The sequence below is a fragment of the Achromobacter spanius genome (assembly GCF_039673305.1).
GTDB lineage: Bacteria > Pseudomonadota > Gammaproteobacteria > Burkholderiales > Burkholderiaceae_B > Achromobacter > Achromobacter spanius_F.
Genome location: NZ_JBDJLJ010000033.1, coordinates 1 through 57,671 on the forward strand (window position 1 = coordinate 1; position 57,671 = coordinate 57,671).

At 66.6% G+C, this 57,671-nt stretch carries 46 protein-coding genes (1 of these 46 running past the window's edge); 23 read left to right on the plus strand and 23 right to left on the minus strand.

Annotation, left to right across the window (positions count from 1 at the left end; genetic code table 11):
* The 3 genes from ABE485_RS21300 to ABE485_RS21310 form a co-directional block, all read left to right on the plus strand.
* On the plus strand, positions 1-285 hold a 285-nt coding region (locus ABE485_RS21300; protein ID WP_346517254.1), incomplete at its 5' end, for an IS3 family transposase.
* A gap of 312 nt (positions 286-597) precedes the next feature.
* Positions 598-3,015, plus strand: a complete 2,418-nt coding sequence (locus ABE485_RS21305) for a DEAD/DEAH box helicase (protein ID WP_346517255.1) — start codon at positions 598-600, stop codon at positions 3,013-3,015.
* Positions 3,012-4,502 carry a hypothetical protein gene (locus ABE485_RS21310; RefSeq protein ID WP_346517256.1) on the plus strand — a complete coding sequence of 497 codons (1,491 nt, stop codon included), beginning with the start codon at positions 3,012-3,014 and terminating at the stop codon, positions 4,500-4,502. The genes ABE485_RS21305 and ABE485_RS21310 overlap by 4 nt, the downstream gene beginning before the upstream one ends.
* Before the next feature lie 422 nt (positions 4,503-4,924).
* On the opposite strand, the gene ABE485_RS21315 is transcribed toward ABE485_RS21310, so the two are convergent.
* On the minus strand, positions 4,925-5,860 hold the full coding sequence (locus ABE485_RS21315; protein ID WP_346517257.1) for a LysR family transcriptional regulator: 936 nt from the start codon (positions 5,858-5,860) through the stop codon (positions 4,925-4,927).
* 151 nt (positions 5,861-6,011) lie between these two features.
* Between ABE485_RS21315 and ABE485_RS21320 the strand changes: the two genes are divergently transcribed.
* Positions 6,012-7,211 carry an MFS transporter gene (locus ABE485_RS21320; protein WP_346517258.1) on the plus strand — a complete coding sequence of 400 codons (1,200 nt, stop codon included), beginning with the start codon at positions 6,012-6,014 and terminating at the stop codon, positions 7,209-7,211.
* An 83-nt stretch (positions 7,212-7,294) separates the two neighbouring features.
* Here the strand turns inward: ABE485_RS21320 and ABE485_RS21325 are convergent, their stop codons facing one another.
* The 4 genes from ABE485_RS21325 to ABE485_RS21340 all read right to left on the minus strand — a co-directional run bounded on the left by ABE485_RS21325 (position 7,295) and on the right by ABE485_RS21340 (position 12,135).
* Positions 7,295-7,546 carry a hypothetical protein gene (locus ABE485_RS21325; RefSeq protein WP_346517259.1) on the minus strand — a complete coding sequence of 84 codons (252 nt, stop codon included), beginning with the start codon at positions 7,544-7,546 and terminating at the stop codon, positions 7,295-7,297.
* A 197-nt stretch (positions 7,547-7,743) separates the two neighbouring features.
* Entirely contained in the window at positions 7,744-10,305 is a 2,562-nt protein-coding gene (locus ABE485_RS21330) for a TonB-dependent siderophore receptor (RefSeq protein WP_346517260.1), read from the minus strand.
* A gap of 191 nt (positions 10,306-10,496) precedes the next feature.
* Entirely contained in the window at positions 10,497-11,519 is a 1,023-nt protein-coding gene (locus tag ABE485_RS21335; RefSeq protein ID WP_346517261.1) for a FecR domain-containing protein, read from the minus strand.
* A 22-nt stretch (positions 11,520-11,541) separates the two neighbouring features.
* Complete coding sequence (locus ABE485_RS21340) at positions 11,542-12,135, minus strand: sigma-70 family RNA polymerase sigma factor (protein ID WP_346517262.1); 594 nt, start codon at positions 12,133-12,135, stop codon at positions 11,542-11,544.
* A 384-nt stretch (positions 12,136-12,519) separates the two neighbouring features.
* Here ABE485_RS21340 and wecB point away from each other — a divergent pair, with 384 nt between their 5' ends.
* The 11 genes from wecB to ABE485_RS21395 are packed head-to-tail and all read left to right on the plus strand — an operon-like array spanning position 12,520 to position 27,669.
* Positions 12,520-13,674: a non-hydrolyzing UDP-N-acetylglucosamine 2-epimerase gene (gene wecB / locus ABE485_RS21345; RefSeq protein WP_346517263.1), complete on the plus strand. Its 1,155-nt coding sequence runs from the start codon at positions 12,520-12,522 to the stop codon at positions 13,672-13,674.
* A gap of 35 nt (positions 13,675-13,709) precedes the next feature.
* The gene (locus tag ABE485_RS21350; RefSeq protein ID WP_346517264.1) at positions 13,710-15,923 is read left to right on the plus strand and encodes a cellulose biosynthesis cyclic di-GMP-binding regulatory protein BcsB; all 2,214 of its coding nucleotides are present in this window, start codon (positions 13,710-13,712) and stop codon (positions 15,921-15,923) included.
* An 18-nt stretch (positions 15,924-15,941) separates the two neighbouring features.
* On the plus strand, positions 15,942-17,639 hold the full coding sequence (locus ABE485_RS21355; RefSeq protein WP_346517265.1) for a glycosyl transferase family protein: 1,698 nt from the start codon (positions 15,942-15,944) through the stop codon (positions 17,637-17,639).
* A complete protein-coding gene (locus ABE485_RS21360; protein WP_346517266.1) occupies positions 17,636-20,368 on the plus strand; it encodes an NfrA family protein in 2,733 nt (910 codons plus the stop codon). Before ABE485_RS21355 ends, ABE485_RS21360 begins: the two co-directional genes overlap by 4 nt.
* Before the next feature lie 12 nt (positions 20,369-20,380).
* Entirely contained in the window at positions 20,381-21,385 is a 1,005-nt protein-coding gene (locus tag ABE485_RS21365) for an alginate O-acetyltransferase AlgX-related protein (protein WP_346517267.1), read from the plus strand.
* A 4-nt stretch (positions 21,386-21,389) separates the two neighbouring features.
* Positions 21,390-22,484, plus strand: a complete 1,095-nt coding sequence (locus tag ABE485_RS21370) for an alginate O-acetyltransferase AlgX-related protein (RefSeq protein ID WP_346517268.1) — start codon at positions 21,390-21,392, stop codon at positions 22,482-22,484.
* Positions 22,485-22,493: 9 nt separating this feature from the next.
* Complete coding sequence (locus tag ABE485_RS21375) at positions 22,494-24,074, plus strand: MBOAT family O-acyltransferase (protein WP_346517269.1); 1,581 nt, start codon at positions 22,494-22,496, stop codon at positions 24,072-24,074.
* A gap of 23 nt (positions 24,075-24,097) precedes the next feature.
* Complete coding sequence (locus ABE485_RS21380) at positions 24,098-24,337, plus strand: acyl carrier protein (RefSeq protein ID WP_346517270.1); 240 nt, start codon at positions 24,098-24,100, stop codon at positions 24,335-24,337.
* A 30-nt stretch (positions 24,338-24,367) separates the two neighbouring features.
* Positions 24,368-25,858 carry an AMP-binding protein gene (locus ABE485_RS21385; protein ID WP_346517271.1) on the plus strand — a complete coding sequence of 497 codons (1,491 nt, stop codon included), beginning with the start codon at positions 24,368-24,370 and terminating at the stop codon, positions 25,856-25,858.
* Complete coding sequence (locus ABE485_RS21390) at positions 25,855-26,529, plus strand: alginate O-acetyltransferase AlgF (RefSeq protein ID WP_346517272.1); 675 nt, start codon at positions 25,855-25,857, stop codon at positions 26,527-26,529. The genes ABE485_RS21385 and ABE485_RS21390 overlap by 4 nt, the downstream gene beginning before the upstream one ends.
* 9 nt (positions 26,530-26,538) lie before the next feature.
* Positions 26,539-27,669, plus strand: coding sequence for an acyl-CoA dehydrogenase family protein (locus ABE485_RS21395; RefSeq protein WP_346517273.1), 1,131 nt, complete (start codon positions 26,539-26,541; stop codon positions 27,667-27,669).
* A gap of 15 nt (positions 27,670-27,684) precedes the next feature.
* Here ABE485_RS21395 and ABE485_RS21400 read toward each other — a convergent pair whose 3' ends face one another.
* The 5 genes from ABE485_RS21400 to ABE485_RS21420 form a co-directional block, all read right to left on the minus strand.
* Complete coding sequence (locus tag ABE485_RS21400) at positions 27,685-28,674, minus strand: DUF4434 domain-containing protein (protein WP_346517294.1); 990 nt, start codon at positions 28,672-28,674, stop codon at positions 27,685-27,687.
* Between the two features lie 15 nt (positions 28,675-28,689).
* The gene (locus ABE485_RS21405) at positions 28,690-29,103 is read right to left on the minus strand and encodes a YidB family protein (RefSeq protein WP_346517274.1); all 414 of its coding nucleotides are present in this window, start codon (positions 29,101-29,103) and stop codon (positions 28,690-28,692) included.
* A 132-nt stretch (positions 29,104-29,235) separates the two neighbouring features.
* Entirely contained in the window at positions 29,236-30,450 is a 1,215-nt protein-coding gene (locus ABE485_RS21410) for a lytic murein transglycosylase (RefSeq protein WP_346517275.1), read from the minus strand.
* Positions 30,447-31,163, minus strand: a complete 717-nt coding sequence (locus ABE485_RS21415) for an MOSC domain-containing protein (protein ID WP_346517276.1) — start codon at positions 31,161-31,163, stop codon at positions 30,447-30,449. The genes ABE485_RS21410 and ABE485_RS21415 overlap by 4 nt, the downstream gene beginning before the upstream one ends.
* 15 nt (positions 31,164-31,178) lie before the next feature.
* Entirely contained in the window at positions 31,179-32,003 is an 825-nt protein-coding gene (locus ABE485_RS21420; RefSeq protein WP_346517277.1) for a ferritin-like domain-containing protein, read from the minus strand.
* A 96-nt stretch (positions 32,004-32,099) separates the two neighbouring features.
* On the opposite strand from ABE485_RS21420, the gene ABE485_RS21425 reads away from it, so the two are divergent.
* Positions 32,100-33,227 (plus strand): GNAT family N-acetyltransferase, encoded by a 1,128-nt coding sequence (locus tag ABE485_RS21425; protein WP_346517278.1) that lies wholly within the window; start codon positions 32,100-32,102, stop codon positions 33,225-33,227.
* A gap of 10 nt (positions 33,228-33,237) precedes the next feature.
* Here the strand turns inward: ABE485_RS21425 and ABE485_RS21430 are convergent, their stop codons facing one another.
* Both ABE485_RS21430 and ABE485_RS21435 read right to left on the minus strand, forming a co-directional pair.
* Positions 33,238-33,708: a DUF1854 domain-containing protein gene (locus ABE485_RS21430; protein WP_346517279.1), complete on the minus strand. Its 471-nt coding sequence runs from the start codon at positions 33,706-33,708 to the stop codon at positions 33,238-33,240.
* 21 nt (positions 33,709-33,729) lie between these two features.
* Complete coding sequence (locus tag ABE485_RS21435) at positions 33,730-36,015, minus strand: ABC transporter ATP-binding protein (protein WP_346517280.1); 2,286 nt, start codon at positions 36,013-36,015, stop codon at positions 33,730-33,732.
* Between the two features lie 259 nt (positions 36,016-36,274).
* Between ABE485_RS21435 and cphA (ABE485_RS21440) the strand changes: the two genes are divergently transcribed.
* The 5 genes from cphA (ABE485_RS21440) (at position 36,275) to ABE485_RS21460 (ending at position 42,909) form a co-directional block, all read left to right on the plus strand.
* A complete protein-coding gene (cphA, locus tag ABE485_RS21440; RefSeq protein WP_346517281.1) occupies positions 36,275-38,890 on the plus strand; it encodes a cyanophycin synthetase in 2,616 nt (871 codons plus the stop codon).
* Positions 38,891-38,952: 62 nt separating this feature from the next.
* Positions 38,953-41,523, plus strand: a complete 2,571-nt coding sequence (gene cphA / locus ABE485_RS21445) for a cyanophycin synthetase (protein ID WP_346517282.1) — start codon at positions 38,953-38,955, stop codon at positions 41,521-41,523.
* A gap of 581 nt (positions 41,524-42,104) precedes the next feature.
* Positions 42,105-42,305 carry a CsbD family protein gene (locus ABE485_RS21450; protein WP_008161759.1) on the plus strand — a complete coding sequence of 67 codons (201 nt, stop codon included), beginning with the start codon at positions 42,105-42,107 and terminating at the stop codon, positions 42,303-42,305.
* 27 nt (positions 42,306-42,332) lie between these two features.
* Positions 42,333-42,497, plus strand: coding sequence for a DUF1328 domain-containing protein (locus tag ABE485_RS21455; protein WP_082586272.1), 165 nt, complete (start codon positions 42,333-42,335; stop codon positions 42,495-42,497).
* A gap of 73 nt (positions 42,498-42,570) precedes the next feature.
* Entirely contained in the window at positions 42,571-42,909 is a 339-nt protein-coding gene (locus ABE485_RS21460; protein WP_346517283.1) for a BON domain-containing protein, read from the plus strand.
* Between the two features lie 95 nt (positions 42,910-43,004).
* On the opposite strand, the gene ABE485_RS21465 is transcribed toward ABE485_RS21460, so the two are convergent.
* From ABE485_RS21465 to ABE485_RS21510, 10 genes are all read right to left on the minus strand, one after another.
* Positions 43,005-43,877 (minus strand): PhzF family phenazine biosynthesis protein, encoded by an 873-nt coding sequence (locus tag ABE485_RS21465; RefSeq protein ID WP_346517295.1) that lies wholly within the window; start codon positions 43,875-43,877, stop codon positions 43,005-43,007.
* A gap of 79 nt (positions 43,878-43,956) precedes the next feature.
* A complete protein-coding gene (locus ABE485_RS21470) occupies positions 43,957-45,354 on the minus strand; it encodes a 4Fe-4S binding protein (protein WP_346517284.1) in 1,398 nt (465 codons plus the stop codon).
* A 42-nt stretch (positions 45,355-45,396) separates the two neighbouring features.
* Complete coding sequence (locus ABE485_RS21475; RefSeq protein WP_346517285.1) at positions 45,397-46,245, minus strand: FTR1 family iron permease; 849 nt, start codon at positions 46,243-46,245, stop codon at positions 45,397-45,399.
* A gap of 14 nt (positions 46,246-46,259) precedes the next feature.
* On the minus strand, positions 46,260-46,601 hold the full coding sequence (locus ABE485_RS21480; RefSeq protein ID WP_346517296.1) for a cupredoxin domain-containing protein: 342 nt from the start codon (positions 46,599-46,601) through the stop codon (positions 46,260-46,262).
* Positions 46,602-46,615: 14 nt separating this feature from the next.
* Complete coding sequence (locus ABE485_RS21485; protein ID WP_346517286.1) at positions 46,616-47,152, minus strand: iron transporter; 537 nt, start codon at positions 47,150-47,152, stop codon at positions 46,616-46,618.
* A 215-nt stretch (positions 47,153-47,367) separates the two neighbouring features.
* Entirely contained in the window at positions 47,368-47,934 is a 567-nt protein-coding gene (phaR, locus tag ABE485_RS21490) for a polyhydroxyalkanoate synthesis repressor PhaR (protein ID WP_008161773.1), read from the minus strand.
* A gap of 120 nt (positions 47,935-48,054) precedes the next feature.
* Complete coding sequence (phbB, locus tag ABE485_RS21495; protein WP_346517287.1) at positions 48,055-48,792, minus strand: acetoacetyl-CoA reductase; 738 nt, start codon at positions 48,790-48,792, stop codon at positions 48,055-48,057.
* An 80-nt stretch (positions 48,793-48,872) separates the two neighbouring features.
* The gene (locus ABE485_RS21500) at positions 48,873-50,507 is read right to left on the minus strand and encodes a PHA/PHB synthase family protein (protein ID WP_346517288.1); all 1,635 of its coding nucleotides are present in this window, start codon (positions 50,505-50,507) and stop codon (positions 48,873-48,875) included.
* Between the two features lie 125 nt (positions 50,508-50,632).
* Positions 50,633-51,397, minus strand: a complete 765-nt coding sequence (gene pgeF / locus ABE485_RS21505; protein WP_346517289.1) for a peptidoglycan editing factor PgeF — start codon at positions 51,395-51,397, stop codon at positions 50,633-50,635.
* Complete coding sequence (locus ABE485_RS21510) at positions 51,385-52,422, minus strand: RluA family pseudouridine synthase (RefSeq protein ID WP_346517291.1); 1,038 nt, start codon at positions 52,420-52,422, stop codon at positions 51,385-51,387. The genes pgeF and ABE485_RS21510 overlap by 13 nt, the downstream gene beginning before the upstream one ends.
* A 137-nt stretch (positions 52,423-52,559) precedes the next feature.
* Here ABE485_RS21510 and ABE485_RS21515 point away from each other — a divergent pair, with 137 nt between their 5' ends.
* Positions 52,560-53,318, plus strand: coding sequence for an outer membrane protein assembly factor BamD (locus ABE485_RS21515; protein ID WP_346517297.1), 759 nt, complete (start codon positions 52,560-52,562; stop codon positions 53,316-53,318).
* A gap of 71 nt (positions 53,319-53,389) precedes the next feature.
* Here the strand turns inward: ABE485_RS21515 and ABE485_RS21520 are convergent, their stop codons facing one another.
* On the minus strand, positions 53,390-55,480 hold the full coding sequence (locus tag ABE485_RS21520; RefSeq protein ID WP_346517292.1) for an ATP-dependent DNA helicase: 2,091 nt from the start codon (positions 55,478-55,480) through the stop codon (positions 53,390-53,392).
* A gap of 239 nt (positions 55,481-55,719) precedes the next feature.
* On the opposite strand from ABE485_RS21520, the gene tex reads away from it, so the two are divergent.
* Positions 55,720-57,671: part of an RNA-binding transcriptional accessory protein Tex coding region (gene tex / locus ABE485_RS21525; protein ID WP_346517293.1), annotated on the plus strand (this coding region is incomplete at its 3' end). The annotated region continues 318 nt past the right edge of the window; the window shows 1,952 of its 2,270 annotated nt.

Here is a 57,671-nt window from a genome sequence, read left to right on the forward strand (position 1 = left end):
TACTGGCGCTTGACATCGCTCGGCTTGGCTTCGGGTTTGGATTTATCCATGGGACACCTCCTTCAAGTATTGTCTACTTCTTCGGGTGTCCGGAAAACCCGGGCTAGCTCAGAGAGCTTCTTTAGCAACCTCAAGAACGAATTAACGCACCACCAAGTCTTCCATAGCAGGGAGCACGCACGGCTGGCGATCTTCAACTACATCGAGGTCTTCTACAACCGCCAGCGAATCCACCAGGGGCTAGGCTATAGAACCCCTGCTCAGGTTGAGGCCGCAGTGCCTTAACCAAACTGTCCGGGAAATCCGGGTTAGTCCAGAGTGCCTCCAGGAGAATTGCTTGGGGACAACGGATACTTCTATCTTTCGATAGAAAACTCTCGGAAGAACCACGGCTCCCGCTTGATTCATCTGACAGGCGCAACCGCCAAGATGACAGTGGAGTGGGAGACCGCAAAGCGCCGCTCGTCGTGGGTAACAGTCAAACCGATAGATTTGACTCAGCTCATCTGGGCACAGGAAAAATGTCTCGGGCGAATCCGTGCAAGGCTCGTCATATCCGAGGGAGTCAGAAACGACGCCGCGGACCTAGAGCCATCATTGGAACTGTGGGATGAGCAGTTTAGCGACGAAGCGGTACAAGAAGCGGAAGAATCGCTCGATAGTGATACAACCACCGAAAATATTGCATCTTCTCAGGCCGACGACAATGAAGAACAGCTAGCTCTGGCCAAAGGTCCGAAGCTCGACATTGACGTCAAGGAACTTTGGCAGGCTTTACTCTCAGCAGAGGAAGAATCTCTGCCTGTCGCAACCGTTACGAGCGAAGCACGGCGCAATCCTCAACGCGGACACCAAATACTGCTGCCTTGCGCTCTCGATGGCGCGGGATTTGACCCCGACATCGATGACCGGACTTGGGTTGAAAGGCTAAATGGCGAAGGCCAATGGCGTCGTTGCGGAGACCTGGAGCTGAGAGACACATCTCTCGGTGCCAACGCCGAACTTGCTATAGAGCGCTGGAACGGCAAACCAGCCAAAGTCGGAGAGAAGCTGAGACTGCGCACCAATATGGAAAGCGCGTCGTTGACGCGCAGAGCCGCGGCGGTCGACCGCATCATCGAGGGACGCTCCGTCGTGCCGGACTTGCTGGATTTCTTCCAGCCCGGAGACACACAGCCACTTCCGATGGAGTTCCATCGCCCCTCCGAAGAGGCATTGGATGCATACACGCAAGGCAACAAGAGCTTGAACGAGAGCCAAAAAGAGGCCTTCCGCAAGGCACTACAGTACGGCCCCCTGAGCTTACTTCAAGGGCCGCCGGGCACTGGTAAAACCTGGTTCATCGCGTCCCTGTTGCACTATCTCGTGACCAAAGAGGGGGCGCGCCGAATACTAGTGGTAAGCCAGGCACACGAGGCCGTAAATAACGCGCTGGAAAAAGCTCTGGAGTTATTTGAAGGCAAAGGGGAAGTGTTCGATGCCGTGCGGCTGGGCCACGAGTCTGTTGTGTCTGACACTATCCGTCACCTCCATTCCTCGTCCATCGAACAGTCCTATCGCGAGAGCTTCAAGGCAGAGTACAAGGAGCGCGTTGTTCGCCTGGGCACTGAGATGGGACTCCCAGCGACCTTCGCTTCCGCTGCGGTGCAATTACACGTGAGCGTGGGGCGGCTGATTAACCAAATATCGGCATTGGCAGTGGACAAACCAGAGCCCCCGTCCGGAACGGGCAACGGCGATGACCAGGAGCCGCCCAGTGAAGACCCAGCGGTGCACCGGGGACGGCAACTGATGGAGGCGCTATTCGACATCTGCAGTCGCGACTATCAGTACGACATCGGTGAAAAACAACTCGGCGAAGTGCTGGATGACCTCTACGCACAGTTGGCTGACTTGCACGAGATTCAATCACCACAAGCGGTAGAGCGCCTTCGTCGCCTGTTGATGATGTCTGATGACTGGCTCAAAACTCTTGGCGAACCTGCAGCGAACTTTGTTGAGTTCTTGGCAAAATCACGAACTATTGTTGCTGGGACGCTGGTCGGCATCGGTCGCCGTGCAGCTGGCGTCATCCAGAACATGTATGACTGGGTGGTTATCGATGAGGCTGGACGCGCCGCTCCGAGTGAGTTGGCTGTAGCAATGCAAACAGGACGACGAATTTTGCTGGTAGGCGACCACAAACAATTGCCTCCAACGTTCGAACAAGATGTGCGCAACACCGTATCCAAGAAGCTGGGCTACGCCACCGAATCCCGCGCCTTTGCTAGCGACTTTGAGCGCGTCTTTGATTCTCCTTATGGCCTCACTGTTGGCGCCACGTTAAAGGAGCAGTACAGGATGGCGCCTACCATCGGGGAACTGGTGTCGGAGGTATTCTACGGCGGACAATTGGCAACAGGCCGCGGCGCTTCGTGGCTAGATACGAGCTTACTTCCCGCACCGTTGAGGCATGAGGTGTGCTGGGTCGACACCGCATCTCTTGGACGCAGTGCCTCAGAAAGCACCTCACCCGATAAGGTCGATTGCTGGAACGACGTCGAGGCCCGCGTCGTGATGGATGTCCTGCGAGCGTTGCTGCAGAATGCCGCACTCGTTCGAGCCCTGAAAGAAGGGTTGCAGCCTGGCGACCCTATCGTGGGCATCATCTGCATGTATTCAAAGCAGCGCGCGGTCTTGAATCGTCTAAAGAGCGAATCTCGCTGGATTCCAGCGGACCTGCGCCGATTGGTCAAGATAGACACGGTTGACAGCTACCAGGGCAAAGAGAATCGTATCGTGATTCTCTCGACCGTTCGCAATAACCCCCAACAGAACCCCGGCTTCCTGCGAAGCCCGAACCGCATTAACGTCGCGATGTCACGAGCGATGGAACGCCTCGTGGTCGTAGGAGCCACTCCCATGTGGAAAGGCAAGAATGAGAACACCCCGCTGGGTCAAGTGCTAAAAAAGATTGAATCATTGCGTGGCGCAGACCGAGCCGCCATCGCCAAGGCACAGGAGTTTAGGGCATGAGCATCGACCAAGCCCTCTTCAACAGAATCACCTTTGCTCTGCCCGTGCAGCCGTTTAAGGTCTCCGCCTTCATCTCTACAGAAGAGCGACTGCCAGCGGTAACGGAGTTTGTACTGCGACTTCTACACACATGCGGACACGTGTCGCTCTCGGCTTTTCGTCAGTATTTCGGATTCTCCGAAGCAGAGGCTCTAGCAGTCGTCGAGACGTTGGACCGTCAAGGTTACGTGACACTGACAGAAGATGAACTAACACTCAGCGAGGATATGCGACAGCGTTTCGAAGCATCGCCCGACAATTACCCATGGGTGAGCAAGCTGAAGCGTCGCACCGACGTGGTATTTTTTGACCTCTTGTCCTTCTCGGTGCTTGGGCGGGCAGACTTTGCGTTCGCGACGGCCAACTGGGTGAAACTAAACCCACCACCCGCAATGGTCGGGAACAGTATAGAGCAGGCGCGTCGAGCGTATCGCGAGAGCTTTGTGCGCATCGAACGGGCTACTGCTCGCGCTCGCGGCGAGGAGCGTGAGCGCTCCTACGGCGTCCACTCAATTGAGAGCATCGACGCGCGCAAGCCCGGGTTTATTCCTCTGACTGTGAGCCTAGAAGTCGATGCGAAGAACACGGTGACAGTTAAGCTGCCACACGAATTTGAAGCTGGGGCGAGCTTGGACCTGTTGTCAGAGTTTCGAGAAGGAGTGGCGGCCACGCTGGAGGCCGGTACTCACAATGGTGAAGACGGGTTGCAGAATTTTCTGGACATGTTCGGGCTGGACTTCCTCCGACCGTATGCGCCGGCAGCGGAGCTAAATGCACACAAATTGGCGGTCGACATAGAACGCGGATTAGATGCGCCTGCAGGAGTTCAACCCATGTTTGGCGCCTTATACCTCCAAAGAAACCGTAATGTGGTGCTCGACCAGATTCATGAGGCTCGAGTCAGCCGCCGAGGAAAGCCAGTATTTCTTAGCTCCCTCAGTTGGCTTGCGCCAAACTACGCCCTATGGGGACGCGGCGAGGACTTTAAGCAGTCGGTAGAATCGTTCAGAAAGGCGATTCGGAACACAGGCAAGGGTGACGACCTGTTCATATTCGACAGGGCCGACGAGCGTCAGGAGCACTCTGTAAGGAGCAAGTTTGCCGGCACGGGTCTGGTTGAACTCCACCTACTTAGGCACCAGCCTCCGTCCTCAAAATCCTGGCAAGACTGCCTGGAGCTCATTCTGTACCCTGGGCGCTTCGCAGTGGTTATGTTTCACGCGACATCGCCATCGACCCCAGGTGCGTGCCTCCCATTCGGGTTCTTATCGACACAGCCAAAACATCTACGTATGGTCCATCAACTTATGGTTGATGCTGGAGATGGAAAGTACTACGGCGGACGTTGGGCGCCGAGTCGTGATGGAACCCCTAAAAGAATGCAATCACTGTTCGAAGCCTGCACTTCTTTGGCGTACTCTGACATCCAGTTATCGTCTACTTCATGAAGCATTGCTGATGAGGCTTCAGTTGAGACTGATGGTGGTGGCGCCGGCGAATTGCTGCAGGCACATCGACTGACCCTGTCGTGCCTGTGGCCATAAGCTGGCACTTCGTGAAGAAATCAGAAACGCCCAAGAAAACAGAGGGAATTTCCTTTTATTTTCATCCACTTAAAAAAAACGACAGCTTATGGCTTAGATTTTCGCGAAGTGCCGGGATATGCTTTCATGGCCCCGGGCGTCGAGGCCTGCTCTGCCAGGCAACGATGACAACTTATGGTTTACTTGATGTCAGCTTTTCCCTAACGCCACATTAAGCCGCCCGGCATTGCGCCGGGCGGCTTTTTATTTGCCTGACGAGAACGCCGCGCCGGGCTTGCCCTTGCTTCGCAAGATCCCCGCATGACCGTGGCCGCGCCAGGCGCCTTTTACTCCTCTTCGAGCTGCGCCCGCGCCCGGAGCGTTTCCTCAAGCGGCAACTGCGCGGCAAATGCGTCGACCATGAAGTCGATGAAGACGCGCAGCTTCGGCGCCCGTTTCTTGCTGCATGGCCACAGCAGCCGGAATGTGCCCTGGTGCTCGACGTGCGCGTCCAGCAGGGACACCAGTTCGCCCCGTCCGATGGCCGGCCGCACCATGAAGTCCGGCAGGCACGCGATGCCCAGGCCGGCCAGGGCGACATCCATCAGCGCGGCGGAGGTGTTGCACACCATCGAGGCCGGCAACTCGTCCGCCGGCTCGCCGTCGGTGCGCCGGATCGGCCAGGGTTCCAGCTTTCCCGTGCTGGGGAACTTGTGCTGCAGGCAGGCATGGTTGTAAAGATCAGCAGGCATTCCGGGCGTTCCGCGGCTGGCCAGGTAGCCGGGGGACGCCACCAGCAGCAGCCGGTAGCTGCCAAGCTGGCGCGACATGAGGCGCGAGTCGATGGGCTGGCCAGTGCGCATCACGACATCGAAGCCCTCCTCGACCACGTCCACCAGACGATCCGAGAAGTCCACGTCCAGTTCGATGGCCGGGTAGCGGCGCATGAAGGCGGTCAGCGCGGGCATGACGAGCATGCCGACCAGCGGCAAGCTGATGCGCAGCCGGCCTCGTGGCGCTTCGCGCGTTTCGGACAGTTCCAGCTCGGCCGCTTCGACTTCGCAGAGGATGCGGCGGCATCGCTCGAGGAACAGCGCGCCTTCGGCGGTAAGCGTGATGCTGCGCGTGCTGCGGTGAAAGAGGCGCACGCCCAGGCGCTCTTCCAGGCGGGACACGCCCTTGCCCACCGCCGACGAGGACACGCCGAGGCTGCGTCCGGCCTGAGAGAAGCTTCGGGCTTCCGCCGCCTGCACGAAGAACGCGATGCCGTTGAGCGATTCCATGGAGCCCCTATTAAAGAAAATTTGTCCGATATCTTGCGAACATTAGCATTATTGTCTTGCATCCGAAGTCCGCTCAACATGGCTGCCCATATTCCATCCGTGCCGGTTCCGCGCCACTGCGCAAACCGCCGGCACCTGAAAAGGCAGACTCATGAGCAGCACGACAACCACGGCTTCAGGCATCGGCGTCCAATCGCCCCCCCTCCCCCTTGCAGCGCTGCTGGCCCTTGCGCTGGCGGGATTCGTCACGATCCTGACTGAAGCGCTGCCGGCCGGCCTGCTGTCGCAGATCAGCGCTGGCCTGGCCGTGTCCGAAGCCATGGCCGGGCAACTCGTCACCGTCTATGCCATCGGCTCGCTGGCCGCGGCGATTCCGTTGACGGCCGCCACACAGGGCATGCGGCGCCGGCCGCTGCTGCAGGCGGCCATCGCGGGGTTCGCCATCGCGAACACGGTGACGGCGCTTTCCGGCAGCTATGCGCTGACGATGGCGGCCCGCTTCCTGGCCGGCGTGTCGGCCGGGCTGCTGTGGGCGCTGGCGGCGGGCTATGCCGCGCGCATGGTGCCGGCGAGCCAGCAGGGCCGGGCCATCGCCATTGCAATGACAGGCGCCCCCTTGGCCCTGTCGCTCGGCGTTCCGGCGGGCACCTTCCTCGGGAATCTCATGGGCTGGCGACCGGGCTTCGGCATCATGAGCGGACTGGCGCTGGCGCTGATGGCCTGGGTGCAGATCAAGGTGCCGGATTTTGCCGGGCAGCCGGCGGGCAAGCGACTGGCGCTGCGGCGCGTGTTTACGCTGGCGGGCGTGCGCCCGGTGCTGTTCGCGGTGCTGACCTTCGTGCTGGCGCACAACATCCTCTACACCTACATCGCGCCTTTCCTGGCGTCGGCGGGCCTGGCCGAGCGGACGGATCTGGCGCTGCTGCTGTTCGGCGCCGCGTCGCTGCTGGGCATCTGGATCATCGGCGTGCTGGTCGACCGCCAGTTGCGCGCGCTGACGCTGGCCAGCACGGCCCTGTTCGGCCTGTCCGCGCTGGCGTTAGGCGTGGCGGGCGATATCCCGGCCGTGACGTACGCGGGCATCGCCGCGTGGGGCCTGGCCTTCGGCGGCGCGCCGACGCTGTTCCAGACCGCCCTGGCCAAGACAGCCGGGGACGCGGCCGACGTCGCGCAGTCGATGCTGGTCACGTCGTGGAACCTGGCGATCGCGGGCGGCGGCATCATCGGCGGCATCCTGCTGGATCGCGTGGGCGTGGCCGCGTTCCCGCCCGCGCTGCTGGCGCTGCTGGCGGCGACCCTGGCCGTGGTGTGGGCGGACCGGCATCACGGCTTTGCCGCGTCGCACGGATGATGCAGGCGCGAGGTCGAAGCGCCCGCCGAAATGGCGGCGTCGATACGCCCGCCGCGCGGGCGGCCCTGGGATGCGTCAGGCGTTCAGTTGCTGTTGATCCAGTCCTGCGTGCCCTGGATGAACCACGGAAGGTTCAGGCGCTCCCCTTCGCCCGACTGGATGGTCAGACGCTGGCCCGGCGCGTTGGAATCGCGGCCGGCGTCCGGCGACACGGCGGAGGGCCGGGTCCGGTAGTCCATATCGGCCTGCCGCGGGGGACTGTCCGCGCACGCGGCAATCGATGCGCCCGCCGCTCCGACAAGGAGCAGCCGCAGCGCGATACGTAGGGTCATCATGATGTTCACGTTCCTGCTGGCGGCACGGGCCGAAGTGCCGGTCAATCAAGGCCTCACCCCGTACCTTACTCGCATTGCGGGCCTTCGTGAGCGGCCCGTGCCCCTTGAGCGGGCACCAGCAGGGCCGGCGCCCGGCGCGTTGGAGATGGCGCCATTGCGGCGCCGCGCTTGTCCGCGCGGGTTATCGGCGAGCCGCTTCAGAACTGGTACTTCAGGGTCAGCATCGCGTGGCGGGTGGGCGCGTAGATGCCTGTGTAGAAGGTCGTGTCCAGCCCTTGCAGGTACTTCTTGTCGAACACGTTATTGACATTGAGCGTGGCGGATAGCTGGCGGTTGAAGTCGTACCGGGCCATCAGGTTTGTGACGAAATAGGCCGGCTGTTCGCCGTTGAGGGTGATGCCGGGCAACGACCAGGTGGTGGCGCTGTAGTGGATGCGGCTTTGCCAGTTCACCCCGCCGCCCACGGTCAGCCGATGCCACTCGCCGGGCAGGCGGTACGTGGTCCAGAGCTTGGCCATATGGCGCGGGAAGATGGTGCGGATGGCCTGGCCGTCGGCGTCCTTGGTGATGCTGTAGCTGTAGCTCAGCGCCGCCTGCCAGCTGGGGGTCAGCTCGCCGTTGAATTCGATGTCCAGGCCGGACGTCTTGGCGCCGTTCACCGCCCGATAGGCCGGCTCGTTCACGGTGCCCGGCACGGTCTGGCCCTGGTCCGCCTCGGCAAGGTTGTCCTGGCGGATCTGGTAGAGCGCGATGGCGCTGTTCAGGCGGCCGCCGAAGTACTCGCTCTTCAGGCCGATTTCGTAGTTGTCGCCGGTGCGCGGATCAAGCGTGTTGCCGTTGCGGTCGCGCGCGCTCTGCGGCTTGAAGATGCTGGTGTAGCTGGCATAGACGGCGTGCTGCTCGTTCAGGTCATAGACGACGCCGGCGTACGGCGTGACGACGCCGCTCTCGCTCATTTCCGTGATCTTGTTGTTGCGCGCCAGCGCCGGCGACGCGTAGATCTGCGAGAGCTTGTAGCGGTAGTTGCTGACCCGCGCGCCCACGATGACCGCCAGGTCGTCCGTGGGCTTCAGGCGCAGCGCGGAATAGACGCCCTGCTGCTTCTGCCAGCCGTCATAGTCCATGAGCTTCTGGCCCGTCACGGTGGGGCCGGCCGTCTCGTTGCCCCAGTCGTAGATGTTGACCGCGCGGCCCTCGATGCCCGCGCCCGACATCGGTTCGTGGAAATTCTTGAACTCGGACCAGTTCACGCCGAACACGAGTTCGTGCTTTCTGCCCCACAGCTCGAACGGGCCGGCTGCCTGCACGTCAAAGCCAGACTGGCGCTGCCGGGCGCTGCCGAGCCCGCCATAGAAACGGACGCCGTCGCCGCTGGCGCGCTCGACGAATCCCCAGCTTGCGTTCGCGGACGAAAACTGGCGCTCGCCGTACATGTAGTTGCCCGAGAACTTGAGCTTCCAGTCGTTGACGAACCGGTGCTCCAGGTTCAGGAAGGCGTTGTAGACCTGGATTTCATTGGTGCTCCAGCGCGCGGCCGCGTTGTCGGACGCGTCGAAGTCCGTCTGCTGGCCATCGGTGTAGAACAAGGGCAAGCCGGTGGACGATTGCCCGCGCGGATCGTTCTTCTGGTAGTCCAGGCCTGCGGTCAGCATCGTGTTCGGCGTCAGGTCCGCCTCCAGCACGCCGTAAAGCACGGTCTTCTTTTCTTTGTAGTAGTCCATGTACGTGTCGCCCTGCTCGTGCGCGGCGACGAAGCGCCCGCGCAGCGTGCCGGCGTCGTTGATGGGGCCGCCGACGTCCACCTCGCCGCGGCCTCGGCCCCAGGTGCCCCCGCCAAGGCTGACGTAGCCCTGGAATTCGCGCGAGGGCTTCTTGCGCACGAGATTGATGGTGCCGGAGGGGTCGCCGGCGCCGGTGAGCAGGCCCGTCGCCCCGCGCAGAATTTCCACCCGGTCGTAGATCGCGAGGTCCGCCTGGCTCTGCGGAATGTTCTGCGACACGATGTCGGTGGCGGTGAGGACCCCGTCGTACTGGTAGTTGTCGATGCCGTATCCGCGCGAAAGCACCGAAAAGCGGCTGGCGCCGATGTTCTGCACCGAAATGCCCGGCGTGCGGTCCAGCAGCGTCTCGATGCTGTCGATGCCTTCGTCCTCGATGCGCTGGCGCGTCATGACGCTTATCGTCTGCGGCGTCTCGCGCAGCGTCAGCGGCAGGCCCGTGGCGAATGACATGGGACCGGTCATGGCGTAGCTGTGGGAGCCCTCGGTGGCATTGAACGAATCGGCCCGCACCGTCACGGGCGCCAGCGTCGCCACGCCGGCCGCCGCGCCGGGAATCCGGTGCAGCACGTAGCTGCCCGCCTCGCCGGGCGCCGCGGCCAGGCCCGTCCCGGCCAGCAAGGCGTTCAGCGCCGCCTGCGCCTCCAGGTCGCCCGACACGCCGGGGCTGCTTCTGCCCTGCGCAAGCTCGCCGGCGCCCGCGACCAGCACGCCCGATTCGCTTACGAAGCGCGCCAGCACGGTGCCCAGGGGGCCGGCCGGAATGTCGTAGCGGCGCACCGACTCGGCCGCCTGCGGCGCCGGAGCCGTTTGCGCCGAGGCGTCGCGCTGCCCGCCGGCCAGCATCAGGATGCCCCCCACGAACGCCACCTGGATCAGGCGCGCCGTCCAGGTCAGGCGCAGCGGAATGGCCTGGCGATGCAGCGGACGCAGGGAGGGGGGCGCCGGGTGCAGCGCGGCGCGAGCGGAATGACGGGGCATGACGAACGTGGTTCCAATGGGGTTTATCGACGAGAACGGTTCGACGGAAACGCGACAGGACTCGCTCTCATTAAGGGAATCGAATGAGCGGTCCAAAGGCGGAACCTGTTTGCCGAAAAAATTCATCGGCCGTGCGATTCGGGCGCGCAGGCCGGGGGCCGGGCGGCCGCCCGGCATGGCGTCGTCGGGGGTCAGAGGCTGGAAGCGGGGCCGCTCCGGCGCTGGATGCTGACCCACCACGGCAGCGTGCGCTTGACGCGGATGGGCAGAACGGCCTCGAGCATGGCCAGCGCGCGGTCGGGATCCGCGATGGGATAGCTGCCGATGACGGGCAGGTGCGCGATCTCGGGATCAACGCGCAGCACGCCCCCGCGGTAGCGCTGGAGCTCGCGCGCCACGTCCGCCAGCGGCGTGTTGTTCGTGATCAGGATGCCCCGCGCCCACGCCTCGCGCGCCGGGTCGGCGGATTCCGTTCCCGCCAGAAACTCGCCCGTGAAGCGGGTCTGCTGGCCGGTCTGGATGACGCGAGTGCTGCCGGTGTCCGCGGTGCGGGCCTCGACGGCGCCCTTGTAGACGGCCACCAGCGTCTCGTCGCCATCCAGGCGCACGGTGAAACGCGTGCCCAGCGCGCGCAATCGTCCCTGTGGCGTATCGACCACGAATGGCCGTACCGGATCCGGGGCGGTCTGTATCAGTATTTCACCGGCAAGCAGGCGAAGGCGGCGCAGGCCGCCGCCGTGATCCTGGTCAAACGCGCTGGCCGCGCCGAGCCAGACCTGCGAGCCATCGGCCAGTTCGACCCGGCGCACCTCGCCCGTGGCGCTGCGATAGTCCGCGGACCAGGCGAGCACCATACCGGGCAGCGGGGTCAGCCGCCATGCCGCCAGGCCCGACAAGCCGGTGCCGGCCAGGGCGCCGAGCCCGAGCAGCATCTGGCGGCGGCGCGCCATTCGTGTGTTGGCCGAGCAGAAGCCCTTGACGGCGGCTTCCCGGCTGGGGCTAGCCTGCAGCGGCTTGAATTGGCCGCTGATGCGCTCGACGTAACGCCAAGCCGTGCGGTGTTCCTGCGCGCCGTCCAGCCAGGCCTGCCAGCGCCGCTGCTCCTCGTCGGTGGCTTCGCCGGAGCGCAGCAGCGCAAACCATTCCGCGGCCTGCTCCAGCGCCCGGTGCGAAGGCTCCGGCGCCTGCGGCGAAAAGGACAGTTCGGTTTTCATGGGGACAGGGGCCCTCCGCGCGTCAGGCGGAGCCCGGTTCCAGCGGCGCCGGCTGACGCGCGGACGCCGGCAATTCGACCGCCACGCTGCGCGCTTCCAGCATCAGGCAGTGCAGCATGGCCTGGGCCACGTACTTGCGCACCATGCGGGTGGATACGCCCAGTTCCTCGGCCACCTCCCTGTCGGTCATGTCGCACGCGACGGCCATTACGAAGGCGTTGGCGGCCTTGACCGGCATGCTGCGCAGCATGGCATCGATTTCCAGCAGCGCCTGGATCACGATGGCCTGGTGTTCGGTCGACGGCGCGACCGCCTCCGGCCGCGCGGCCAGTTCATCGAGCCACATCTGTTCGATCTGGCGCCGACGCCAGAGGTCCACGCACATGCCGTTGGCCATCGCCCGCAGATAGGCCCGGGCCTCGGGCACGCTGTCGAACCGGCGGGGCTTCTGGATCAGGCGAAGGAACGCGTCGTGGGCGAGGTCCGCCGCATCGGACGAATCGCCCAGGCGCCGGCGCAGCCAGCCCTGCAGCCAGCCGTGATGGCTGCTATAGAGGTATTCGATGTTCGAAGTAGGCGTCTCGCTGGCCACGGCGGTAAAGGGACCTCGAGCCATCCAGGGACGCTCAGAAATCTAAATAAGAATTACTTTTAATTATCAACAAAATGCCCCCGTTTTGCAACGCGGCAGAGTCGCGAGCGGATGCGCGCGAATCCTTGCCCGCCTGCCGCATCCACGGCGGGCACCGGATCCCGCGCCCGATCAACTGAAATTATTTGTTTCACGCTTCGCGACATGCGCGTAACGCAAGACGGATGATTCGCCCCCAATATTTTCGACCAAGCCCTTGGCGCCGCTGCGCTTTCTCATCGCGGACGCCGCATCCGCCGCCCGCCAGCCAATCGGAATGGCTGGACATAGACAGACACATATTACGAATACTTTCAATACATAATAAACGCAAGAAAATGCCACCAACTTTGGGGGTCCGATCTCGCCATGAAAGTCCTTTCCATCTTCGGCACGCGCCCGGAAGCCATCAAGATGGCGCCCCTGGTCGCCGCCCTGCGGAACGAGCCGCAAATCGACAGCGTGGTCTGCGTGACGGGACAGCACCGCGAAATGCTGGACCAGGTGCTCGCGCTGTTTGACCTGCAGGCCCAGCATGACCTGGACATCATGGTGCCCAACCAGACCCTCAACGGCCTGTACGCCCGCCTGATCAGCCGCGTGGATGGCGTGCTGGAGGCCGAGCAGCCGGATTGCGTGCTGGTGCACGGCGACACGAGCACCGCCTCGGCGTGTGCGCTGGCCTCGTTTCACCGGCGCGTGCGCATCGGGCATGTGGAGGCCGGACTGCGCACCGGCAATCTGGCAATGCCCTTCCCCGAAGAGATGAACCGGCGCGTGGTCGACGCCGTGGGCGACCTGCTGTTCGCGCCCACCGCGCAATCGCGGGACAACCTGCTGCGCGAGAACCTCTCCGGCAGCATTACGGTAACGGGCAACACGGTGATCGACGCGCTGGCCATGACCATCTCAAAGCTGGCCCCCGGCGGACCGCTGTCCCGCAAGCTGGAGGCCCGCTACGACTGGCTCGACCCGAACCGCCGGCTGCTGCTGGTGACGGGCCACCGGCGCGAGAGCTTTGGCGACGGTTTCCGGAACATCTGCGCGGCGCTGGCCGAACTGGCGCGGCGCCCGGACCTGCAGATCGTCTATCCAGTACACCTGAATCCGCAGGTGCGCGGCGTGGTCATGAGCGAGCTGTCGGGCCTGGCCAACGTGCACCTGATCGATCCCCTGGACTACCTTGATTTCGTCTGGTTCATGCAGCGTTCCCACTTGATCCTGACCGACTCCGGCGGGGTCCAGGAAGAAGCCCCGTATCTAGGCAAGCCGGTGCTGGTGATGCGCGATGTCACCGAGCGGCCCGAAGCGGTGCGCGCCGGCACTGTCGCGCTGGTCGGCACCGACGCGCGGCGCATCGTCTCGGAGGTCAGCCGCCTGCTCGATGACCCCGGCCTGCATGACGCCTTCTCGCGACGGATCAATCCCTATGGCGACGGCAAGGCCAGCCAACGCATCGTCGATGCGCTGTGCGGCCGCGCCGTGTCGGAGTTCGATCCCTACTCCGCCCCCTCCCCCGTCTGACACCCGCCGCGACGCCCTCTTTGCCCGGAGCCTTCATGTCTTTCTCCCTTCATGCCACCGAAATCCGCACGCTGTGCCGCGCCCTGATCGCGGCCGGACTGCTCGCGCCGCTGGGCGCGTTGGCGAGTCCCGCGGGCGATGCATTGCGCCAGTTGCAGAGCGACGACCTGGTGGCGCGCACCACCACGCTGGAAGACCTGGGCATCACCGAGCCGGTGGTGTTGAGCAATAGCGATGCGCGCCAGGAGTTCTACCTGCCCGTGCCGCGCGGCGTGCCGGTCGCCGACGCCAGGCTGGATTTCGATGCCCGCTACACCAAGGGCGAGCCGGGGCGCACGAGCATGGTGCTGTGGCTGGATGGCGTGCCGCAGGCGGCGCAGCGCATCGCCGACGGCGAGGGTTCCGCCAGCCGGGAGTTCAACGTCGAACGCCGCAACCGCGAATCGGGCTTTTTGCGCCTGGGCGTGGACTGGCAGTCCGAGATCGCGCTGCGCCACTGCGAAAGCAACCGCGCAACGGCCAATGCGCTGACGATCTCGCCGCAGACCAGGCTGAGCTACCGCTACGACGCCTCGGCCATCCGCAGCCTGGACGACGCCTGGGGCACGCTGCCCGGCAGGCCCGTCCTCATGGTCGCCAGCCGCAAGCTGGACCAGCAGGCGTTCAACAGCGCCTGGCGCATGGGCGTGGCGCTGGAGCGCAGCGGCAAGCGGGTTGCCGTCAAGGCGTTCCCGTCGGTGGGCGAAGAGGTCGACACGCGCGGCCTGCGGATCCCGGCCGGGCTCGAGCAGGTCCCCGCGTTCGCGTCGCTGGCCGGCAAGGAAAGGCACAAGCTGACCAGCCCGGCCGAAATAGGCGCCCTGCTGGTCATGGGCGCGCCGGCCGCCGCCGGCGATGTCGTCATCGCCGACGCCGCGCTGCGCGGCCGGTACGCCGAAGCCCTGGACGCCTTGCAGGCCCAGTTCGCGACGGATACGGACGCGGCCGCCGCGTTCAAGGCCTGGCGCCAGCAACGCATGCCCCTGGCGGGCGAGGCGCTGCAAGCCAAGGAAATCCGCCTGCTGCCCCTGGGCCGGCAGGCGGTCATCGCGGTGTCGTCCGATGCGGGCGCGCAAGGCGCGGGCGCATTCGACACGGCGTGGCGCCGCATCCTGGTGACCCGCCAGGTGCAGGTGCAGACCGCCACGCCGCCGCAGACGTTCCAGGACGGCGGCCTGCGGCTGACAAACCTGGGCGGATCGTCGACCAGCTTCGACGTCGTGGCGCGCGGCGACTGGAACACTTCCTTCCCGCTGGCGGCCGTGTCCGCCGACGGCCGCATGCCGGACGAACTGGTCATGGATCTGGCGGCCGCGCCCGGCGCGTCGTCGACGCGTCCCGTGGCCTCGGTCTTCTGGAACGGCATCCTGCTGGCCGCCAAGCAGCTGGACGCCAACGGCCAGCCGGAACGCCTGACGGCCCGCGTGCCCGGCTACGCGCTGGGCGTGACCAACGCCGTGCGCGTGACCTTCCAGCGCCAGCCGGTGTCCGTGGACTGCAACGAGATTCCGCAGGGCTTTCCCGTCAATGTCCTGCCGACCAGCTACGTGAAGCCGGGCAAGGCGCAGCCGGACGGCACCTTCGTGGGCCTCTTGCCGCTGATGGCCGGCACGCCGCAGGTGCTGATTCCGGACACCTACCTGGCCGACGCGCCCGACAACATCAAGCGCGTGATCGGCATCGCCGCGGCCAGCGGCGTGTCAGCGACGCGGGCGGAACTGTCGGTGTCGCCGGCGGGACAGGCGGTCAAGCCGACCCGCCCCTTCCTGGCGATGGAACTGCCGGTTGACGGCGCGACGCCCGAGGTCAAGGTCACCGACCGCAAGCAGCTGCAGGTGGCGGGCAGGAATGCGACCTGGCTGGACATCTCGGGCCTGGACCACCTGAGCACCGCCGAAGTGGTGAGCGCCGGCGGCCAGGACGGCGTGCTGTGGCACACGCTGGGGCAGCATCCCGGCATGGCGGACGCGCCCTTCGTGCTCAACCGCGGCAACGTCGCCATCATCGGCGCGACGGGACCCGTGGCCTGGATCGACAGCGGCAATCCGGACGCCAGCCATCCCCCCGGCGCGGGCGAAAGCGCGTTCTTCGAATGGCGCCGCTACATTTCCTGGAGCGTGCCGGCCATCAGCATCAGCATGCTGGTGCTGCTCCTGATCCTGATCCTCGCCCTTCGCGTCAGCCGCAGAAAGAACAAGGAACCCAAGTAACCCGGAGGCGCCGGCGCCATGTCCTCGCTCTACTGGCCCTACCTCATCGCGGACTACTATCGCGGCCTGGAGGTCGTGACCGCCGTCGTGGGCGTGATCATCCTGCTGTCCAGCCTGGACGATCTGTTCATCGACGGCTGGTTCTGGCTGCGCGAGCTGCGGCGGTCGCTGACCGTCAAGCGGCGCTACGCGCCCCTGACCGCCGAACAGCTGCGCGCGAAGGAAGAGCAGCCGCTGGCGATCATGGTGCCGGCCTGGCTGGAGTACGACGTGATCGCGTCGATGCTCGAGACCATGGTGTCGACGCTGGAATACAAGAACTACATGATCTTCGCCGGCACCTACCAGAACGACGAGCGCACGATCAAGGAAGTGGAGCGGATGCGGCGGCGCTACCGCCAGTTGGTGCGCGTGGAGGTGCCGCACGACGGCCCCACCTGCAAGGCGGATTGCCTGAACTGGATCGTGCAGGCGATCTTCGCGCAGGATGCCAAGCAGCCCGTGCCCTTCGCCGGCGTGATCCTGCATGACAGCGAGGACGTGCTGCACCCGCTGGAGCTCAAGTACTACAACTACCTGCTGCCGCGCATCGATTTCATCCAGCTGCCCGTGACCTCGCTGGAGCGGCACTGGTACGAGCTGGTCGCGGGCACCTACATGGACGAATTCGCGGAATGGCACACCAAGGACCTGGTGGTCCGCGAAAGCCTGTCCAAGATGGTGCCGTCCGCCGGCGTGGGCACCTGCTTTTCGCGCCACGCGCTGGTGGAACTGGCGGCGGAAACGAACAACCAGCCGTTCAACACGGACACGCTTACCGAGGACTACGACATCGGCGCGCGGCTGGCCCAGCGCGGCATGCGCCAGATCTTCGGCAAATTCCGCGTGGAATACGTCACGCGCCGCCGGTCGTGGTTCGGCATGGGCAAGGAAAAGGTCTCGACCATCCGCATGCCGCTCGGGGTGCGCGAGTACTTCCCCAACACCTTCCGCACCGCCTACCGGCAGAAGGCGCGCTGGACGCTGGGCATCGGACTGCAGGGCTGGCAGCAGGTGGGATGGACGGGGTCGCTGGCCACCAAGTACCTGCTGTTCCGCGACCGCAAGGGCCTGGTGACCTCGTTCATCGCCATTCTGGCCTATGTGCTGCTGGCCAATTTCTTCGTCTTCTATCTGGCCGACATGTTTGGCTGGTGGACGGTCTATTACCCCTCGTATTTCCGCCCGGGCGGCTGGCTGGTGACGCTGATGTGGGCGAACGCCGTCGCGCTGCTGCTGCGGGTCGTGCAGCGCGCCTATTTCGTCGGCCGGATGTACGGCTGGGAACATGCCCTGCTTTCGATCCCGCGGATGATTGTGGGCAACTTCATCAACGCCATGGCCGCGGCCCGCGCCTGGCGACTGTTCATCGGCCACCTGATCACCGGCAAGCGCCTGGCGTGGGACAAGACCATGCATGACTTTCCGTCCACGGACCAACTGGCGCAGCAGCGCCAGCGCCTGGGCGAACTGCTGCTGTCCTGGCAGGCGATCGACCACGCCTCGCTGGAACGCGCCCTGGAAATCCAGGCCCGCGAGAAAAAGCCGTTGGGCCAGATCCTGACCGAGCAGGGCTGGCTGGACGAGGGCACGCTGAAAGAAGCCATCCTTTTCCAACAATCCGGGCAGGCCGATGCGCCCCCGCCCGCCGCCGAGAACAAGCCCGCCACTCCATGAAGTCCTTTCCTCGATCGCTCGTCCTGTCCGCGGCGCTGGCTTGCGCCTGGACCGCCACGCCCGTCTGCGCCCAGGCGCCGGCGCGCGCGGCCGAAGCGCCCCTGGAAGGCGCGGCCTACCAGTTCGCCGCCGAGGGCTACAAGAACTACGACGCCGGCAACTACGCGCTGGCCCAGCAGCAGGCGGAATCCGCGATCGTGCTGCGCCCGGACGTGGAGCGCCTGCGCCTGCTGCTGATCTACGCGCTGCAAAAGCAAGGGAAGATCCAGGAGGCCGACAAGGCGGCGGCCGACGCCATCGCAAGCGGCCTCGACACGCCCGGCCTGCGCCAGGCCCGCGCCAACCTGCGTCCCGCGCCGGCGCAGCCGCCCGCGCGCGCCAGCGCCCCGGCGGCGTCCAGCGCCTACCAGCGCGGCTTCCCGATAGCGACGAAGGCCTACGCCGACTACAACCGCGCCGACTATCCCGCGGCCGAGCGCGGCGCCGAGCGCGCGTTCCGGATCGATCCCAAGCAGGGAGCCTGGGCCATGCTGTGGCTGGACGCCCTGGAAGCGCAGGGCAAGTACGCCGAAGCGGAGGCGGCCGCCGGCAAGGCGCTGGCCCTGGGCGCGCCCAACAAGAACGACCTGGCCGCGCGCCAGCAGACGCTCAAGCGGCGGATGGCGGTCAAGCCCGCCGAAGAGGGCTACCAGGCCCTGATCGCCAACCGGCCCGGCGATGCGGTGCCCCTGGCGCGGCAGGCCGTCGCGCTGGCGCCCGAAAGCGCCAGCCACCGCCTGCTGCTCATCACCGCCCTCATGCTGGACAACCAGCTCGCGGCCGCCGAGGAAGCGGCCACGGACGCGATGCGGCAGGACGACGAGAACACCGTCGCGCTGCTGATGCGCGGTTACCTGCGCCAGCGCCAGGGCAAGACGGAGCTGGCCGATGCCGACTTCGACGCGGCGCTCAAGCAGGACTGGCTGGACGACGAACAGCGGCGAAATGTGCGCCTGATCGGCGCCGACGCGGCGCTGGCCGCGGGCGAGAACGCGCGCGCGCTGGCGCTGGTGGAGCCGCTTGGCGCCAAGGACGAGGCGGCGGCGCAGCGCGTCAAGCGCGCGCGGTCCCGCCCCGCGGTGCCCGCCACGCTGACGCTGGCCAACTACCCCGCCCCCGTGCAGGACTGCCGCGACACGCCCTACGGCACCTCGTGCGAACTGCTGCCGTCGGACGCCGCAGGCAGCGGCGGCCCCGCGTCGCTGGCCTATGCCGCCTATGCGCGCGAGGACTACCAGGAAGCGATCAGCCAGGCTCGCAAGGCAGTCGAACAGGATCCGGCCAACAAGGAATACCAGCGGCTGCTGACCACCACGCTGGCCGCGGGGAACGCGGCGCAGCTGGCTGAAGCCAACACGCGCATGAGCGAGGCCCTGGCCGCCCAGCCCGACGACCCCACGCTGCTGATGCAGCGCGGTTACCTGTATCAGCGCATGCGCCAGCCCAAGCTGGCGCTGCAGGATTTCCAGGCCGCCCGCGCGACCGGCAAGGCACCGCCCACCGTGATCCTGGACGAGGGCTACGCCCTGGCCGGCGTGGGCGACAAGCGGGGTTCGGTCGAACGCCTGAAGGAAGCCATCGACGAGGACGACGCGGGCAGGCTGGAACTGACGCCGCAGCAGCGGTTCGACACGCGCAATGCCATCGGCGGCCTGTCGCGCGAATGGGGCGGCTATTTCTCCGCCGGCTACCGCGGCGCGCGGCCGGCCTCGTCGGGCCTGGGCGGCGCGGCCGTCACAGTCCCCGGCGACGCCGTGTTCAGCACGGCCGAAATCTTCTGGCGCCCGTCCGACTTCCTGAACTCGTCCACCCGCACCTTCGAGCTGTACGCCCGCCTGTCCAACACGCTGTACGACAAGGGCGGCAAGACCACGAGCCAGACCGTGTCCGACCCCTGCGGCGGCTCCATCGACATCAACGAAACGTCCAACCAGGGCATTTCCGGCATCCCCACGACCGTGGGATCCCTGGGCATGCGCTTCACGCCGTCCACCGAAGTGGGCCTGACCTTCGGCCTGGAGCGCCAGTTCAACCTGGGAACGGCCACCCGCCGGGGCACGTTCAGCCCGGATCCGGCCGCCTTGCGCTGCGCGCTCAACCGCGACAACCAGACCGCGCACTACAAGACGGACGCGGGCAGCGGCGGCTGGCTGGCTTATGTCACCTACGGCCTGTATGAAGGCACGACGCTGCGCATCGACCGGCCGGACTGGTTCACGATGGAAGGCTACCTGCAGGCGGGCTATTCCTGGCAGGACATGCCTGCGAAGTTCTGGCTGCGCGACAATGCCACGGGCGTGGACGGCGAGAAATCGTCCGGCCGGCTCAAGCGGGACCAGGCCTTCGGCGCCGGGGAACTGCGCGTGGGCCGCAGCTACCGCGTGGATGCGATCAGCGAGCGCCTTGTGTTCTTTCCCTATGCCGTGATCGGCGCCGACTGGCTGTGGAACAAGAACTCGGTGTCGGGCTTTGACATCGACGGCTCCGATTCCTACCGCCTGCTGGGCAACGGCTCGTCCTGGTCCATGGGCGCGGGTCCGGGCTTCAACCTGCGCTACTGGTTTCGCGAAGACCACTACAACGCGCCCAGGTCCTACCTGGACCTGACCACGCAATACCGTTTCAACATCGGCGGCGGGCAGGCCGACCGGGCCAAGGGCCTGTTCATCAACCTGACCCTGTCGTACTGAGGAGTTTCCCGCATGCAATCCGCCAATCGCCTTCCGCAGCGCGCCGTCCGCGGCGTGGCCCGCGCCCTCCTGTCGGCCGCCCTGCTGGCCACGGCCGGCGCCGCCGCGCAAGCGCAGCAAGCCTCGTCCATCGTGATCCAGGGCAAGGACAACTGGCTGTTCCCCGGCTGGGGCAGCCTGACGCAGGTCGACACCCGCGGCATCGACGCGGCGACCCAGCTCATCCGCGAAACGCGCGACGCGCTGGTGGCCAAGGGCATCCAGCTGGAAGTGCTGGTGCTGCCGGACAAGACCCTGTTCTATCAGGACAAGCTGCCGGACGGCAAGGCGCTGAGCGCCGATGTGAAAAGGCGCTACCAGACCATCCAGGACAAGCTCAAGCAGGCCGGCATCGCCACCGTCGACGACGAAGCGGTGCTGCAGCGCGTGAAGAGCGGCGGCCAGGATGTCTTCTACCGCACCGACCAGCACTGGACACAGGCTGCCGCGGACGCCACCGCCGAGGCGCTGGCGCAGCGCATCAAGCAGGACGTCAAGACCCTGTCCGGCAAGCCGGGCTCCGGCATGCCGCTGGGCAGCGTGGTCAATGAACGCCGCTATGGCGACCTGGCCGAACTGTTCCTGACGCCGGACCAGCGCAAGCAGGCCGGGCGCGAGACCTTCACGGTGCGGCGCCAGGCCGACAACCAGAGCCTCCTGGACGACACGCCGGCGCCGGTGCACGTCACCGGCCACAGCATGGTGCAGCCCTACTTCGGCTTCCCGCAAAAGCTGTCGAACGCGCTGGACCGGCCGGTGTCCGTCAACTGGAAGCCGGGCAACGTGGGCCATTGGGTCATGCTGCTGGAATACCTGGAGTCCCCCGCCTTCAAGCAGAACAAGCCGCAGGTGCTGGTCTGGCAGATGTTCGAGCCCACCTACTCGCAAGGGCCGCAGGCCAGCGGCCTGTGGGACAACGCGTCCATCATGAGCGCCGACGCCTGGCGCGGACGCATGAAAGCGGCAATCGGGAAGTAGGCGCGTGGCCCCGCTAGACAACGCGGACGCGCCCGGCCACCGGCTGACCGCCTGGGTCGTCGCCATCCTGCTGGCGCTTGGCCTGGGCTGGGGCGTGTGGCGCCTGGCGCAGGCGCGGATCAGCGCGGCGCAGGTCGCGCCGCCCGCCTGGCTGGACGGCTCGGCGGGCGCCGTGCTCAACAAGGCGCTGATGCTGCCGCGCCAGGCCGACATCGACACCTGGAATGCGTCGCTGCGCTACCGGGCGCTGGGCGACCTGGGCGACCAGGTCGCCATGGGCTGCCCGCAGTGGCTGTTCTATCGCGACGGCCTGCGGCCGCCGCCCGGCGTGCACGTCTTTGACAAACGCCTGCGGCTGATGCGGCACTGGGTGCGGGAACTGCGGGAAAAGCAGGTCCAGGTGCTGGTCGTCGCGGTGCCCGACAAGTCGCGCATCGAATCCGACCGGCTTTGCGGCCTGCCCGTTTCGCTGCCGATGCGGCGCACGCTCGACGACTGGCAGCAGGCGCTGCGCGCGGACGGCGTGCCCTTCGTGGACCTGCGCGACGCGCTGCTGGCCGCGCCGGCGCCCCGCTTCTTCCGCACGGACGTACACATGAACGCGCAGGGCGCGCAAGCCGCCGCCGCGCGCGTGGCCGAGGCCGCCCTGCCCCTGCTGCGCGGACCGGGCACCCAGGCCTTCAAGACCGATCCGCCCGCGGCGCCGCAACCGCGCATGGGCGACCTGATCGTGCTGGCGGGCCTGGAACGCGCGCGCCCCGGCTGGCGTCCGGATCTGGAGGTGGTGTCGGAAGCGAAGATCGAGCCGGTGCGCACGGGCGGCCTGCTGGATGAACCGCCGCCGGTGGAAGTGCTTCTGGCCGGCACGTCGAACGGCCGCCGCAGCCAGTTCGCCGAACGCCTGGGCACGGGCCTGGGCCGCGAGGTCTGGAACATGAGCCTGGACGGCGGGCAGTTCTCGGGCGCCCTGCTGGTGGCGCTGAAACAGCGCGAGCAATGGCCCCGCAGCCTGAAGCTCGTGATCTGGGAATTCTCGGAAAACGCCCTGTCGCTGCCGCTGACCGCGGACGAGCAAGCCCTGTTGGCCCGCATCCCGTAGCGAACCAAGATGCTATTCAACTCCTACCTGTTCCTGCTTATCTTCCTGCCCGTCACGCTGGCCGTGTACTACGCGCTGGGCCCGTTGAATGTGCGCCTGGCCGCGCTGTGGCTGTGCCTGACGTCGGTGGTCTTCTACGGCTGGTGGAATCCGCAGTTCGTGGTGCTGCTGGCCGGCTCCATCGCCTTCAACTACGTCGTCAGCCAGCTGGTGCTGCACTACGCCGCGCGCCCCCGGCTGCAGGGCCTGATCGTGGGCCTGGGCGTGGGCGCCGACCTGGCGCTGCTGTTTCACTACAAGTATTTCGCGACGCTGCTCAACTTCCTGAATGACCTGGGCATGACCGGGGCCACGGCGGACGACATCATCCTGCCGCTGGGCATCTCGTTCTTCACGTTCACGCAGATCGGCTATCTGCTGGACTGCAAGGCGGGCGTGGTCAAGGAACGCAGCCTGCTCAGCTACGTGTTGTTCGTGACGTTCTTTCCGCACCTGATCGCGGGCCCGATCCTGCACCACAAGGAAATGATGCCCCAGTTCGCGCAGCCCGAGAACTACCGGTTCAGGGCGGAGAACCTGTCGGTGGGCGCGATGCTGTTCGTGATCGGGCTGGCGAAAAAGGTGCTGCTGGCCGACGGCATCGCGCCGTATGCGGACGCGGGCTTCGCGGCGCCGGGCGAGCTGCAGTTCTTCGGTTCGTGGGGCGCCAGCCTCTGCTATGCGCTGCAGCTGTACTTTGACTTCTCGGGCTATTCGGACATGGCGCTGGGGCTGGCGAAAATGTTCGGCATCCGCTTTCCGCTGAACTTCAACTCGCCCTACAAGGCCGGCAACATCATCGAATTCTGGGCGCGCTGGCACATGACGCTGACGCGCTACATCACCGCCTATCTGTACTACCCGGTGGCGGTGGCCGTGAACAAGTGGCGCACGGACCGCAACCTGCCGGTGGGGTCCGCCGGCTTGAAGACGCTGGGCGGTTTCGCGGGCAGCATCGCGCTGCCGACGCTCTTCACGATGACGCTGGCGGGTGTATGGCACGGGGCGGGCTTCCAGTTCGTGGTGTTCGGCCTGCTCCACGCCATGTACCTGTCGGTGAACCACGCCTGGCGGATTTTCGTGGTGGGCCGCAAGCCCGCCGCCGCGCGCAAGACCCATCCCGCCACGCGCGCGCTGTGCGTGCTGGTGACCTTTATCGCCGTGCTGGTGGCGCAGGCCTTCTTCCGCGCCCACGGCGTGGGCGATGCCCTGCTGCTGGTGCAGGGCATGGTCGGGGCGCGCGGCATGGAATCGCTGGACTTGTCGGCGCACGTCGCGGGCCTGGCCTGGGGCGACGCCTGGCGCGTTATCGTAGGCCATCACCTGCAGCTGCTCTACGCCGTCGTGCTGCTGTCCATTGCCTGGTTCACGCCCAACGCGCACCAGATCCTGGGCCGCTATTCGCCCGCGCTGTTCAAGCCGCAGGAGGCCCCGCAGGCCTTCATGCGCTGGCGTCCCAACCTGGCCTGGATGGCCGTCATGCTGGCGCTGCTGTTTTTCTGCCTGGTCAACCTGCACAAGGAAACCCGGTTCCTCTATTTCCAATTCTGACCGCACTGGTCGCGGAGCATCACATGGACATCAACGCAATCGAAGCCAAAGTGGCGCAAATCGTCGAAGGCATCATCCTGACGCAGGTCGATCCCGATACCCTGTTGATCGAATCGGGCCTGGTCGACTCGCTGGCCGCCGTGGACGTGGCGCTGGCGGTGGAGCGGGAGTTCGGCTGCAAGATCCCGCCGACCGAGATCGACGTGCACCTGGAATCGGTGCATACGCTTGCCGCGTTCATCGCGGAGCACAGCCGCGCCTGACGCGCGGCCACAAGCCTGGAGGGCCGGACCATGCGTTTCGATTTCAATCGCTGCGACTTCACGGATGTGCAGGCGGGGGCCGATGCCGTCGCCGTGGTGGACGCGCAGGGCGCGCTGTCATGGGGCGCGCTGCGCGCCGCCACCGAGGCCTGGGAACAGGCCGCGCTGGCCATGGGCGCGCGGGCCGGCGAGCCGCTGGAGATCTCCGGCCACAAGGAAGCGGCCTTTCTCGTGGCCATGCTGGGCTGCCTGCGGCTGGGCATCCCCTTCGTGCCGGTGGACGTCATCAACCCGCCCGAACGCATCGCGCGCATCGGCGAACTGGTGCGGGCGGGCTTGCGCTACGACGCGCAGGGCCAGGCCTTCGTCCCCGCCTGCAATGACCCCGCGCTGCTTGACGAGCAAGGGCTGGCCTACATCATGTTCACGTCCGGCAGCACGGGCGATCCCAAGGGCGTGCAGATCGGCCGCGAGAGCGTGGCCCTTTTCGCCGGCTGGATACGCGACTGCCTGGACCTGGGCGCGGCGCCGGTGTTCATGGACCAAATGCTGTTCAGCTTCGATTTTTCGCTGTTCAACTGGGTGGGCGCGCTGGAGCTTGGCGGAACCTGCGTGCTGTGCCCGCGCGAAACCATCGCGCAGCGCGACGCCTTCGTCTCGTATCTGGCCGACACGCGCATCAGCGTATGGGCCTCCACGCCCTCGTTCGTGCGGCAGCAGTTGTTCAATCCCGCCTTCGACCACGCCCACCTGCCCGACCTGCGCGTCTTCGTCTTCGGCGCGGAATCGCTCACGCCGGCCATGGCCGAAGAGCTCTGGCAGCGCTTTCCGCAGGTCCGCATCATCAATTCGTACGGGCCGACCGAAGCCACCTGCTCCACCACCTGGGTGGAGATCGACCCGGCCCTGCGCGCGGCCGCGCCGAATCCCTTCCCGATCGGACGCGCCAAACCGTACGCCGACGTCTTCATCGAGCACGGCGAAATCAACATCGTCGGCGACCACGTGATGCGGGGCTACCTGAACCGCCCGGACCTGAATGCCACGCGCATGTTCACACGCAATGGCAAGCGCGGCTACCGCAGCGGCGACCTCGGCACGATCGATGAGCAGGGGCTGGTGACCTTCCGCGGGCGCATCGACGACCAGATCAAGCTGCACGGCTACCGCATCGAACTGGCGGAGATCGACGCCGCCATCGCCGCCCTGCCCGGCGCGCGCGCCGGCGCCACGGTGGCGCTGCGCCGTCCCGACGGGGCCATCGTCAGGTTGATCGGTTTCGTGGAGCCGGCCGCGGCCGGCCCCGGCATCAGAGCCCCCGCCGGCCTGCAGCCCCTGCCCGACGGCCTGGTCGACTGGAAGCACACGCTGGGCCGGCGGCTGCCGCCGTACATGATTCCTTCCGAACTGGTGGCCTGCCACCGCTTTCCCACCACCAGCACGGACAAGGCCGACCGCAAGCAGCTCGAACGGCTGTACCTGGAAGCGCGCCTCAGCAAGAAACCGGAGCCGCAAGCATGATTCGCCCCCCCTATCGCCTCGCCCTCGCCCTGGTCCTGGCGGCCTGCGCCGCCAACGCCGCCGCCGAAGGCGTGCTGGCCCAGCTCTACGCCGCGCGCCCGCCGGCCGGCTCCTCGTTCGTGCGGGTCGTCAATCCCCACGTGAAGCCGCTGCAGGCGCAGATCGCGCAGGGACCCGCCCAGGAGATCGGTCCCGACCGGCAGGCCACCACCTACGCCATCGTCAAGGGCAACCAGTCCTTCGACGTGCGCATCGACGGCAAGCTCGCCGGCACGCTGCAGGTCGCGCCGGACACCTTCAGCACGCTGGTGCCGCGGCGCGACGGCGGCCGGCTGTCCTTCAGCGTCATCGACGACAGCAGCGGCGCGCAGGACGCGCTGAAGGCGGAGCTGCGCTTCTACAACCTGGCGGCCGACTGCCCCGCGGGCCAGTTGTCGGTCAGCCCGTCGGGCCCCGTCCTCTTCAAGGACGTCGAACCCGGCGCCTCGGCCGCGCGCGCCATCAATCCCGTCAGCGCGACGCTGGCCGCGGGCTGCGGCGCGGCGGCGTCGCCGCCGCTGCCGCTGCCAGCCCTGCAGCCGGGCGACCACTACAGCCTGTTTCTCACCGGCACCCCGCAGGCGCCCGTGCTGCACGGCCAGGTCAGCGGCACGGACCCCTACGCCAAATAAGGAACCCTCATGCGCCGCGTATTCCGGGATGACCACGAACTCTTCCGCGACCAGGTCAAGCGCTTCATCGCCAGCGAGATCGCGCCCCGCTATGCCGAATGGGAGCAGGCCGGCGTGACCCCGCGTTCGCTGTGGCTGCGCGCCGGCGAGGAAGGCCTGCTCAACTGCGCCCTGCCCGACCCCTACGGGCTGGGCGGCGATTTCGGACATTCGGCCGTGGTCATCGAGGAGCTGGCCCGCGCGAACTTCCTGGGCATCGGCTTTTCCATCCATTCCGACATGGTGGCGCCCTATCTGCTGAACTTCGGCACCGATGCGCAGAAAGACCGCTGGCTGCCTGCCATGACGCGTGGCGAAACGATCGGCGCCATCGCGCTGACCGAGCCGGGCGCGGGCAGCGACCTGAAGGCCGTGCGCACGCGCGCGCGCCTGGACGGCGAGCACTGGGTGCTCAATGGCCAGAAGACCTTCATCACCAACGGCGTGAACGCCGGGCTGGCCATCGTGCTGGCCAGCACCGACCCGGACCTGGGCGCGCGGGGCCTGTCCCTGTTCTGCGTGGAAGAGAACCTGGCCGGCTACACCAAGGGCGCCGCGCTGAACAAGATCGGCCAGCACAGCCAGGACACCTGCGAGCTGTACTTCGACGATGTCCGCGTGCCGGCCGATTGCCTGCTGGGACCGCGGAACGCCGCCTTCGAGATCATGACGCGCGAGCTGGCGCGCGAGCGCCTGGCGATCGCGCTGCGCGCGGCCGCCTCGCAGGAAGGCATGCTGGAGGAAGCGGCGCAGTACGTCCGCGACCGCAAGGTCTTCGGCCGCCGCGTGATGGACTACCAGAACACGCGTTTCAAGCTGGCCAATGCGCGGGCCCAGAGCACCATGCTGCGCGTCTTCCTGGACGACTGCCTGGGCCGCCAGATGGAAGGCGAACTGGACGCCACCACCGCCGCCATCGCCAAGCTCAACGCCACCGAGATGCAGGGCCGCATCCTGGACGACCTGCTCCAGATGTACGGCGGCTATGGCTACATGGCGGAATACGGCATCGGCCGCGCCTGGGCGGACGCGCGCGCACTGCGCATCTTCGGCGGCACCAGCGAGGTCATGCTGGAGATCATCGGCCGCAGCTTCAACTGAACGCCGCAGGCGGTCTCAGATGCGAGCTTCCATCCAGTCGCGCATCAAGGCCCGCGCTTCCGGCGTGTCGTCGATGACCCAGGGATCGAGCGCAAACGCCACAATGCGCTTGGCGCCGTAGCCACGCGCGATTTCCCACTGCTGCTTCACGCGGTCGAAGTCGGCGGAACGCGCCTTGAAGGTGGAGCCGTCGGTGGCGCCCGACGGCAGTTCCTCGAACAGTTCCAGGATCAGGTCGAACGAGGCGCGCCGCGCCAGCAGCATGTCGTGCAGCGGCTCCAGCGCCCGCAAATTGGCCAGCCCGGCCACGCCCACGCCGTCCTGGATCATGGGGTGGATGCGCACCCGGTCCAGGATGCCGCTCCACAGCTTCATCAGCGAGCCCTCGCCCGGCAGGCGGCTGTGATAGGTGGAGATGCAGGGCACGCCACGGCTGGTGGCCTGCGCGGCGCGCGAGAGCGCATCCAGCCACGGGATCAGCAACGCCTGGCGCTCGGCGGATGCCCAGTTGTACTGCTCGAGTTCGTACGGCAGGTACCAGCCGCGGAATGCGCGGCGCTTGTTCCAGGCCGACGTCTGCATGTAGGCCACGCCGCGCTCGCGCGTCTGATCCAGGTAGCCGGCCAGCGCGTCCTTGTCGGCGCGGGCCAGCACGTCCCACCAGCGCTGGTCGTACGGCAGCCCCACGTGGATGCCCATGCCCTGGCGCCCCGCCTCGTCAAAGAGCGTGTGCAGCAGCGAATCGGGCGCCATCCAGTCGTCCGGACGGCCGCCCTCCAGGCCGACCCACTGCAGGAAGATCTCTCGGCAACCCAGACGCCGGAAGGCGCGCAGGCGCAGCCGCCAGTCTTCGGGCGTCAGGTCCAGGTGGCTGCGCCAGAGCTGCAGGAAGGTGGCGTTCAGGGACAGCGGCGGCGAGCATGCCGCCAGCGGCGCCAGGGCGCCGAGCGCCAGCGCCTGGAGCAGGCGCCGGCGGGTGGAAGACTTGAGCTGCGGATGTGCCAGGAAAGAACCCCGCCGTTATCCGCGGTTGCCGAACAGGCCGGACAGGGAAGCCAGCAGATCGGTCGGGTTGAATTGCTGGTTCGGCTGCACCGCGCCTTCGGGGGTGGCCTTGTCGACCAGTTGCGGCAGCAGCGCCGACAGGGAATCCAGAACGGAGGTGGTGTCCTGCCCCGTCTTGGCGGCCAGTTCGTTCACGACGCCCGGATCCAGCACGGAACCGAGCTGGCTGGGGCTGACGGGCAGGTTTTGCCCCGTACCCACCCAGGACGCCACGATCTCGCTCAAGCCGCCCTTCTGGAAGCTGGCGATCAGGCCGGTCAGGCCGCCCGGGTATTTGTTCAGTTGCTCGATCAGCGCGGGCAGCAGCGAGGCCGATCCGCCTTGCTGACCGCCGCCGGCCATCGAGGCCAAGGTGTCCAATAGACTCATTGCCGCGCTCCTGAAAAAGTCGGGAAACCAGTATAGGCCGATGATTGGCGTCGCGCGCGCGATGCGGGTTGCCGGAGGCTTCGACTTTGCAAAACTTGTAAATCCGGGACTGATGACGTCAGCCTTTCGCCCTCAGCTTCCCGCGCGGGACGTGGCCGACGCCCGCAACGCCTTCAGCGCCTTTTGGCCCGCGCGCCCGTCGGGCGGCAGCCCCAATTCCCGCTGCGCTTCCTGCAAGGCCTGGCGGGTGCGGGCGCCGATCATGCCGTCGGGTTCGCCCAGTTCGTAGCCCCTGGCGATCAGCAGGCGCTGCAGTTCGCGCCGTTCCGCCCGCGACAGCCCCGGATCGTCCGTCGGCCAGGACTGGACCAGGGGCCCGCCGCCACGCAGCCGGTCCGACAGGTGCGCGATCGCCAGCGCATAGCTTTCCGCGGCGTTGTAGGAATACAGGGCGTCGAAGTTGCGCGTGACCAGGAACGCGGGCCCGTTGCGGCCGGCGGGCAGCAGCAGGCCGGCGGGCGTGTCGTCGGCGGGCAGGGGCTGGCCATCGGCCCGGGTGACGCCCTGCCGGATCCAGGACGACATCGGCCGCCTGTTCTTGCGCCCCGCCCCCGCCGTGTCCAGCCCGGCGGGCAGCCTGACTTCATAACCCCAGGCCAGCGCCGGGTTCCATCCGGCGCGCTTGAGAAAATTGGCGGTGGACGCAAGCGCGTCCGGGACGCTGTCAACCAGGTCGCGGCGGCCGTCCCCATCGAAATCCACCGCCAGCCGCAGGTAGGTGGAAGGCATGAACTGGGTCTGGCCAAACGCCCCCGCCCAGGATCCGACCAGGCGGTCGGGCGCGATGTGCTCGTCCTGGATGATCTTCAGGGTGGCGAAGAATTCGCCCCGGAAATAGGCCTGCCGGCGCCCGAAGCACGACAGGGTCGACAACGAGGTCAGGAGCGGCCGGCCGCCCAGCGTGCGGCCGAAATTGCTTTCCACGCCCCACACCGCCGCGATGGCGGCCGGATCCACGCCATAGCGCTGGGCGGCGCGGTCCAGTTCCGCCTGCCAGCGCGCCATGCCGGCCTGCCCGTCCGCCACGCGCTCGTCGTCCACCAGGCCCGCCATGTAGTCCCAGATGGGCGTCTTGAACTCGGGCTGGGCGTCCAGCAGGCCGATTACCGCCATGTCGGGCGCAAGGTTGGCGGTATTCGCGTCGAACGTCGCCGCCGACACGCCGGCCTTCAGCGCGGGCGCGCGCAGCTGCGACAGGCAGGTCGCGAACGGATCGGCGGCCAGCACGGCGGACGCCGGCAGGATCAGGGCGGCGCCGGCCAGCGCGCGGGCCAAGAGGGATTTCATGCCTGGGATTCCTTGGGGGGTGCGATGGCGCCATCGCCTTCGAGGCGCCGCGTCCAGTCTTCGACTTCTCCGGCGCGGGCGCGCTTCTCGAACAGCGTGCGCCAGTTGGGAGACAGCTCGGGCAGGTCCGCCAGCGCGCGCAGCACGTCCGGGTCCAGCACGCGGCGGTTGAGGATGTCCTGCACGCGCGCCAGCGTCCATTGCGGGTGCGGGCGCTCCTGCAGGGACAGCGCATCTCCCGCCGCCAGCCAGCCGGTCTGCAGCACGCGGTAGTACCAGCCGGTCATGCCGCTGGCCTGCACCCGCGCCGCCATGCCCTTGCGGCCGAAGCGGTGATCCAGTTTCCAGCACGGCTGCCGCGCCTGCGATACCTGGATCACCGCCGTGCCCGCGTGGTAGATGTCGCCCACGCAGACATCGGCTTCGGTCATGCCCGTCGTCGAGATGTTTTCGCCGAAGGCGCCGGGACCCCGCAGCACGGCGCGCTCGCCCAGCGTTTCCAGCCACGCGGGGTAGTGGTCGCGCGCGTAGTGGTGCAAGGCCTTCTCGGGGCCGCCGTGGAAACGCCGGTCGGCCTGCTCGTCGCCGCCCAGGCCTTCGGGGCCCAGCCACAGGCGCTCGCGCACGGGATGCTTGTCGATGCCGCTGTCGCGGCCGGAGTCGCCCAGCGGACGCACCGTGCCGGTCAGGAGCGCGTCGATCGTGATGTCCATCGTGATGCCTTCCGGTCAGCCGGCCTGCAGCGCGGCAAGCTCGGCGTCGTCGAAACCGGCGGCGCGGCGCGCCTCCAGGTTGAAGGGGCCGCGCAGGCGGGGCGCGTCATGGCGCAGGGCCAGTTCGGCATAACAGGCAACCGGCTCCTTCCCCGCCAGCGCGCATTGCTGCTTGTACCAGTGGTTGCCGATGGCGACATGGCCGATCTCGTCGCGCAGGATGATGTCCACGATGGCCGCGCTTTCCGCGTCGCCCGCGCCGGCCAGCTTGTTGCGGATCATGGGCGACGCGTCCAGGCCGCGGGCCTCCAGCGTGCGGGGCACCAGCGCCAGGCGCGCGAGCACGTCGTCCCGCGTGCGTTCGGCCATGTCCCACAGGCCGTTGTGCGCGGGAAAATCGCCGTAGGCGTAGCCCATGGCGTCCAGCCGCCGGCGCAGCAGGTCGAAATGCAGCGCTTCTTCGCGCGCGACGCGCAGCCAGTCGCGGTAGAACGCCTCGGGCATGCCGGCAAAGCGCCACATGATGTCGAGCGCGAGATTCACCGCGTTGAATTCGATATGCGCCAGCGCGTGCAGCAGCGCCGCGCGTCCCTCCTGCGTGGCCATGGAGCGCTGTTTCACTTGCGGGGGCGGGACGAGTTCCGGCTGCGGCGGGCGGCCGGGCAATCCGTCCACCGATGCGAACACGCGCAGGCAGTCCAGCCGGGCGTCATCGCCGATGGCGCGCACCCGCGCCAGTTTTTCCTGCCATTGCGTGGCGGCCAGCGCCGCCAGCGCCTGCGCGCGCATGCAGTCCGGGGCGTTCCGCCCCCCTGCCTGCGCCGTCGTGCTGCTGTCCATGATGTTCCAATTCCCTGACGGCCCGCGGATGCCGCATAACCTTGAATTGCCATGGCCAGGACGCCATGCATTCACGAAGGACTTTATCATTCACGGATGGATTCCCTGCGCCTGACCATCGAAACCGACCTGTCCCGCATCGACGCCCGGCAATGGGATGCGCTGGCCGGAGAGCAGCCGTTCCTGCGGCACGCGTTCCTGAGCGCCCTGCACGACACCGGCTGCGCCGCGCGCGAAACCGGCTGGGCCCCGCATTTCCTGGCGCTGTGGCGCGGCGATGCGCTGGCCGCCGCCGCGCCGCTCTACCTGAAATCGCATTCCCGCGGCGAGTACGTGTTCGACTACGCCTGGGCCGACGCCTTCCAGCGGCACGGCATGCGCTATTACCCGAAGCTGCTGTCGGCCATCCCGTTCACGCCCGTGACGGGGCCGCGGCTGCTGGCCGCCGACGACGAAGACCGCGCGACGCTGGTGCGCGGGCTGGTGGCCTTCGCGCAAGAGGTCAAGGTGTCGTCGCTGCACCTGTTGTTTCTCGCCGATGCCGACGTGCGCGTGTTGCGCGACGCCGGCTTCATGATCCGCGAAAGCGTGCAGTTCCACTGGACCGACGCGGGCTACGCCGACTTCGACGCCTTCCTGGCCACCATGAGCCACGACAAGCGCAAGAAGATCCGGCAGGACCGCAAGAAGGTCGCCGCGGCCGGCCTGTCGTTCCGCTGGCTGCGCGGCCACGACATCGGCGCGGGCGAACTGGACTTCTTCTATGAATGCTATTGCCGGACGTACTTCAGCCACGGCAATCCGCCCTACCTGAGCCGCGAATTCTTCCAGCGCGCGCATCACGACCAGCCCGACGCCTTCGTGCTGATCCTGGCCGAGCGCGACGGCCGACCGGTGGCCGCGGCGCTGAACCTTGCGGGCGGCGATGCGCTGTATGGCCGCTACTGGGGCGCCACGGAATACGTGCCGGGCCTGCACTTCGAGACCTGCTACATGCAGGCCATCGCCTACTGCATCGCGCATGGGATCGCGCGCTTCGAGGGTGGCGCGCAGGGTGAACACAAGATGGCGCGCGGCCTGCTGCCCACGCCGACGTGGTCGGCGCATTGGGTCGCCCATCCCGGGTTCGCCGAAGCGATCCAGAACTTTCTGGACGAGGAAACCGCCGCGGTCGTCGACTACCTGGGCGAGCTGGAGTCGCACACGCCGTTCAAGGGCGCCTGACGCCGGCGCATCAAAGAAAGCGGTCCAGCAGCTTGCGGCTGTGCTTGTCCAGCGCCTGGATGTCGCGCACCAGATAGAAAATGCCGTGGTTGTCGGCGATCAGCAGCGTCTGCGGGCTCAGGCGACGGATGTCCTCTTCGCCGCGCAGCGTGAACGAGGTCGGACCGCGGTCGGTCTCGACCTTCCAGGTACTGGGCGTGGCGTAGGACGACACGCTGGCCAGCTTGCGGATCTCGGGCATGAATTCGCGCCCGGCCAGTTCTTCTTCGATGAGCGCGCGCTGCGGCTGCGGCACGTCGGACAGGTGCTCGATCCAAGCCAGTTCGTGCCCGTCGCTGGTGACCAGCGACAGGCCGCGGCCCGCTTCGCTGATCGGAAAGGCACGCACGGGAATGACCCCTTCGTGCGACTCGCCGTCGGCGGATTGGAATTCGAGGCGCCCGAAGGCGTTGCGGCGCAACTGAAAAGACGGCAAGGTCATGGCGATGATTCCGTTTCCGCGTCAGGCCACGGCGGCCATGTCTTCGCTGCCCGACGCCTGGGCATCGGCCTCGGCCTGGCGCGCCTGCGCCTGGTACAGACGATAGTAGGCGCCCTCGCGGGCCATCAGGTCTTCGTGCGGCCCCTGCTCCACGATCTGGCCGCGGTCCAGCACCACCAGGCGGTCCGCCTTGCGCAACGTGCTCAGGCGGTGGGCGATGGCGATCGTGGTGCGGCCGCGCACGAGGTTGTCCAGGGCCTTCTGGATTTCCTTTTCGGTCGTGGTGTCCACCGACGACGTCGCTTCGTCCAGGATCAGGATGCGCGGGTCGATCAGCAGCGCGCGGGCGATCGAGATGCGCTGGCGCTCGCCGCCGGACAAAGCCTGGCCGCGTTCGCCCACCAGCGAGTCGTAGCCGTGCGGCAGGCGCAGGATGAATTCGTGCGCATGGGCGGCGCGCGCCGCGGCCACGATCTCGTCGCGCGTGGCGTCCGGCTTGCCGTAGGCGATGTTCTCGGCGATGGTGCCGAAGAACAGGAACGGCTCCTGCAGCACCAGGCCGATGTGGCGGCGGTAGTCGGCCACGCGGACCGAGCGGATGTCGGCGCCGTCGACCAGCACCGCGCCCTCGGACACATCATAGAAGCGGCAGATGAGATTGATCAGCGTGCTCTTGCCAGAGCCGCTGTGTCCCACCAGCCCGATCATCTCGCCCGGCGCGATGGTCAGGTTCAGGCCGCGGATGACCTGGCGGTTGCCATAGCGAAAGCCCACGTCGCGCAGTTCGATGCGGCCGTTGATGTGCGGCATCTTGGCGGGGTTCGCCGGTTCCGGCACGCTGGAAACGTGGTCCAGGATGTCGAAGATGCGCTTGGCGCCAGCCGCGGCCTTCTGCGTGACCGACACGATGCGGCTCATGGAATCCAGGCGCATGTAGAAGCGCCCGATATACGCCAGGAACGCGGCCAGCACGCCCACGGTGATCTGCTTCTGGGATACCTGCCAGATGCCGAAGATCCACACCACCAGGAGGCCCACTTCGGTCAACAACGTGACGGTGGGCGAAAACAGCGACCACGTCGTGTTGACGCGGTCATTGACTTCCAGGTTGCGGTTGTTGGCTTCGCGGAAACGCGCGACCTCGCGCTTTTCCTGCGCAAACGCCTTGACCACGCGGATGCCGGGAATCGTGTCGGCCAGCACGTTGGTGATCTCGGACCAGATGCGGTCGACTTTTTCAAAGCCGTGCCGCAGGCGGTCGCGCACGGCGTGGATCATCCAGATGATGAAGGGCAGCGGCACCAGCGTGACCAGGGCCAGCCACGGGTTGATGGTCACCAGGATGACCGCCGTCATGACGATCATCAGGATGTCGGTGGCGAAGTCCAGCAGATGCAGCGACAGGAACACGCAGATGCGGTCGGTCTCGCTGCCGATGCGGGAGATCAGGTCGCCCGTGCGCTTGCCGCCGAAGTATTCCAGCGACAGCTGCTGCAGGTGCGCATAGGTGGTCGTGCGCAGGTCCGCGCCGATGCGTTCGCTGACCCAGGCCAGGATGTAGGTCCGCGCCCAGCCCAGCCCCCACGCCAGGATCGCCGATCCCAGCAGCCCGCCCAGATAGAGCCGGACCAGGCTGTAGTCGATGGGCGCCCCGTTCTGGAACGGGATCAGCACATCATCCATCAGCGGCATGGTGAGGTACGGCGGCACCAGGGTGGCGGCCGTGCCCAACAGAGTCAGCAGGAAGCCCGCGAACAGCGGCCCCCGGTAGGGCCGGGCGAAACGCCACAGCCGCAGCAGCGCCCAGGTGGACGGCGGCGCCGCCTGTTCCTGGTGACAGGTGGGGCACTCTTCCTCGCCCTCGGGAATGACGTTATTGCAGATGGTGCAGGTGCGCTCGGCCAGCTCTTCGGGCGGCTTGCCGGACAGGCGGATGGATTGCTGGGTTTCGAACTGGGCCAGGAGGCGCAGCGCGGCCGGATTGCAGGCCAGGGTGAAGCGCCAGATGGCCAGCCGGCCGGCATCGTCGTGCAGTTCCAGCACGGCGGCGCCGGCGTGGTCGCTGAGCGAAAGCTTTAATTGGGGGCCATATGGCCAGGATTCCCAGCCGGTATCGTCGGGTAGCCGGCCGATCAGCCGTTTGTCCGTGACCGCGACCAGCCCGGGATGGAACTTCAAACGCTGATCGAGGTCTATTTCGACCCAGGCCAGGAGGGTTTCGTCATCCGCCAGTTCAGTGCGGATTTCATCCCGCCAGCGGGCAGGAAAAGCATCGGCAAGGCCGGAAAGCAGGTGTGGTTTTTTCATTGGAACGCATACCGGGCCAGGACTCTGCCCTACTAGGCGGCAACCGGTTCGGCGCCAGCGGCGACAAACGTGTCCCTTCCTTACAACACAACGAGTTCACGCCTTGAAGGCGTCGTATAGTATCAGCCGATTTTTCTAATTAGGAATATCTGGGATCCCCCACTCGTTGGCATTATTCTAAAGGCGCAACCCCAATAAATTCGCGGTCTTGCATAGGGGCGTCCGCGCGTGCCAACCTGCTTCTCGATTAAATTAAAACATGAAAAAGAAAGACATTGAATTTCTCGATGTCGTGGCTTTGCGCGGCCCGAACATTTGGACGTATCGCCCGGTCCTTGAAGCATGGGTGGATATCGGAGAACTGGAGGACTACCCCTCCAACACGATTCCCGGATTCTACGAGCGCCTGACCGAATGGCTGCCGACCCTGATCGAACACCGCTGCAGCCCCGGCGTCCGGGGCGGCTTCCTGGCCCGCCTGAAAGAAGGCACCTGGCCCGGCCATATCCTTGAGCATGTCACCCTTGAATTGCAGAACCTGGCCGGCTTGCGCGGCGGCTTCGGCAAGGCCCGCGAAACCTCCACGCGCGGCGTCTACAAGGTCGTCGTGCGCGCCTGGCAAGAGCAGGTCACCCGCACCGCCCTGAACGAAGCCCGCGACCTGGTCATGGCCGCCATCGAGGACCGTCCGTTCGACGTGCCCGCCACCATCTCGAAGCTGCGCAGCCTGATCGACCGCCACTGCCTGGGTCCCAGCACCGCGTGCATCGTGGACGCGGCCGACGACCGCGACATTCCCTATATCCGCCTGTTCGAAGGCAACCTGGTCCAGTTCGGCTACGGTTCGGCCCAGCGCCGCATCTGGACCGCCGAGACCGACCGCACCAGCGCCATCGCCGAAGGCATTTCGCGCGACAAGGACCTGACCAAGGAACTGCTGTCGACCTGCGGCGTGCCGGTGCCTGAAGGCCGCCTGGTCGAAAGCGAGGAAGACGCCTGGGATGCCGCCGAGGACATCGGCCTGCCCGTCGTCGTCAAGCCTTACGACGGCAACCACGGCCGCGGCGTGTTCACCAACCTGACGACGCGCGAAGAGGTGGTTTCCGCCTACCGCGTCGCCGTGGACGAAGGCAGCGGCGTGATCGTCGAGCGCTTCGTGCTGGGCAATGAACACCGCCTGCTGGTCGTCGGCGACCGCATGGTCGCCGCCGCCGCGGGCGAACCGGCCTGGGTGACGGGCGACGGCAAGTCCACCGTCACCGAACTGATCGACAGCCAGATCAACACCGATCCGCGCCGCGGCCGCACCGAGAACCATCCGCTCAATCCCGTGCGCCTGGATTCCGCGGCCCGGCTGGAAATCGCCCGCCAGGGCCTGTCCGAAGACAGCGTCCCGCCCGAAGGCCAGCGCGTGCTGGTGCAGCGCAGCGGCAACGTCGCCTTCGACGTGACCGACCGCGTGCACCCCAGCGTCGCGGCCACGGTCACGCTGGCCGCCCGCATCGTGGGCCTGGACATTGCCGGCGTGGACCTGGTGGCCGAGGACATCACCCGCCCCCTGGACGAACAGCGCGGCGCCATCGTTGAAGTCAATGCCGGCCCCGGCCTGCTGATGCACCTGAAGCCGGCCGACGGCACGCCGCGCCCCGTGGGCCGCGCCATCGTCGACCACCTGTTCCCGGAAGGCGACGCGGGCCGCATTCCCATCGTGGGCGTGACCGGCACCAACGGCAAGACCGTCGTGGCCCGCCTGGTGGCGCGCCTGCTGCACCTGTCGGGCAAGCGCACCGGCCTGGCGTGCAGCGAAGGCCTCTACCTGGACCGCCGCCTGGTGCAAAAGGGCGACCGCGCCGACTTCGCGTCGGGCACGCGGCTGCTGATGAACCGCAACGTGGACGCCGCCGTCATCGAAAACGACAGCGGCGTCATCCTCGGCCAGGGCCTGGCCTATGACCGCTGCCAGGTGGGCGTGGTCACCAACATCGACGACGCCGACCACCTGGGCGATTTCGACATCAACGAAACGGAACGCATGTTCAACGTGTTCCGCACGCAGGTCGACGTGGTCCTGCCCGACGGCGTCGCCGTGCTGAACGCGCGCGATCCGCGCGTGGTCGAAATGGCCGAACTCTGCGACGGCAGCGTGATTTTCTTCGGCATCGACCCCGCCCTGCCCGCCATCACGGAACACCTGGCGCAGGACGGCCGCGCCGTCTTCGTGCGCGACGGCAGCATCATGCTGGCGCAAGGCGCCCAGGAAGAACGGCTGGCCGACGTGGCCGCCATCCCGCTGACCCACGGCGGACGCGTGGCCTTCCAGGTTGAAAACGTGCTGGCGGCCGTGGGCACGGCCTGGGCGCTGGATATCCCCGTGGAGCTGATCCGCGCCGGCATCGAAACCTTCGATATCGACCAGGCCGACGCCCCCTGGCAGTTCACGCTGTTCGAACGCAAGGGCAGCACCGTGGTGGTGGACGATGCGCACAACGCCTCGGCGCTGCGTCCGCTCATCGCCGCCATCGACCAGTTCCCGTCCGCGACGCGCGCCGCGGTCTACTCGGCCGGCGCCGACCGCCGCGACGCGGACCTGATCGAACAGGGCAAGCTGCTCGGCGACGCCTTCGACCGCGTGGTGCTCTACGACGACGCGACCGTGCGCAGCAAGCGGCCCGAAGGCCAGGCGCGCGCGCTGCTGCGCCAGGGCCTGGCCCAGGGCAGCCGCGTGAAGGACATCCAGGAAGAGCCCGACCACGGCAAGGCCATCGGCAGCGTCCTGGACGGCATCGCGGCGGGAGACTTCGTCCTGCTGCAGTCCGACGAGGCCTTCTCCGGCCCCACCATCGATCTGGTCCGCCGCTGGATTCAGCAAAACTGACAATATCCGCGCGCGCCGCGGCAGTCCGCGGGCGCGCACGTTAGACGACAGGAATACCTGCCATGGAAGTCTCCCGTATCCGAGCATTGCGCGGCCCCAATCTGTGGAGCAAGAACACCGCGATCGAGGCCATCGTGTCGTGCGCCGACGCCGAATGCTCCATCGACAACCTGCCCGACTTCGAGGCCCGCCTGCGCGCGCGGCTGCCGCAGACCGGACTGCTGCGCCCCGAAGGCCACCAGGGCTCGGTGTCCATCGCCCACGTGCTGCAGATCGTCGCGCTGACGATGCAGGCGCACGCCGGCTGCCCCGTCACGTTCGGCCGCACCGCATCCACCATCGAGCCCGGCATCTTCCAGGTGGTGGTGGAATACAGCGAAGAAGAAGTCGGCAAGCTGGCCATGGAACTGGCGCAGGCGCTGGTGCGCGCGGCGCTGGACGACACGCCCTTCGACATCGCCGACGCCCTGAAGCGCCTGCGCGAACTCGACGAAGACGTGCGCCTGGGCCCCAGCACCGGTTCCATCGTGAACGCGGCCACGGCCCGCAACATCCCTTACCGCCGCCTCACCCAGGGCAGCATGGTGCAGTTCGGCTGGGGCAGCAAGCAGCGCCGCATCCAGGCCGCCGAAACCGACCTGACCAGCGCCATCTCGGAATCCATCGCGCAGGACAAGGACCTGACCAAGATGCTGCTGGACGCCGCCGGCGTGCCGGTGCCGATGGGCCGTTCCGTGACCAGCGCCGAAGAGGCCTGGGAAGCGGCGCAGGAACTGGGCGGCCCGGTGGTCGTCAAGCCGCGCGACGGCAGCCAGGGCCGCGGCGTCGCGGTCAACATCGAAACCCGCGAACGCGTGATCCAGGCCTTTGAAGTCGCCGAAGAGATCAGTTCCGAAGTGATCGTCGAACGCTATATTCCGGGCCACGATTTCCGCCTGCTCGTCGTGGGCGGCGCGCTGGTGGCGGCCTCGCGCCGCGACCCGCCCCAGGTCACGGGCGACGGGCAGCAGACCATCCGCCAGTTGGTGGACCAGGTCAACGCGGACCCGCTGCGCGGCGACGGCCACGCCACCTCGCTCACCAAGATCCGCTTCGACGACATCGCCCTGGCGACGCTGAAAAAGCAGGGTTTCGACGCCGATTCCGTGCCGCCTTCCGGCACGCTGATCTTCCTGCGCAACAACGCCAACCTGAGCACCGGCGGATCCGCCACCGACGTGACCGACGAGGTCCATCCCGAAATGGCGGCGCGCGCGGTGTCCGCGGCCCGCATGATCGGCCTGGACATCTGCGGCGTGGACGTGGTGGCCGAAAGCGTCCAGTACCCGCTTGAAGACCAGCATGGCGGCGTGGTCGAAGTCAACGCCGCCCCCGGCCTGCGCATGCACCTGAACCCCTCGTTCGGCAAGGGCCGCGCGGTGGGCGAGGCCATCATCGCGAACATGTATGCGGACGGCGACGATGGCCGCATTCCGGTGGTGGCCGTCGCCGGCACCAACGGCAAGACCACCACGGTGCGCCTGACCGCCCATCTGCTGGGCGCGGCGGGCAACCGCGTGGGCATGACGAATTCCGACGGCGTGTACGTCGACAACCTGCGCATCGACACGGGCGATTGCAGCGGCCCGCGCAGCGCCCGCAGCGTGCTGATGCATCCCGACGTGGACGCGGCGGTGTTCGAGACCGCCCGCGGCGGCATCCTGCGCGAAGGCCTGGCCTTTGACCGCTGCAACGTCGCCATCGTCACCAACATCGGCATGGGCGACCACCTCGGACTGGGCTACATCAGCACGGTCGAAGACCTGGCGGTGGTCAAGCGCGTCATCGTCCAGCACGTGCATCCGTCGGGCATGGCGGTGCTGAACGCCGCCGATCCCATCGTGGCCGACATGGCCGCCAGCTGCCCGGGCTCGGTCACCTACTTCGCCGAGGACCGCAACCATCCCGTGCTCGCGACCCATCGCGCGCAGGGCCTGCGCTCGGTGTACCGCGACGGCGATGCGATCGTCGCGGCGCAGGGGCCCGACGAGGTCCGCTTCCCGCTGGCCGCGATTCCGCTCACGCGCAACGGCACGATCACGTTCCAGGTCGAAAACGCCATGGCGTCCATCGCGGCGGCGTGGGCGCTGGGCCTGGACTGGGACATCATCCGCCGCGGCCTGGCCTCCTTCGTCAACGATGCGCAGACCGCTCCCGGCCGGTTCAATGTGTTCGACCACCGCGGCGCGACGGTCATCGCCGATTACGGCCACAATCCCGATGCGATCCTTGCGCTGGTGCGCGCGGTGGACGCCATGCCGTCCAAGCGCCGCTCCGTGGTCATCAGCGGGGCGGGCGACCGCCGCGACGAAGACATCCGCATGCAGACGGAGATCCTGGGCTCGGCGTTCGACGACGTGCTGCTATACCAGGACCAATGCCAGCGCGGCCGCGCCGACGGCGAAGTGCTGGCACTGCTGCGGCAGGGCCTGGTCGGCGCCAGCCGCACCTCCCACACCGAGGAGATCCACGGCGAATTCCTGGCCATCGACACGGCGCTCGCGCGCCTGCAGCCCGGCGACCTGTGCCTGATCCTGGTGGACCAGGTGGAAGAGGCGCTGGACCATATCGCCAAGCGCATCGCGCAAGCCTGAAGTTCGCGGCGGCTGCCGCGGCTGCAAATGAACGGGGCGCCCCAGGCGCCCCGTTTTTTTTTGCGTCGCTGCGCAGCCTAGCCGTGAGGGGACGCCGCGGGCGCGCTGGCCTGGTACCTGTCCGTCACGTGCGTGCAGCCCTGGGCCGCCATGGCGCCAAGCACCAGCAAGAGGACGCTGCAAAGTCGTTTCGTCATGCGTGGCTATCTCCGTTTCCGAGTTGAACCGCCAGCCGGCTCCGTGAGGACTATACCGGCATGCACGGAACCCGGCCAGCCGCGCGGGCTCTCGCATTCGGGCGGATTCCGCGCGCATGCGAGCGGATCCGTTACGAGCCGCGCTCAAAAGGGGACAAGACGTTGCCGGAATGTAACTCCCCCTTCTGGTGCGCCTGCAAGCTTTCTACGTCGAGGATCGGCGATTTTCCTGGCTCCGCGGCAGTTACATTTGCCCACAGCCCCGTTTGACAGCCCCAGGCGGGGACTCGTACGGTAGGAACTAGCTGATCAGTGCCCAACTCAACCGCGTTGACGGACTTATAGGCCATAAGCCTGTCGCCGCAAGCAACCAGAGAGGTCACCATGAACAACGACATCATCGCCGGAAAGTGGAAGCAACTGACGGGCAAGGCCAAAGCGGCCTGGGGTGAACTCACCGACGACGAGTTGACCCGTACGGAGGGCAATGCCGAACGTCTGGCCGGCCTCATTCAGGAGCGCTACGGCAAGACCAAGGAAGAGGCGCAAAAGGAAGTCCGCGACTTCTTCGACCGCAATCCCTGATCCGTTCAACCACCAGGAGAAGCTGACATGCTGCACTACGCCGTAGTTTTCTTCGTCATCGCCATCATCGCGGCTGTCCTGGGTTTCGGCGGCATCGCCGCTGGCGCCGCGGGGATCGCCAAGGTCCTGTTCTTCGTCTTCCTGGTCCTGGCGCTGCTGTCCATTCTGGGCGGCGCCTTCCGCAAGAAATAGAACAAGCACCCGACATCCACTGAACATCATTGCGTCCTGAACGCGCTGAACACCTCTAACAAGGAGCATTACTATGGAAATTCGCAAGCTGATCGCCGCCGCCGCACTGGGTACGGGCGCTGCCTTCACTTCCATGGCTTTTGCCGCCGACGACGGCAAGCCGAAACAGTCCGTGGGGGAATACGCGTCCGACGCCACCGTGACCACCAAGGTCAAGGCCGCCTTCGTGGCCGACAAGCAACTGAGCGCACTGGACATCGCCGTTGAAACCAACAACGGCGTCACGACGCTCACCGGCACCGTGGGCACCGCCGCGGAAGCCGATCACGCCGCCACCGTGACGCGCGGCGTGGAAGGCGTCAAGCAGGTCATGAACAACATCAAGGTCGATCCGGCCAAGAACCGGAAGTAAGGGCGGCATCGATAAGATCGACGCCTGAAACGCAACGCGGCGCCCGTGGCCACAGGGGCGCCGCTTTTTCCTGGGCGCTTGCCGCGCCGCGGCCGCTACACCGTGACCGTGCCGCGGCCGATTTCCACGGCCCGTCCGCCCACCTGGATCCGGTTGCCGGCATCGACATCAAGCAGCAGGCGGCAGGGGCGGCCCATCTGGTCGCCCTGCTGCACCAACAGGCTGGCCGGCATGGGATGCCCGCGATGCAGCAGCCAGCCGCCCAGGTTGGCGCACGCCGACCCGGTGCCGGCATCCTCGTTGATGCCGCCGCCGGGCTTGGCGTAGAAGTACCGGGCCACCACGACCTGGCGGCCGTCCTGCACGTTGCCTTCGTCGAAGGCGAACAGATACAGCGTCTTGCGTCCCAGGCTGCTGGCCTGCCAGCGGTCCAGGCTGGACGCATCGGGCGCGGCGCGGCGCACGGCATCCACGCTGGCCAGCGGCGCCAGCAAATGGTGGGCACCGGTGTCCACCCAGATCGGATCGTCCCGCAGGTCGCGGGCATCCAGTCCGACCAGGCCGGCGATGCCGGCGCGGTCCAGTTCGGGCTTGCCGGTGCGCACGCCATCGGGACATGGCGCGGTGAAAGTCCAGGCGTCGCCGCGGGCCGTGACGGGCACGAGGCCGGCCTTGAATTCCAGCGTCAGCGCATCGCCCGCCCCCAGCAGGTCGCGCACGACCTGCGAGGTGCCGATCGTGGGATGGCCGGCAAAGTTCATTTCGTGGCCGGGCGTGAAGATGCGCACACGCGCATCCGCGCGGTCCGAAGGCAGGATGAACGTGGTTTCGGACAGGTTGAATTGCGCCGTCAGCGCCAGCATGGTTGCATCGTCCATGCCGCGCGCATCTTCAAATACGCAAAGCTGATTGCCGCTGAAAGTGGAGGAAGCGAAGACGTTGAGCAGGCGGAACGCGTAGGTGGCCATGGCTGGGAAATAAAGTTGGGGCTTCAAACCGGCCGCGCCGGCAAAGCCCCAACTTTATCGCAGCGTCCGCCCGAACGGCCTACCAGATGGCGAAGAACAGCACCCAGGCCAGGCAGAACGGCGCCAGGCCCGCTGCCAGCACCAGGCCGGCAAGGCTCTTCCTGAACGTGCTCGCCTTGCGTTGCTTCAGCAGGCGGACAAAGAGGCGCAGCGTCCACAGCACCGCCAGCGTCAGCAGCGTGAAGCGCACCGGCGTTGCCCACGCGGCCTGCACGCCTTCATGCTTGAGCAGGTTGACGGTGGTGGCCGACAGGCCCAGGAACACGCCGATGCCGGCCGAGGGAATCAAGGCCTGGGCCAGCTTGTGCAGGCCCGGGCGCCCCCAGCGGCTGGGGTGCGCGCCGGGCACGGCGGCCGCGGGCGCCAGCCGGTCGGCGATCCACAGCGACAGGAAGCTAGCGCCGCCCACGCACACGGTCGCGCCCACGACGAACATCAGGATGCCCGCGCCATCCAGCCACGAGAAACTGTCGTTCACGTCGGGATAATGCGTCAGGATGAACCAGGGCGCGTTGTCCATCAGCGGCCACATGATGTCGCGCTCGACCAGCCAGGTCGCGGCCCATTGCTTGGCCGTCACGTACCACGGGCTGGCGCTCCAGAGGAACGCGCCGATGGCGATGCCCATCAGGCCGAAGCACAGCAGCGCCGTCTGCCAGGGATCGCCCTCGGTCACATGCACGATCTCCTCTTCGGGAGAACGCGGCGTCAGCGCGATCGCGCCGCGATAGCCGCTGCACCGTCCACAGACGTGGCAGTCGCCCGCCCCCTTCATGTGCCGCAGCGGCACCAGCGGCGCACAGTTGATGGGTTCGATGCGGATGACGGGATGGCGCCACTTTTCCTCGTCGACCTTGAAGTGCCAGGGCGCCAGCTTGGCCAGCAGGTTGAACACGCCGTTGACCGGGCACAGGTACTTGCACCACACCCGCTTGCTGCGGCCATACCGCCAGCCCACGATCATGGCCGCCACGGTGGATCCGCCCAGCACGGCCAGGACCGCCAGCGGATACTGGTAGACGCTGACCAGCTGGCCGTAGATGGTCGTGAGCGCGAACGCCACGAAAGGCCAGCCGCCCCAGCGCATCCACTTCGGGATGGCATGGCCCTGCCCCCGCTCGCTGGCCCATTCCGTCAACATGCCTTCGGGACAGAGCCAGCCGCACCAGGCGCGGCCCAGGATCGGCATGGAGATCAGCACGAACGGCCACCACACGCCCCAGAAGGCAAACTGCGCCACGACCGTCAGATTGTTGAACACCGACGCCGCATTGTCCGGCAGCGGCAACAGCGCAGGCACGATCAAAAGGAAAGCGTATATCGCGACAATGCCCCACTGCAGCTTGCGCAACAGCGGGGCATGGTCACGGAGAAAGTCGGCGATACGGGAGGTTGCCCTCCCGAGTGCAGCTGCCATGGTCAAACCTTCAAATATTCAGTCCGGCGAAAAAGACCGGAATCAGGATGCCCCCCGGGCCGCCGCCACCGGCGCGGGCTTGCTGCCCACCCAGCGCAGCAGCGCCCAGACAACGATCCAGTAAGCCACCCACAACAGAACCGAGATCAGCGCCGGCAGCGCACGATACCCGGCAAAGTCCGCCAGCACCTTGCCGAAGCCCGTGCTGTCGCTCAACAGCCAGGAGCTGTCCCAGACCGGATCCACGATGGTCGGCAGAACGTCCAGGGAAATCAGGTGATCCAGCCCGCCCACCAGCAGCGAACCGGCCAGGAGCAGCAGCAGGATTTCCGTCACGCGGAAGAATCGGCGCCAGGTGATGAGCTTGCCGCCCAGCTGCAGCAGCCAGAACGTCAGCAGGGCCACCGCGAAACCCGCCACGCCGGCCAGGGCCAGCTTCAGCATGTCGCTGCCGCCTTCGCCCGCCGACACGGTGCCGTACAGGAACACCACGGTTTCGCTGCCTTCGCGGGCCACGGCAATGGCCACCAGCAACAGCAGGCCCCACCAGTTGTCGTTGGCGACGGAGGCGCGTGCGCCGGTTTCGAGTTCGCCCTTGAGCGTGCGGCCGTGCTTTTTCATCCACACGACCATCTGCACCACCAGCGCGCATGCCGCCAGCGACATGATGGCCTGGAACCATTCCTGCCCTTCGTCGCTGAGCCAGGACGAAACGCCCAGCAGCACCAGCGCCAGCGCCACGGCCAGGCCCAGCCCGGCCGCCACGCCGCCCCACAGATAGGGCAGGCCGCGCTTGCCTTCGGGCGTGGCGCGCAGCCACGTGTACAGGATGCCCACCACGAGCAGGGCTTCGACGCTTTCGCGCCAGACGATGAAAAGTACCTGTTCCATGACTTGCTGCCGCTTTATTCCTTGGGCTTGACGACCAAGGTGCCCTTCACGCTCTGGTGAAAGTCGTCAAAAAAGGGATACTCGCCCGGACGGGAAATGGTGATGACCACAAAGGACTTCACTCCCGGTCCGAGGACTTTTTCCTTGCGCAGCGGAATGCTTTCGAATTCCACCGGCTCATTGCTCTCGTTGATGAGTTCAATCTTGAAACGGCCCGCCGGCACTTCCAGGGTAGCGGGCTCGAACGTGCCGTCCGGCTTGAATCTCAGGGTGAACGTGGGCAATTCGTCCGCCTGCGCGGGCGCCATGCCCGCCATACCGGCCAGGCCGATCAGCATTGCGGCAATCACGCGCAGCAGGCGGCCCACGATCAGTAACCGCCCTTCTTGCCGGTGCCGGCGTAGACGAATTCATATTCCAGGTCGAACGGCTCGAACCAGTCGCCCACCCCGGTTTCCTTGTCGACGTGGCGGCCGAAATGGCTCATCTTGTTCGCCGTCGGCGGGAGAATCGAGTACTTGAGCTTGTACTTGCCCGGGCCTTCGAGCTTGATGTTCTCGCCATAGTGCGGGCCGTCGTTGGCGACCATGGGCATGAAGGTGCCCTTCTGCACGTTCTGGCTGCCGACCTTCTGGATCTCGTAGTTCACGACCAGGTAAGGCACCCACTCGCCTTCCGGGAAACCCGTCTTGTTGCCGGCGGTGGCGTGGATGTCGGCCTCAAGGTGGACATCCGAATCCTTGGCGGGGCGCATCATGCCGGGGGGGTCCATTTCGATCGGCTGCAGGTACACCGCGCCGATTTCCATGCCGCCCTTCTCAACCGGCTTGCCGATGGGGTACTCGGCCGCGTGGGCGGCGGACACGCTCAAAGCGACAATGGCCAGCGCCAAGGCTTTCTTGATCATGTGCATAATCCTTGAGACACAAATGAAAATGACGGTTCAAAACACAAACAAGAACCGTTTTCATTAATTTAGTGGATTTTGCTGACACATCCCTGAACCTTGACCTCAATAAAGTGCCGGATCATTGCGTTGGGTCAAACGCAAAAAAACCGGCGCGGACTGCGCCGCGCCGGTTTTTTCTGCCGGAATCGGGCCCGCCGGGCCCTTCCCTGCGTCTACTTGCGCCCGGATCCCGGCGTGCCGCCGGGCGTGAACGGGAAGGTCGAGAACATCGCGCGGGTCTGGTCCTGCATCTGGTCCTGCATCTGCACGAACAGGTTTTTGCTCTGGTCGATGTAGTTGTTCATCATGTTCTGCAGCATGGGCGTCTGCACGTTCATGAACTGCGTCCAGGCCTCCGGGCCGAACTGGCTTCCGTACAGGCCCTTGGACTGTTCGGCCATGCGCTGCTGGATCTCCATGAACGCCTGGATGTTCTTTTCCAGGTAGGAGCCCATGATGCCCTGCATGGCATGGCCGTAGAAACGGATGATCTGCGACAGCATGTTCGAGGAAAACATGGGCATGCCGCCGCTTTCCTCTTCAAGGATGATCTGCAGGAGAATGCTGCGGGTCAGGTCTTCGGCGCTCTTGGCGTCGACAACCTGGAATTCCTCGTTGGCCAGGACCAGTTGCTTGACATCTGCCAGGGTGATGTAGGTGCTGGTCCGGGTGTCGTATAAGCGACGGTTGGGGTACTTTTTAATCAGGCGCAGGCTGGCGCCGGTTTGTGCTTGCGTCATGGTTGTCCCCGGATCGGGCGATCTCTTAGGCTTCGAATAAGGTGGAGTGTAATGCCGGACGGCCCTCTCCCCGAGGCCATCCGGCGCCGACGGGCCGCCCGCGGGGCGGCCCGCATTGCGTCAGCCCATGTGCAGGCCGCCGTTCAGCGAGAAGTCCGCGCCGGTCGAAAAGCCGGATTCGTCGGATGCCAGCCATGAGGTCATGGACGCGATTTCCTCGGGCGTGCCCAGGCGGCGCACCGGAATCGTGGCGACTATCTTTTCGAGCACGTCGGGACGAATGGCCCGGACCATATCGGTGCCGATGTAGCCGGGCGAAATCGTGTTGACCGTCACGCCCTTGCTGGCCACTTCCTGGGCCAGCGCCATGGTGAAGCCATGGATGCCGGCCTTTGCCGTGGAGTAGTTGGTCTGGCCGAATTGGCCCTTCTGGCCGTTCACCGAACTGATGTTGATGATCCGGCCCCACTGGCGCTCCACCATGCCCTCGATGACCTGCTTGGTCACATTGAACAGGCTGTTCAGGTTGGTGTCGATGACCGCGCGCCAATCGTCGGCGCTCATTTTGCGGAACAGGCCGTCGCGGGTGATGCCCGCGTTGTTGACCAGCACATCGACCGGACCCAGCTCATTGGTGACCTTTTCAAAGGCCGCCACCGTGGAGTCCCAGTCGGACACGTTGCCCACGGATGCATGGAACGTGAAGCCCTGTGCCGCCTGTTCGTCCAGCCATTGCTGGTAATTGCGGCTGGGGCCGCAACCTGCCACCACGCGAAAGCCATCCTTGGCCAAGCGCTGGCAAATAGAGGTGCCAATCCCGCCCATCCCGCCTGTTACGTAAGCCAGTTTTCCGCTCATTGGACTTCCTCCTGTGTGCGACGGACGCCTCGTTGATTAACTTTCTTTGTTTGCCCGGGGATCGACCGCAAGGCGCGGCGTCAGGCCGCCCGGACCTTCACATACCTGCCAGGGGCCGGCTCGATCGGCCGGTACTTGGCATTGCCTGTCTTTGTGCGCGCCTTCACCTGCTTGCCCGAATGGCCTGCCAGCCAGGCCGCCCAGTCTGGCCACCAGCTTCCAGGGTGTTCCACCGCCTGTTCGAACCACGCATTGGGGTCGCCCGGCAAGGGCTGGCTGGCCTTTTCCAGTTCGTCGGCCACCCAGTAGCTGCGGCGCTTCTTGGCGGGGGGATTCACCACGCCCGCGATATGGCCGGAGGCGCCCAGGACGAAGCGCTGGGGTCCGCGCAGCACCTGCGTGGACGCATAGGCCGACACCCAGGGCACGATATGGTCTTCGCGCGAACCGAACAGGTACACCGGCATGCGCAGCCGCGTCAGGTCCAGCGGCAGGCCCGCCGCATGCGCGCGGCCCGGCACCTTCAGATTGTTTTCCAGGTAGGTATTGCGGAAGTACCAGGAAAAGAAGGGGCCCGGCAGGTTCGTGCTGTCGCCGTTCCAGAACAGCAGGTCGAAGGCGGGCGGCTTCTGCCCCTTCAGGTAGTTGCCGACGACGTAGTTCCAGACCAGTTCATTGGGCCGCAGGAACGAGAACGTGGTGGCCAGGTCGCGCCCCGGCATCAGGCCGCCGTTGCCCAGTTGATGGTCGCGCAGCAGCGCGTGGGCCTCGTCGACGAAGACTTTCAGGACGCCGGTTTCGTGGAAATCCAGGAACGAAGTGAGCAGCGTCAGCGACGCCACGGGATGTTCGCCGCGGGCTTCGGCCAGGGCCAGCGCCGCCGCCAGCATGGTGCCGCCCACGCAGAAGCCCAGCGCGTTGACCTGCGGTTGCTTGGTGATGTCGGCGGCCACGCGCAGCGCCTGCAGCACGGCGTCGTCGAGGTAGTCGGACCAGGTGGCGCGATCCACGCCGTCGGTGTCCGCGGCCACGGGATTGCGCCAGGAAATCAGGAATACCGTCTGCCCTTGGTCGACGGCATGCCGCACAAAGGAATTCTCGGGCTGCAGGTCCAGGATGTAGAACTTGTTGATGTTGGGCGGCACAATGACCAGCGGCCGCTCGAACACGGTGGCGGTCGAGGGCGCGTACTGGATCAGCTGGAACAGCTTGTTCTCGAAGACCACATCGCCGGGCGTGGTGGCCACGTTGCGGCCGATCTCGAACTGCGATTCGTCGGTCTGCGTGATACGGCCTTTCTTGACGTCCCCCAGCAGGTTCGCCAGGCCCTCGTTCAGCGCGCGGCCCGCGCTTTCCACGATGGACTGCTGGGCGTCGGGATTCAGCGCCAGGAAGTTCGACGGAGACAGCGCGTCGACCCATTGCATGATCGAAAACCGCAGCCGGTCGCGCATGGGTTCGCTGACCTGGGCGGCATCGACCATGCGCGCCATGGCGCGCGCCGACAGCAGATAGGTGTGCGCCAGCAGCAGGTGGGAATCGTTGGCGGCCCAGGCGGCGCCCGAGAAACGGCGGTCGGACGGCGGCGCCAGCGCGCCGCGCCGGGCATCGTCGCAAAGGCGTTGCCATTCACGAGAGAATTCTGCCTGGATATCAGCCAGGACTTCCGGTGCCACGCTCACCGGATTGGGACCTGCGGAGAGATTGGCATTCACTTCGACACCTTGTTATCGAAACTTCGCGATTGATGTTGCATTCCGGGTCCAGGACTGTCAATGCGGGTATACAAGGAGGGCTACCAGAGTAAGACGCAAGGCAAGGCCCGAGGCCTTGCGCCAGATCAAACCGGGCTTAGCCAGGCCAGCAAAGCCATGCGTCCGGTCTGGCCGTCGCGCCGGTAGGAAAAGTAGCGGTCCGCCTGGGTGACGGTGCACAACCCGCTCAGCGCCACCTCTTGTACCCCGGCGCGGCGCAGGCGGAAATCGGCCAATCCGGCGAGGTCGGCCAGCCACTTGCCGGGAATGCCCGGACGTGGCGTGAAATAGCGCGCGGTGGCCGGGTCGTCGGCCATGAAGGCGTCCAGGACGTCCTGGCCGACCTCGAATTCGCGGGGACCGATGCCCGGGCCGACCCAGGCCCGCCAAGCCTTGGCCCGCGGCGCCTTGGCGCGCATCGCGGCCAGGGTATGTTCCAGCACCCCGCCCGACAGGCCGCGCCAGCCGGCGTGCGCCGCGCCCAGCACCGTGCCGTCGGCATCGGCGATGACCACGGGCAGGCAGTCGGCCACCATGATCGCCAACACACGCCCGGGCTGCGCCGTGACGCTGGCATCCAACGCGGGTTCGGGCGGCAGGCCGGGCTGGTCGGCGTCCGCGACCTCGCTGCCGTGGACCTGGCGCAGCCAAAGGGGATCGGACGGCACCGCGGCGCGCACGCGGCGGCGGTTCTCGGCCACGGCATCGGGGTTGTCGCCCGCCCGCAGGCCCAGATTCAGGGTGTCATGCGGGGCCACCCCCACGCCGCCGGCGCGGGTCGTGCAGAAGTAATTCACGCCCGGCCATTCAGGCCCCGTCACGACGGGCAGGCCCGCGATCACGCGCTCCATGCAATGCTCTCCTGGACTTGCGCCATGTCGGCGGGCACCGCCGCGGCGAACTGGACTTCTCCGGTGCCGCCGGGGTCGTCGAAATGCAGCGCGCGGGCATGCAGCATCTGGCGCTGCGCCCCGGCGATCGGCTTGCCGCCATAGATCGTGTCGGCCAGCAGCGGATGTCCCAGGCTGGCCATGTGCACGCGGATCTGGTGGGTCCGGCCGGTTTCCAGGCGGCACACCACTTCGGTGACACGGCCGCCAGGGTCCGCCATGCCGCGACGGGACGGCGCGTAATTGGTGATGGCGGGCTTGGGCGCCACGGGCCGCTCGACGCTCATGCGCACCGGCACCCGGGGATCGCGGCCGATGGCGCGGTCCACCCGGCCGGCGGCGGCCATCCAGCCATGCGCCAGCGCCACATATTCGCGGCCCATGCTGCGCGCCTGCAACTGGCGCACCAGGTGCGTCTGGGCGGTTTCGTTGCGCGCCACCACCATCAGGCCCGAGGTGTCCTTGTCCAGCCGGTGCACGATGCCGGCGCGCGCGACCTGCGCCAATTCGGGGTAGCGATGCAGCAAGCCGTTGAGGAGGGTGCCGCTCCAGTTGCCGGCGCCGGGGTGAGTGACGAGCCCCGCGGGCTTGTTCACCACGATCCAGTCCGGGCTTTCGGCCACGACGCCGAATTCGACGGGTTCGGGCGCGAACGCGCGCGCATCGGGTGCGGGCTGGGCCCAGACGGTCAGTTCGTCGCCCGGGCCGACCGTCTGCCTGATCTTGCCGGGCTTGCCATTGACAAGGACGTTGCCGGATTCGATCCAGCCCTGCAGACGGCTGCGGGAGTGCTCGGGCAAGAGGCCCGCAAGCACCTTGTCGAGCCGGTCGGCGCGGGTGGCGGACGGCACGGTTACAAGTTGCGGCTCGCCCCGCGCAGTGCCTTCGGGGGTTTCGTCCGGGAGGTTTTCATCCTCGATTCCGTCGGCGGGACCCAGCAGATCGCCGTCGGAAACAAGATCTGCGCTGGCGGCTGTATCAGACATGGAGACAAATCATATAATCAGCCTGCCATGCTACCACCAAGGATACGATTCTCGTGATTCACCACTCCGCAGCTCCCTCGAACCCCGCATCCCGCAGCGGGTCGGTATTGCGCGTGGTTATCGCGCTATTTGCCGCCATGATCATCGCCGGTTGCAGCGGCACGGACGGCAAGTACGACAAGACCACCAACTGGAGCGCAGAACAACTCTACGCCGACGCCAAGGCAGAAATGGCCTCGGGCGGCTGGAAGGAAGCGCGCGAACGCCTGACGGCCATCGAAAGCCGCTACCCCTTCGGTGTCTATGCCCAGCAGGCCCTGCTTGAACTGGCCTACGTCAACTGGAAGGACGGCGAAAACGAACAGGCCCTGGCCGCAATCGACCGCTTCCAGCAGCTCTACCCCAATCACCCCGGCACCGACTACGCCCTGTACCTGAAGGGCCTGATCAACTTCACGCCGGCCAGCGCGTTCATGAGCAACATCACTGGCCAGGACCCCGCCGAGCGCGATCCCAAGGGCCTGCGCGCGTCCTACGACGCCTTCAATGAGCTGATCAAGCGCTATCCGGACAGCAAGTACACGGTGGACGCCGAAAAGCGCGTGGCATGGCTGGTCAACACCATCGCCATGAACGAGGTCCACGTCGCCCGCTACTACTACGAGCGCGGCGCCTACGTCGCGGCCGCCAACCGCGCGCAGACCGTCATCACCGATTTCGAGGGCGCCCCCGCCACCGAAGAAGCGCTCTACCTGATGGTCCAGTCCTACGACAAGCTGGGCATGACCGAACTCAAGAACGACGCCCAGCGCGTCTACGACCAGAACTTCCCCAACAGCGAATTCCGCACCAAGGGCCTGAAGGCTGACAAGAGCTGGTGGAATCCCTTCAACTGATTCCGCCCGCATGGGAATAAAAATAGCCCTTCGCTTGAAGGGCTATTTTTTTGCCTGGCGCGCCCGTCGGGCTACTGATCCTGCGATTCGCGCTTGCGGCGATAGAAGGCCAGCACCTCTTCCAGTTCGCGCGTGCGCGCAAACGGCGGCAGGCCGCGCCAGAGGCGCTTGCCATAGGGCTTTTCGACCAGCCGCGCGTCGCCGACCATCAGGACGCCCCAGTCCGACTCCGTGCGGATCAGGCGGCCGGCGCCCTGCTTGAGCGAGATGGCGGCCTCGGGCAGTTGGTATTCCGAGAACGGATTTCCCCCTTGCGCCCGACAGGCGCGCAGGCGCGCCTCGATGACGGGATCGTCGGGCGGCGCGAACGGCAGCTTGTCGATCGCCACCAGGGTCAGCACGTCGCCGGGAAGGTCGATGCCTTCCCAGAAGCTCGCGCTGCCCACCAGCACCGGGTGCTCGAGCTTGCAGAAGCGGTCCAGCAGGTCGCGCCGGGTGCCTTCGCCCTGTTTCAGCAAGGGCCAGTCATGGCCCGCGTCGTCGAAGGCATCTGCCAGCAGGTTGGCGACCTTGTCCACCGCGCGCAGGGTCGTGCAGAGCACCAGGGTGCCGCCCGGACTGGCCTCCAGCAGCGGCAGCAGCGTCTGGACGAAGCGGTCAAGGAATTGCGGCGACTGCGGCTCCGGCATGCCGCGCGGCACGAACAGCAGCGCCTGCTCGGGGTAGTCGAATGGAGACTCCCATTTGCCCGTGCGTGCGCTGTCCAGCCCCAGCTGGCTGGTGAAGTGCGTGAACTCGCCATTCACCGATAGCGTGGCCGAGGTCATGATCCAGGCCTGGCCCGGCTTGCGGAATTTGGAGAAGGCCTGGGCCACCGACAGCGGCGCCGAATGCAGGCGCACGTGGTGCAGGCCGTGCTCGACCCAGCGCACCGCCGGGCCCGTCCATTGTTCGGCAAGGGCGGCGCCCTCCAGGATGGCGGCGGGCGTGGACGCGCCATCGCCCAGCGCGGCTTGCGCGGGCGCCTGGTCGTCGCGCCCCCAGCCTTCGTCATCGAACGCCCCGCCGGCGCGCCCGGGCGTGGCCCAGCGCTTGAGCTTGACCGAAATTTCGGCGCCCGAACGCGCGGCCGCCATCAGGTCCGGGTGCTTTTCGGCGACGGCGCCCAGCGCCTTCGTGGCGCCGTCCACGGCTTCGCGCAGCGCCAGCAGCGCTTCGTCGAATTCCTCGGGATTGGGAATGGCCTCGAACGTGGCCTTGCGGCCCGGCATCTTGTCCAGCGGCGCACAGGTCAGGCGCAATTCGCGCGCGGCGGTTTCCAGGTGCCGGCTGACGTCGCTCCATTTGGCCGCCTCGCGCGCGTAGGCCAGCCCGGCGACTTCCAGCGCACGGCCGAAGTCCATCAACTGGTGCGTGGATACACTGCTGCCGAGAAAGCGCGTGGCGGTGTCGGGCAGCTGGTGCGCCTCGTCGAAGATCACGGTGTCGGCTTCGGGCAGCAGGTCCGTGACGCCCTCTTCGCGCAGCATCAGGTCGGCCATGAACAGCGCGTGGTTGACGACGACCACGTCGGCTTCCTGCGCCTGGCGGCGCGCCTTGACCACGAAACAGTCGCGGATTCGCGGGCATTCCTGACCCAGGCAGTTTTCGCGGGTGGAAGTCACGCGCTGCCAGATCTCCGCGTCTTCAGGCACCTGGGCCAGGTCGCCGCGATCGCCCGTCTTGGAGATGCCGGCGAACACCTGGATCTGGCGCAACTGCTGGATCTCGGAACGGGACTTCAGCGCGCGCTCGTCGCCCTGCAGGCGCTCCAGGTGGTAATGGCAGACATAGTTGCCGCGGCCCTTGAGCAGCGCCGCGGTGACGGGCGCCGCGAGCGCGGCGCGCACGCGCGGCAGATCGCGCGCGAAGAGCTGGTCCTGCAGGGTGCGCGTGCCGGTGGAAATCAGCACCTTGCCGCCCTGGATGAAGGCGGGTACAAGATAAGCCCAGGTTTTGCCGATGCCGGTGCCCGCTTCGGCCACGAGCGTGGCGCGGTCCTGGATGGCCTGGCCGATGGCCTGCGACAGCTCAACCTGCGATGGACGCGGCTTGTAGCCGGGCAAGGCCGTGGCCAAAGGCCCGTCCTCGTCGAAGAATTCGGAAATATCCAGGTCCAGCATTACAGCAGCCTAGTGTCGGTCGGGATCATGGGTGAACCGGTGCCGGGACAAGCGGTTCGGGCGCCAGACACTGATTTGGGAAAGGACCCAAATGATACCCGCTGCCGCGCCGGTTTCCCGCTTGCGGTCCACCGCCATGCCGCCGCCAGAGGGACGGATCTGTCCTCCCGGGCACGTTCTGTAACAACGGCTTATGGCACAATCCGCCCCTTGTTTTTCCTTTTTGTCGTCGTATAGAGATGTCTGAAACTTCCGCTATCACGTACGTCGCCGCCGGCGTCGACAACGCCCGCATCGTCGCGCAGCTCGCCACCGAGCTGGGCGCGCGCGCCTCCCAGATCGCCTCGGCGGTGGAACTGCTGGATGACGGCGCCACCGTGCCCTTCATCGCCCGCTATCGCAAGGAAGCCACCGGCGGCCTGGACGATACCGTGCTGCGCAATCTCGAAGTCCGCCTGGGTTACCTGCGCGAACTCGAAGAGCGCCGCGGAGCCATTCTTGAATCCATTTCGCAGCAAGGCAAGCTGACGGCCGGGCTGCAGCAGGAAATCGCGGCCGCCGACACCAAGCAGCGCCTGGAAGACCTGTACGCGCCCTTCAAGCCCAAGCGCCGCACGCGTGCGCAGATCGCCCGCGAAGCCGGCCTGGAGCCGCTTGCGGACGCCATCCTGGCCGATGCCGCCTGCGATCCCGCCGCCCTGGCCGCGCAGTACCTGAACCCCGAGGCGTCCATCAACGACGCCAAGGCCGCGCTGGATGGCGCGCGCGACATCCTGGCCGAGCGCTACGCGGAAAACGCGGACTTGCTGGCCGACATGCGCGAACATCTCTGGTCCACCGGCCTGATCTACTCCAAGATGATCGACGGCAAGGAAACCGAGGGCGCCAACTTCCGCGACTGGTTCGACTTCAACGAACCGCTGCGCACCCTGCCCTCGCACCGCATCCTGGCCTTGCTGCGCGGCCGCCAGCAAGGCGTGCTGGAACTGCGCCTGGGCCTGGAAGCCGAACTCGAAGCCCAGACGCCGCATCCCTGCGTCGCCCGCATCGCCGGCTTCCTGAAGCTGGGCAATGGCCTGTTCGCGCTGGACGCGACGCCGCGCGCCCGCTGGCTGGGCGAAGTCTGCCGCTGGACCTGGCGCGTGAAGCTGCTGACCGCATTTGAAAGCGAGCTCGTCGGCCGCCTGCGCGAAAGCGGCGAAGCCGAGGCGATCCGCGTGTTCGCCGCCAACCTGAAGGACCTGCTGCTGGCGGCCCCCGCCGGCCCCAAGGCGGTTTTGGGCCTGGACCCCGGCATCCGCACCGGCTGCAAGGTCGCCGTGATCGACCAGACCGGCAAGGTCGTCGACACCACCACCGTGTATCCGTTCGAACCGCGCCGCGACCGCGACGGCACGATCAACACGCTGGCCGCGCTGGTCGCGCGCCACAAGGTCGACCTGATCGCCATCGGCAACGGCACCGCCTCGCGCGAAAGCGAAAAGCTGGTGGGCGACATGATGGAACGCTTCCCCGACCTGAAGGTCACCCGCGTGGTGGTATCGGAAGCAGGCGCCTCGGTGTATTCCGCGTCGGAAACCGCCGCCCAGGAATTCCCCGACCTGGACGTGACGCTGCGCGGCGCCGTGTCCATCGCACGCCGCCTGCAGGATCCCCTGGCCGAACTGGTCAAGATCGATCCCAAGGCCATCGGCGTGGGCCAGTACCAGCACGACGTCAACCAGCGCGAACTCGCGCGTTCGCTGGATGCCGTGGTCGAAGACTGCGTGAACGCGGTCGGCGTGGACGTGAACACGGCCTCGGCCGCCCTGCTGGCCCGCGTGTCCGGCCTGAACTCGCTGCTGGCCAAGAACATCGTGGCCTGGCGCGACGAAAACGGCGCCTTCCCCACGCGCGAAAACCTGCGCAAGGTGCCCCGCTTCGGCGACAAGGCGTTCGAGCAGGCGGCCGGCTTCCTGCGCATTCCCAATGGCGAAAACCCGCTGGACGCCTCGTCCGTCCACCCCGAAGCCTATCCGGTCGTCGAGCGCATCGTGGCCAAGATCAAGGCCGAAGTGAAGCAGATCATCGGCCAGCGCGAGGCCCTGAAAGGCGTGTCGCCGTCCGACTTCACCGACGAACGCTTCGGCCTGCCCACGGTGAAGGACATCTTCGCCGAACTGGAAAAGCCCGGCCGCGATCCGCGCCCCGA

Excerpts from the sequence above, each read along its gene's own strand:
- ABE485_RS21310 (WP_346517256.1), top strand. The coding sequence starts at position 3,012 with ATGAGCATCGACCAAGCCCTCTTCAACAGAATCACCTTTGCTCTGCCC.
- ABE485_RS21315 (WP_346517257.1), bottom strand. The coding sequence starts at position 5,860 with ATGGAATCGCTCAACGGCATCGCGTTCTTCGTGCAGGCGGCGGAAGCC.
- ABE485_RS21320 (WP_346517258.1), top strand. The coding sequence starts at position 6,012 with ATGAGCAGCACGACAACCACGGCTTCAGGCATCGGCGTCCAATCGCCC.
- ABE485_RS21325 (WP_346517259.1), bottom strand. The coding sequence starts at position 7,546 with ATGATGACCCTACGTATCGCGCTGCGGCTGCTCCTTGTCGGAGCGGCG.
- ABE485_RS21330 (WP_346517260.1), bottom strand. The coding sequence starts at position 10,305 with ATGCCCCGTCATTCCGCTCGCGCCGCGCTGCACCCGGCGCCCCCCTCC.
- ABE485_RS21335 (WP_346517261.1), bottom strand. The coding sequence starts at position 11,519 with ATGAAAACCGAACTGTCCTTTTCGCCGCAGGCGCCGGAGCCTTCGCAC.
- ABE485_RS21340 (WP_346517262.1), bottom strand. The coding sequence starts at position 12,135 with ATGGCTCGAGGTCCCTTTACCGCCGTGGCCAGCGAGACGCCTACTTCG.
- wecB (WP_346517263.1), top strand. The coding sequence starts at position 12,520 with ATGAAAGTCCTTTCCATCTTCGGCACGCGCCCGGAAGCCATCAAGATG.
- ABE485_RS21350 (WP_346517264.1), top strand. The coding sequence starts at position 13,710 with ATGTCTTTCTCCCTTCATGCCACCGAAATCCGCACGCTGTGCCGCGCC.
- ABE485_RS21355 (WP_346517265.1), top strand. The coding sequence starts at position 15,942 with ATGTCCTCGCTCTACTGGCCCTACCTCATCGCGGACTACTATCGCGGC.
- ABE485_RS21360 (WP_346517266.1), top strand. The coding sequence starts at position 17,636 with ATGAAGTCCTTTCCTCGATCGCTCGTCCTGTCCGCGGCGCTGGCTTGC.
- ABE485_RS21365 (WP_346517267.1), top strand. The coding sequence starts at position 20,381 with ATGCAATCCGCCAATCGCCTTCCGCAGCGCGCCGTCCGCGGCGTGGCC.
- ABE485_RS21375 (WP_346517269.1), top strand. The coding sequence starts at position 22,494 with ATGCTATTCAACTCCTACCTGTTCCTGCTTATCTTCCTGCCCGTCACG.
- ABE485_RS21380 (WP_346517270.1), top strand. The coding sequence starts at position 24,098 with ATGGACATCAACGCAATCGAAGCCAAAGTGGCGCAAATCGTCGAAGGC.
- ABE485_RS21385 (WP_346517271.1), top strand. The coding sequence starts at position 24,368 with ATGCGTTTCGATTTCAATCGCTGCGACTTCACGGATGTGCAGGCGGGG.
- ABE485_RS21390 (WP_346517272.1), top strand. The coding sequence starts at position 25,855 with ATGATTCGCCCCCCCTATCGCCTCGCCCTCGCCCTGGTCCTGGCGGCC.
- ABE485_RS21395 (WP_346517273.1), top strand. The coding sequence starts at position 26,539 with ATGCGCCGCGTATTCCGGGATGACCACGAACTCTTCCGCGACCAGGTC.
- ABE485_RS21405 (WP_346517274.1), bottom strand. The coding sequence starts at position 29,103 with ATGAGTCTATTGGACACCTTGGCCTCGATGGCCGGCGGCGGTCAGCAA.
- ABE485_RS21410 (WP_346517275.1), bottom strand. The coding sequence starts at position 30,450 with ATGAAATCCCTCTTGGCCCGCGCGCTGGCCGGCGCCGCCCTGATCCTG.
- ABE485_RS21415 (WP_346517276.1), bottom strand. The coding sequence starts at position 31,163 with ATGGACATCACGATCGACGCGCTCCTGACCGGCACGGTGCGTCCGCTG.
- ABE485_RS21420 (WP_346517277.1), bottom strand. The coding sequence starts at position 32,003 with ATGGACAGCAGCACGACGGCGCAGGCAGGGGGGCGGAACGCCCCGGAC.
- ABE485_RS21425 (WP_346517278.1), top strand. The coding sequence starts at position 32,100 with ATGGATTCCCTGCGCCTGACCATCGAAACCGACCTGTCCCGCATCGAC.
- ABE485_RS21430 (WP_346517279.1), bottom strand. The coding sequence starts at position 33,708 with ATGACCTTGCCGTCTTTTCAGTTGCGCCGCAACGCCTTCGGGCGCCTC.
- ABE485_RS21435 (WP_346517280.1), bottom strand. The coding sequence starts at position 36,015 with ATGAAAAAACCACACCTGCTTTCCGGCCTTGCCGATGCTTTTCCTGCC.
- cphA (WP_346517281.1), top strand. The coding sequence starts at position 36,275 with ATGAAAAAGAAAGACATTGAATTTCTCGATGTCGTGGCTTTGCGCGGC.
- cphA (WP_346517282.1), top strand. The coding sequence starts at position 38,953 with ATGGAAGTCTCCCGTATCCGAGCATTGCGCGGCCCCAATCTGTGGAGC.
- ABE485_RS21450 (WP_008161759.1), top strand. The coding sequence starts at position 42,105 with ATGAACAACGACATCATCGCCGGAAAGTGGAAGCAACTGACGGGCAAG.
- ABE485_RS21455 (WP_082586272.1), top strand. The coding sequence starts at position 42,333 with ATGCTGCACTACGCCGTAGTTTTCTTCGTCATCGCCATCATCGCGGCT.
- ABE485_RS21460 (WP_346517283.1), top strand. The coding sequence starts at position 42,571 with ATGGAAATTCGCAAGCTGATCGCCGCCGCCGCACTGGGTACGGGCGCT.
- ABE485_RS21465 (WP_346517295.1), bottom strand. The coding sequence starts at position 43,877 with ATGGCCACCTACGCGTTCCGCCTGCTCAACGTCTTCGCTTCCTCCACT.
- ABE485_RS21470 (WP_346517284.1), bottom strand. The coding sequence starts at position 45,354 with ATGGCAGCTGCACTCGGGAGGGCAACCTCCCGTATCGCCGACTTTCTC.
- ABE485_RS21475 (WP_346517285.1), bottom strand. The coding sequence starts at position 46,245 with ATGGAACAGGTACTTTTCATCGTCTGGCGCGAAAGCGTCGAAGCCCTG.
- ABE485_RS21485 (WP_346517286.1), bottom strand. The coding sequence starts at position 47,152 with ATGATCAAGAAAGCCTTGGCGCTGGCCATTGTCGCTTTGAGCGTGTCC.
- phaR (WP_008161773.1), bottom strand. The coding sequence starts at position 47,934 with ATGACGCAAGCACAAACCGGCGCCAGCCTGCGCCTGATTAAAAAGTAC.
- phbB (WP_346517287.1), bottom strand. The coding sequence starts at position 48,792 with ATGAGCGGAAAACTGGCTTACGTAACAGGCGGGATGGGCGGGATTGGC.
- pgeF (WP_346517289.1), bottom strand. The coding sequence starts at position 51,397 with ATGGAGCGCGTGATCGCGGGCCTGCCCGTCGTGACGGGGCCTGAATGG.
- ABE485_RS21510 (WP_346517291.1), bottom strand. The coding sequence starts at position 52,422 with ATGTCTGATACAGCCGCCAGCGCAGATCTTGTTTCCGACGGCGATCTG.
- ABE485_RS21515 (WP_346517297.1), top strand. The coding sequence starts at position 52,560 with ATGATCATCGCCGGTTGCAGCGGCACGGACGGCAAGTACGACAAGACC.
- ABE485_RS21520 (WP_346517292.1), bottom strand. The coding sequence starts at position 55,480 with ATGCTGGACCTGGATATTTCCGAATTCTTCGACGAGGACGGGCCTTTG.